Annotated in this window: 66 protein-coding genes and 3 pseudogenes (2 of these 69 cut by a window edge); 20 read left to right on the forward strand and 49 right to left on the reverse strand. The window is 41.7% G+C overall.

Features of this window, described 5'->3' with window-relative positions:
• From DQN48_RS05365 to tig, 7 genes are all read right to left on the reverse strand, one after another.
• Positions 1–355, reverse strand: the 5' end (the start) of a protein-coding gene (locus DQN48_RS05365; RefSeq protein ID WP_013023347.1) for a 2-isopropylmalate synthase. The gene continues 1,178 nt to the left of window position 1, outside the view; 355 of the gene's 1,533 nt are visible here — the first part of the coding sequence; the start codon lies at positions 353–355; the stop codon falls past the left edge of the window.
• Between the two features lie 429 nt (positions 356–784).
• Positions 785–1,738 carry a catalase family peroxidase gene (locus DQN48_RS05370; RefSeq protein WP_013023348.1) on the reverse strand — a complete coding sequence of 318 codons (954 nt, stop codon included), beginning with the start codon at positions 1,736–1,738 and terminating at the stop codon, positions 785–787.
• A 50-nt stretch (positions 1,739–1,788) separates the two neighbouring features.
• A complete protein-coding gene (locus DQN48_RS05375; RefSeq protein ID WP_013023349.1) occupies positions 1,789–3,300 on the reverse strand; it encodes a YifB family Mg chelatase-like AAA ATPase in 1,512 nt (503 codons plus the stop codon).
• 9 nt (positions 3,301–3,309) lie between these two features.
• Positions 3,310–3,825, reverse strand: a complete 516-nt coding sequence (gene def, locus DQN48_RS05380) for a peptide deformylase (protein ID WP_013023350.1) — start codon at positions 3,823–3,825, stop codon at positions 3,310–3,312.
• Positions 3,825–4,910, reverse strand: a complete 1,086-nt coding sequence (locus tag DQN48_RS05385; RefSeq protein ID WP_013023351.1) for a diguanylate cyclase domain-containing protein — start codon at positions 4,908–4,910, stop codon at positions 3,825–3,827. Before DQN48_RS05385 ends, def begins: the two co-directional genes overlap by 1 nt.
• Positions 4,911–4,919: 9 nt before the next feature.
• The gene (clpP, locus tag DQN48_RS05390) at positions 4,920–5,507 is read right to left on the reverse strand and encodes an ATP-dependent Clp endopeptidase proteolytic subunit ClpP (protein WP_013023352.1); all 588 of its coding nucleotides are present in this window, start codon (positions 5,505–5,507) and stop codon (positions 4,920–4,922) included.
• Positions 5,507–6,913, reverse strand: a complete 1,407-nt coding sequence (tig, locus tag DQN48_RS05395; RefSeq protein WP_013023353.1) for a trigger factor — start codon at positions 6,911–6,913, stop codon at positions 5,507–5,509. Before tig ends, clpP begins: the two co-directional genes overlap by 1 nt.
• An 84-nt stretch (positions 6,914–6,997) precedes the next feature.
• On the opposite strand from tig, the gene fliI reads away from it, so the two are divergent.
• The gene (fliI, locus tag DQN48_RS05400; RefSeq protein WP_013023354.1) at positions 6,998–8,302 is read left to right on the forward strand and encodes a flagellar protein export ATPase FliI; all 1,305 of its coding nucleotides are present in this window, start codon (positions 6,998–7,000) and stop codon (positions 8,300–8,302) included.
• Between the two features lie 238 nt (positions 8,303–8,540).
• Here the strand turns inward: fliI and DQN48_RS05405 are convergent, their stop codons facing one another.
• The 31 genes from DQN48_RS05405 to rpsJ form a co-directional block, all read right to left on the reverse strand.
• Entirely contained in the window at positions 8,541–9,845 is a 1,305-nt protein-coding gene (locus tag DQN48_RS05405) for an NTP/NDP exchange transporter (RefSeq protein ID WP_013023355.1), read from the reverse strand.
• A 554-nt stretch (positions 9,846–10,399) separates the two neighbouring features.
• Entirely contained in the window at positions 10,400–10,894 is a 495-nt protein-coding gene (locus tag DQN48_RS05410; RefSeq protein ID WP_013023356.1) for an NAD(P)H-dependent oxidoreductase, read from the reverse strand.
• Between the two features lie 111 nt (positions 10,895–11,005).
• The gene (rplQ, locus tag DQN48_RS05415; RefSeq protein ID WP_013023357.1) at positions 11,006–11,356 is read right to left on the reverse strand and encodes a 50S ribosomal protein L17; all 351 of its coding nucleotides are present in this window, start codon (positions 11,354–11,356) and stop codon (positions 11,006–11,008) included.
• Between the two features lie 2 nt (positions 11,357–11,358).
• Positions 11,359–12,369: a DNA-directed RNA polymerase subunit alpha gene (locus DQN48_RS05420; RefSeq protein ID WP_013023358.1), complete on the reverse strand. Its 1,011-nt coding sequence runs from the start codon at positions 12,367–12,369 to the stop codon at positions 11,359–11,361.
• A 9-nt stretch (positions 12,370–12,378) separates the two neighbouring features.
• Entirely contained in the window at positions 12,379–13,005 is a 627-nt protein-coding gene (gene rpsD, locus DQN48_RS05425; RefSeq protein WP_013023359.1) for a 30S ribosomal protein S4, read from the reverse strand.
• A 9-nt stretch (positions 13,006–13,014) separates the two neighbouring features.
• Positions 13,015–13,410, reverse strand: a complete 396-nt coding sequence (rpsK, locus tag DQN48_RS05430) for a 30S ribosomal protein S11 (RefSeq protein ID WP_013023360.1) — start codon at positions 13,408–13,410, stop codon at positions 13,015–13,017.
• A gap of 11 nt (positions 13,411–13,421) precedes the next feature.
• A complete protein-coding gene (gene rpsM / locus DQN48_RS05435) occupies positions 13,422–13,784 on the reverse strand; it encodes a 30S ribosomal protein S13 (protein WP_013023361.1) in 363 nt (120 codons plus the stop codon).
• 3 nt (positions 13,785–13,787) lie between these two features.
• Positions 13,788–13,901 carry a 50S ribosomal protein L36 gene (rpmJ, locus tag DQN48_RS05440; protein WP_041913165.1) on the reverse strand — a complete coding sequence of 38 codons (114 nt, stop codon included), beginning with the start codon at positions 13,899–13,901 and terminating at the stop codon, positions 13,788–13,790.
• Positions 13,902–13,988: 87 nt separating this feature from the next.
• Positions 13,989–14,207 carry a translation initiation factor IF-1 gene (infA, locus tag DQN48_RS05445; RefSeq protein ID WP_013023363.1) on the reverse strand — a complete coding sequence of 73 codons (219 nt, stop codon included), beginning with the start codon at positions 14,205–14,207 and terminating at the stop codon, positions 13,989–13,991.
• Positions 14,208–14,966 (reverse strand): type I methionyl aminopeptidase, encoded by a 759-nt coding sequence (gene map, locus DQN48_RS05450; protein ID WP_013023364.1) that lies wholly within the window; start codon positions 14,964–14,966, stop codon positions 14,208–14,210. It abuts the gene before it with no gap.
• Positions 14,966–16,231: a preprotein translocase subunit SecY gene (gene secY, locus DQN48_RS05455; protein WP_013023365.1), complete on the reverse strand. Its 1,266-nt coding sequence runs from the start codon at positions 16,229–16,231 to the stop codon at positions 14,966–14,968. The genes map and secY overlap by 1 nt, the downstream gene beginning before the upstream one ends.
• A 22-nt stretch (positions 16,232–16,253) precedes the next feature.
• Positions 16,254–16,652 (reverse strand): 50S ribosomal protein L15, encoded by a 399-nt coding sequence (gene rplO / locus DQN48_RS05460; protein WP_013023366.1) that lies wholly within the window; start codon positions 16,650–16,652, stop codon positions 16,254–16,256.
• A gap of 9 nt (positions 16,653–16,661) precedes the next feature.
• The gene (gene rpsE / locus DQN48_RS05465) at positions 16,662–17,102 is read right to left on the reverse strand and encodes a 30S ribosomal protein S5 (RefSeq protein WP_013023367.1); all 441 of its coding nucleotides are present in this window, start codon (positions 17,100–17,102) and stop codon (positions 16,662–16,664) included.
• 9 nt (positions 17,103–17,111) lie between these two features.
• Positions 17,112–17,468 (reverse strand): 50S ribosomal protein L18, encoded by a 357-nt coding sequence (gene rplR, locus DQN48_RS05470; protein ID WP_013023368.1) that lies wholly within the window; start codon positions 17,466–17,468, stop codon positions 17,112–17,114.
• Between the two features lie 15 nt (positions 17,469–17,483).
• Positions 17,484–18,020 carry a 50S ribosomal protein L6 gene (gene rplF, locus DQN48_RS05475; RefSeq protein ID WP_013023369.1) on the reverse strand — a complete coding sequence of 179 codons (537 nt, stop codon included), beginning with the start codon at positions 18,018–18,020 and terminating at the stop codon, positions 17,484–17,486.
• A gap of 9 nt (positions 18,021–18,029) precedes the next feature.
• Entirely contained in the window at positions 18,030–18,425 is a 396-nt protein-coding gene (gene rpsH, locus DQN48_RS05480) for a 30S ribosomal protein S8 (RefSeq protein WP_013023370.1), read from the reverse strand.
• Between the two features lie 9 nt (positions 18,426–18,434).
• Entirely contained in the window at positions 18,435–18,620 is a 186-nt protein-coding gene (locus tag DQN48_RS05485) for a type Z 30S ribosomal protein S14 (protein ID WP_013023371.1), read from the reverse strand.
• A 1-nt stretch (position 18,621) separates the two neighbouring features.
• Positions 18,622–19,167 carry a 50S ribosomal protein L5 gene (gene rplE / locus DQN48_RS05490; RefSeq protein ID WP_013023372.1) on the reverse strand — a complete coding sequence of 182 codons (546 nt, stop codon included), beginning with the start codon at positions 19,165–19,167 and terminating at the stop codon, positions 18,622–18,624.
• Between the two features lie 3 nt (positions 19,168–19,170).
• Positions 19,171–19,404: a 50S ribosomal protein L24 gene (gene rplX, locus DQN48_RS05495; RefSeq protein ID WP_013023373.1), complete on the reverse strand. Its 234-nt coding sequence runs from the start codon at positions 19,402–19,404 to the stop codon at positions 19,171–19,173.
• Positions 19,404–19,772 carry a 50S ribosomal protein L14 gene (gene rplN / locus DQN48_RS05500; RefSeq protein WP_013023374.1) on the reverse strand — a complete coding sequence of 123 codons (369 nt, stop codon included), beginning with the start codon at positions 19,770–19,772 and terminating at the stop codon, positions 19,404–19,406. Before rplN ends, rplX begins: the two co-directional genes overlap by 1 nt.
• A 1-nt stretch (position 19,773) precedes the next feature.
• Complete coding sequence (gene rpsQ, locus DQN48_RS05505; RefSeq protein ID WP_013023375.1) at positions 19,774–20,034, reverse strand: 30S ribosomal protein S17; 261 nt, start codon at positions 20,032–20,034, stop codon at positions 19,774–19,776.
• Positions 20,034–20,240, reverse strand: a complete 207-nt coding sequence (gene rpmC, locus DQN48_RS05510) for a 50S ribosomal protein L29 (RefSeq protein WP_013023376.1) — start codon at positions 20,238–20,240, stop codon at positions 20,034–20,036. The genes rpsQ and rpmC overlap by 1 nt, the downstream gene beginning before the upstream one ends.
• Positions 20,227–20,652, reverse strand: a complete 426-nt coding sequence (rplP, locus tag DQN48_RS05515) for a 50S ribosomal protein L16 (protein ID WP_013023377.1) — start codon at positions 20,650–20,652, stop codon at positions 20,227–20,229. The genes rpmC and rplP overlap by 14 nt, the downstream gene beginning before the upstream one ends.
• Before the next feature lie 2 nt (positions 20,653–20,654).
• Complete coding sequence (gene rpsC, locus DQN48_RS05520; protein WP_013023378.1) at positions 20,655–21,356, reverse strand: 30S ribosomal protein S3; 702 nt, start codon at positions 21,354–21,356, stop codon at positions 20,655–20,657.
• A 2-nt stretch (positions 21,357–21,358) separates the two neighbouring features.
• Entirely contained in the window at positions 21,359–21,748 is a 390-nt protein-coding gene (rplV, locus tag DQN48_RS05525; protein ID WP_013023379.1) for a 50S ribosomal protein L22, read from the reverse strand.
• Positions 21,749–21,759: 11 nt separating this feature from the next.
• Complete coding sequence (rpsS, locus tag DQN48_RS05530) at positions 21,760–22,041, reverse strand: 30S ribosomal protein S19 (RefSeq protein ID WP_013023380.1); 282 nt, start codon at positions 22,039–22,041, stop codon at positions 21,760–21,762.
• 10 nt (positions 22,042–22,051) lie between these two features.
• Positions 22,052–22,879, reverse strand: coding sequence for a 50S ribosomal protein L2 (gene rplB, locus DQN48_RS05535; RefSeq protein WP_013023381.1), 828 nt, complete (start codon positions 22,877–22,879; stop codon positions 22,052–22,054).
• Between the two features lie 10 nt (positions 22,880–22,889).
• Complete coding sequence (locus tag DQN48_RS05540) at positions 22,890–23,171, reverse strand: 50S ribosomal protein L23 (RefSeq protein ID WP_013023382.1); 282 nt, start codon at positions 23,169–23,171, stop codon at positions 22,890–22,892.
• A gap of 10 nt (positions 23,172–23,181) precedes the next feature.
• The gene (gene rplD / locus DQN48_RS05545) at positions 23,182–23,799 is read right to left on the reverse strand and encodes a 50S ribosomal protein L4 (RefSeq protein WP_013023383.1); all 618 of its coding nucleotides are present in this window, start codon (positions 23,797–23,799) and stop codon (positions 23,182–23,184) included.
• Between the two features lie 10 nt (positions 23,800–23,809).
• Entirely contained in the window at positions 23,810–24,388 is a 579-nt protein-coding gene (gene rplC / locus DQN48_RS05550; protein ID WP_013023384.1) for a 50S ribosomal protein L3, read from the reverse strand.
• Between the two features lie 10 nt (positions 24,389–24,398).
• Positions 24,399–24,710 carry a 30S ribosomal protein S10 gene (rpsJ, locus tag DQN48_RS05555; RefSeq protein ID WP_013023385.1) on the reverse strand — a complete coding sequence of 104 codons (312 nt, stop codon included), beginning with the start codon at positions 24,708–24,710 and terminating at the stop codon, positions 24,399–24,401.
• Between the two features lie 319 nt (positions 24,711–25,029).
• Here rpsJ and DQN48_RS05565 point away from each other — a divergent pair, with 319 nt between their 5' ends.
• The 7 genes from DQN48_RS05565 (at position 25,030) to DQN48_RS05595 (ending at position 32,041) form a co-directional block, all read left to right on the forward strand.
• Entirely contained in the window at positions 25,030–26,055 is a 1,026-nt protein-coding gene (locus DQN48_RS05565; protein WP_013023386.1) for an ATP-binding protein, read from the forward strand.
• Between the two features lie 8 nt (positions 26,056–26,063).
• On the forward strand, positions 26,064–26,795 hold the full coding sequence (locus DQN48_RS05570) for a ribonuclease HII (RefSeq protein WP_013023387.1): 732 nt from the start codon (positions 26,064–26,066) through the stop codon (positions 26,793–26,795).
• A gap of 53 nt (positions 26,796–26,848) precedes the next feature.
• The gene (locus DQN48_RS05575; protein WP_013023388.1) at positions 26,849–28,606 is read left to right on the forward strand and encodes a DNA polymerase III subunit gamma/tau; all 1,758 of its coding nucleotides are present in this window, start codon (positions 26,849–26,851) and stop codon (positions 28,604–28,606) included.
• A complete protein-coding gene (tsaE, locus tag DQN48_RS05580) occupies positions 28,596–29,012 on the forward strand; it encodes a tRNA (adenosine(37)-N6)-threonylcarbamoyltransferase complex ATPase subunit type 1 TsaE (protein ID WP_013023389.1) in 417 nt (138 codons plus the stop codon). Before DQN48_RS05575 ends, tsaE begins: the two co-directional genes overlap by 11 nt.
• Complete coding sequence (gene lptB / locus DQN48_RS05585) at positions 29,005–29,727, forward strand: LPS export ABC transporter ATP-binding protein (RefSeq protein WP_041913167.1); 723 nt, start codon at positions 29,005–29,007, stop codon at positions 29,725–29,727. Before tsaE ends, lptB begins: the two co-directional genes overlap by 8 nt.
• Position 29,728: 1 nt before the next feature.
• Positions 29,729–31,003, forward strand: a complete 1,275-nt coding sequence (locus DQN48_RS05590; RefSeq protein ID WP_013023391.1) for an RNA polymerase factor sigma-54 — start codon at positions 29,729–29,731, stop codon at positions 31,001–31,003.
• Positions 31,004–31,471: 468 nt separating this feature from the next.
• Positions 31,472–32,041 carry a YceI family protein gene (locus DQN48_RS05595; protein ID WP_013023392.1) on the forward strand — a complete coding sequence of 190 codons (570 nt, stop codon included), beginning with the start codon at positions 31,472–31,474 and terminating at the stop codon, positions 32,039–32,041.
• Positions 32,042–32,167: 126 nt separating this feature from the next.
• Here DQN48_RS05595 and DQN48_RS05600 read toward each other — a convergent pair whose 3' ends face one another.
• The 4 genes and pseudogenes from DQN48_RS05600 to hemL all read right to left on the reverse strand — a co-directional run bounded on the left by DQN48_RS05600 (position 32,168) and on the right by hemL (position 34,958).
• Positions 32,168–32,368 carry a hypothetical protein gene (locus DQN48_RS05600; protein ID WP_041913168.1) on the reverse strand — a complete coding sequence of 67 codons (201 nt, stop codon included), beginning with the start codon at positions 32,366–32,368 and terminating at the stop codon, positions 32,168–32,170.
• Between the two features lie 167 nt (positions 32,369–32,535).
• Entirely contained in the window at positions 32,536–32,859 is a 324-nt protein-coding gene (locus DQN48_RS07690) for a hypothetical protein (protein WP_148213329.1), read from the reverse strand.
• A gap of 560 nt (positions 32,860–33,419) precedes the next feature.
• Positions 33,420–33,671: pseudogene (locus tag DQN48_RS05610) on the reverse strand (AtpZ/AtpI family protein); the annotation flags it as partial.
• A 6-nt stretch (positions 33,672–33,677) separates the two neighbouring features.
• Positions 33,678–34,958, reverse strand: a complete 1,281-nt coding sequence (hemL, locus tag DQN48_RS05615) for a glutamate-1-semialdehyde 2,1-aminomutase (protein WP_013023395.1) — start codon at positions 34,956–34,958, stop codon at positions 33,678–33,680.
• Positions 34,959–35,469: 511 nt separating this feature from the next.
• Here hemL and DQN48_RS05625 point away from each other — a divergent pair.
• On the forward strand, positions 35,470–36,114 hold the full coding sequence (locus tag DQN48_RS05625) for a LysE family translocator (protein ID WP_013023396.1): 645 nt from the start codon (positions 35,470–35,472) through the stop codon (positions 36,112–36,114).
• A gap of 78 nt (positions 36,115–36,192) precedes the next feature.
• A complete protein-coding gene (locus tag DQN48_RS05630; RefSeq protein WP_013023397.1) occupies positions 36,193–37,536 on the forward strand; it encodes an outer membrane family protein in 1,344 nt (447 codons plus the stop codon).
• A 344-nt stretch (positions 37,537–37,880) separates the two neighbouring features.
• On the opposite strand, the gene DQN48_RS05640 is transcribed toward DQN48_RS05630, so the two are convergent.
• Both DQN48_RS05640 and DQN48_RS05645 read right to left on the reverse strand, forming a co-directional pair.
• Positions 37,881–39,248 (reverse strand): DASS family sodium-coupled anion symporter, encoded by a 1,368-nt coding sequence (locus DQN48_RS05640; protein ID WP_013023398.1) that lies wholly within the window; start codon positions 39,246–39,248, stop codon positions 37,881–37,883.
• A gap of 461 nt (positions 39,249–39,709) precedes the next feature.
• Positions 39,710–39,928: a 2-hydroxymuconate tautomerase family protein gene (locus tag DQN48_RS05645; protein ID WP_013023401.1), complete on the reverse strand. Its 219-nt coding sequence runs from the start codon at positions 39,926–39,928 to the stop codon at positions 39,710–39,712.
• Between the two features lie 149 nt (positions 39,929–40,077).
• Between DQN48_RS05645 and DQN48_RS07695 the strand changes: the two genes are divergently transcribed.
• From DQN48_RS07695 to DQN48_RS05660, 3 genes and pseudogenes are all read left to right on the forward strand, one after another.
• Positions 40,078–40,224: a hypothetical protein gene (locus DQN48_RS07695; RefSeq protein ID WP_170118060.1), complete on the forward strand. Its 147-nt coding sequence runs from the start codon at positions 40,078–40,080 to the stop codon at positions 40,222–40,224.
• A 40-nt stretch (positions 40,225–40,264) separates the two neighbouring features.
• Positions 40,265–40,576 (forward strand): hypothetical protein, encoded by a 312-nt coding sequence (locus tag DQN48_RS05655; protein ID WP_041913173.1) that lies wholly within the window; start codon positions 40,265–40,267, stop codon positions 40,574–40,576.
• 166 nt (positions 40,577–40,742) lie between these two features.
• Positions 40,743–41,715: pseudogene (locus DQN48_RS05660) on the forward strand (YbfB/YjiJ family MFS transporter).
• 1,065 nt (positions 41,716–42,780) lie between these two features.
• On the opposite strand, the gene DQN48_RS05675 reads toward DQN48_RS05660, so the two are convergent.
• Entirely contained in the window at positions 42,781–43,575 is a 795-nt protein-coding gene (locus tag DQN48_RS05675) for a beta-1,4-N-acetylgalactosaminyltransferase (protein WP_158303473.1), read from the reverse strand.
• Positions 43,576–44,019: 444 nt separating this feature from the next.
• On the opposite strand from DQN48_RS05675, the gene DQN48_RS05680 reads away from it, so the two are divergent.
• The 7 genes and pseudogenes from DQN48_RS05680 (at position 44,020) to DQN48_RS05715 (ending at position 51,220) form a co-directional block, all read left to right on the forward strand.
• The gene (locus DQN48_RS05680; RefSeq protein WP_041913175.1) at positions 44,020–45,198 is read left to right on the forward strand and encodes an acetyl-CoA C-acetyltransferase; all 1,179 of its coding nucleotides are present in this window, start codon (positions 44,020–44,022) and stop codon (positions 45,196–45,198) included.
• Positions 45,199–45,207: 9 nt separating this feature from the next.
• Complete coding sequence (locus DQN48_RS05685) at positions 45,208–45,897, forward strand: CoA transferase subunit A (protein ID WP_013023406.1); 690 nt, start codon at positions 45,208–45,210, stop codon at positions 45,895–45,897.
• A 2-nt stretch (positions 45,898–45,899) separates the two neighbouring features.
• Positions 45,900–46,541 carry a 3-oxoacid CoA-transferase subunit B gene (locus DQN48_RS05690; protein ID WP_013023407.1) on the forward strand — a complete coding sequence of 214 codons (642 nt, stop codon included), beginning with the start codon at positions 45,900–45,902 and terminating at the stop codon, positions 46,539–46,541.
• Positions 46,542–46,560: 19 nt separating this feature from the next.
• Positions 46,561–47,936, forward strand: a pseudogene (locus DQN48_RS05695) (short-chain fatty acid transporter).
• A gap of 10 nt (positions 47,937–47,946) precedes the next feature.
• Complete coding sequence (locus DQN48_RS05700) at positions 47,947–48,714, forward strand: 3-hydroxybutyrate dehydrogenase (protein WP_013023408.1); 768 nt, start codon at positions 47,947–47,949, stop codon at positions 48,712–48,714.
• Between the two features lie 12 nt (positions 48,715–48,726).
• Positions 48,727–50,010 (forward strand): GntP family permease, encoded by a 1,284-nt coding sequence (locus DQN48_RS05705; protein WP_013023409.1) that lies wholly within the window; start codon positions 48,727–48,729, stop codon positions 50,008–50,010.
• 274 nt (positions 50,011–50,284) lie between these two features.
• Positions 50,285–51,220, forward strand: coding sequence for a glycosyltransferase family 8 protein (locus DQN48_RS05715; RefSeq protein ID WP_013023410.1), 936 nt, complete (start codon positions 50,285–50,287; stop codon positions 51,218–51,220).
• A 352-nt stretch (positions 51,221–51,572) separates the two neighbouring features.
• On the opposite strand, the gene DQN48_RS05720 is transcribed toward DQN48_RS05715, so the two are convergent.
• The 4 genes from DQN48_RS05720 to DQN48_RS05735 form a co-directional block, all read right to left on the reverse strand.
• A complete protein-coding gene (locus tag DQN48_RS05720) occupies positions 51,573–53,075 on the reverse strand; it encodes a tripartite tricarboxylate transporter permease (RefSeq protein WP_013023411.1) in 1,503 nt (500 codons plus the stop codon).
• A 1-nt stretch (position 53,076) separates the two neighbouring features.
• Complete coding sequence (locus tag DQN48_RS07900; protein ID WP_013023412.1) at positions 53,077–53,529, reverse strand: tripartite tricarboxylate transporter TctB family protein; 453 nt, start codon at positions 53,527–53,529, stop codon at positions 53,077–53,079.
• Between the two features lie 4 nt (positions 53,530–53,533).
• Positions 53,534–54,499: a tripartite tricarboxylate transporter substrate binding protein gene (locus tag DQN48_RS05730; RefSeq protein WP_013023413.1), complete on the reverse strand. Its 966-nt coding sequence runs from the start codon at positions 54,497–54,499 to the stop codon at positions 53,534–53,536.
• Between the two features lie 620 nt (positions 54,500–55,119).
• On the reverse strand, positions 55,120–55,183 hold the 3' portion of the coding sequence (locus DQN48_RS05735) for an ABC transporter ATP-binding protein (protein WP_013023414.1). 743 nt of this gene lie beyond the right edge of the window; only the last 64 of its 807 coding nucleotides appear in the window; its start codon lies beyond the right edge, outside the window; the stop codon is at positions 55,120–55,122.

Consider the following 55,183-nt stretch of genomic DNA (forward strand, 5'->3'; position numbering starts at 1 on the left):
CCAAAACCTGTTGGCGAGTCATTTTTAGTTTATGGCGCAAATGCACATCACTTGTAGCGATGAAAATATGAATCTGCTTAAATTTAGCAGCCTCCAATGCCTCATAAGCCTCATCAATATCTTGCTTATTGCAACGCGCTAAAGCTGCCACACAAGCCCTTTTGACATGCTTTGCAATTGCCTGCACTGCTTCAAAATCCCCCTTAGAAGCCCTGGGAAATCCTGCCTCAATCACATCTACACCCCACCTTTCAAGCTGCAGGGCAATCTGAACCTTATCCTGCGTGCTAAAATGCACCCCTGGGGTTTGCTCACCATCACGTAACGTAGTGTCCAAAAACTGTATTTTTCTCATCACATGCTCCTTATGCGCTTATGTACCTGGAATTACACAATTGATAAAAAATAAAAAACCAAAAGAATGAAAAACTAGAATTGCAGTAGTGGTGACAAATAAAAAACAGAAAAAGATAAGAAAAATTTATTTTTCATTACAATCACCGAGTTTTGAATTTTCCAAAATAGAGTCAAAATGATTTGGAAACAAGATGAGGTTATCTTTTTTCTAAAAGATTGTCAATGCTTAGGCTTTGGGAAGATTTTTTTTGGGAAAGATGATGGGAGAACTTAACATTTTGGGATTTATCGCTTAGTTTTTGGTGCTTTTCTTGCATTCTTAATGCTTTGGTATTTGGAGATGAAGCGGGGTGGGGGTAACCCCGATTTTATCAGTCGCGATTTTTAGCACAATCACGCAAAGATGAAGCGCAAGGATAATCAATGCCTATTGTCTCCTACCAAAAGTAATCCCATAGACCTCATTTCGGATCTGGAACAAAGGATCATTGGGAGGTCGCACACCTGTGGGGAGATCTGATGGAAAATACACATCTTTATTGCAGCCCATTCCCTCATATTGCTCAATCTTCAATGTCCCTGCATACAGCTCCCTATGCTTGCCCTTCCAAAGTGCGGTAGTATCATTGATCGCATCATTCTTATTTGCAAATACAAGATACATCTTGTATTCTATGGGCTTAGTTTTAACATGCTCTTGGAATGCAGTAAGGAGATAATCAGATTTCTTTTCTTTTAGGTCTTGATTGCTTAGATACCTTACACCATCTACAGGCACAAATTTCCATTTCGCAGGCAGCATTTTCCCTGTTTTTTTGTCTTTGAACATAAAAGTATGCACGCTGTAATAAGGGGTATTTGCCACGCTTGGAGTAATTCCTACGTTTTTCATATAAGCATCAAATCTTCTATAAGAAGCAACTTCTTGAGAGAGTTTTTTGACTCTTTCCTCATCTACCTTGCCATTTTTAGGAGTCCTCATAGCAAGGAATTGTATAAATTCTTCAGGATTCTTGGCAAAAAGAATCTCTGCATTTGTCATTACCATTGTCCAAGTGCCGCCCTTACCCTCCAATTGTAGCGCCATACCCCTGCCCTTACTTCTATCATCCATCTCCACACCTCCCAAAGAATATCTTACAAATGCGGGAATCTCTTTTTGATTAAGCAATGGCACATCTAAAGAATCCCTTGCTTCTTGACTAGAGAGAAACACACCCTTTGTACAAAACCCCTTGGTGTGGTTGATTTTCATTTTGGGATCTTTGCCATTAAGCTTATAGAAAGCATCTGCGATGCCTTCAGCGCTCACATCATGGGCATGGGCAAATCCCATGCAAGAAAACAATACAGCACATACACTCAAAGAAATTTTTTTCATTCTTTACTCCTCATTCGAAATTCATGCAATCATTTTGATTTTAATCCCTGCTAGATTTTACGATAACTAATCGCCTCTAGAACATGGGATTTTTGGATGACCTTGCTTCTAGCAAGATCTGCGATGGTACGGGAGACTTTTTTGGTCTTATTAAGTGCGCGCATAGAAAGCCCAAAGCGATCCTTTGCGTGCATCAATAAATCACGCGCTTCTTGATCCATCTGGCAAAATTCCTCGATCTCTTGGTCACTCATCTTGCCATTGAGTCTTTTTTGACCACGCTCTTTTTGCTGAATAAATGCAACAAACACCTGCTCTTGCATGGTTTTTGAATCCACATCACTCTTTGCATTTTGCTCATTTTCTGCCATCTGCACAAACAAATCAATACGATCCAAAAAGGGCTGGCTTAGGCGATTTTTGTATTTGGCAATCTCACTATCATTGCAGCGACATTCATGAAAGACGCTCAGCAAATTCCCACAGGGACAAGGATTTTGCGCCCCGATGAATAAAAATGAAGTGGGATATTCCACCTTGGAATGCACGCGCGAAAGCGCCAAAACATTATTCTCCAAAGGCTCACGCAATGCCTCAAGCACAGACTTTTCAAAATGCGGCAACTCATCAAAAAATAGCGCCCCTAAATGCGCCAATGCAATCTCGCCTGGCTTGGGATCTTTTTGCAATGCAGATCCGATGATACTGGCCTTTGAGGCACTTTGATGCGGGGATTTGAAATTTCGTAAAGGAGTGAGCTCTATTTTTTCATGATTCCAAGTATTAAGCTTTGCATTTTGCAAGATCTCCTCTAAGCTCATAGGTGGTAAAATACCCTGCATGCGCTTAGCTATCATACTTTTGCCACTGCCAGGACTTCCTTCCAAAATAATATTATGAAATCCACTAGCTGCAATCAAAGCCGCTCTCTTAGCATTTTTTTGCCCCTTCACATCAGAAAAATCCAAGCCAAATTCCCTAGGATAGAAGTATTTCTGCCCCAGCACTTCAAAATAAGGAAAATTGAGATTTTGTAGATTTTGCTCTGGGATTTCATCTGCTTGCAAAATCTCTAAAGCCTCTTTGAGATCATGGGCATAGACGCAACGCAGATTGGGCACAAAAGAAAAAAATTCCCTGCTCTCATAAGGCAAGATCATGCAGGCATCTGGCTCTTGCAATAACACATCTAACACCAAACCAAAAAGCACATCACTATGCTTAAGCATCCCATCAAGCCCAAGCTCACCAAAAGCAAACCAACGATTTTCTAACTCTTTTAGACACTTTTGCATGCCTACCAAAAGCGCGATGGGCAAATCAAAATGGCTCCCATATTTGGGGAGGTCGGATGGTGAGAGATTAATAGTGATTTTTAGTGGAGGGAAGCTAAAACCGCAAGCTACTAGCGCAGATTGCACCCTTTGTTTGGATTCTTGGATGGCATTACTCGCAAGTCCTGAGATCACAAACGCAGGCAATGCGCGGGTAAAAGAGGCCTCCACCTCGACAATACTAGCATAAAGCCCAAAGCGTGTCGCGCAATAAATCTTGTGTACCATCTGCGCCCACTAGGAATTTTTGAGCTTTTTTAGCTCTTTTTCAAATTTTTTGCGCTTAAGAATAGAAAGCTTGTCAATGAATAAAATCCCCTCCAAATGATCCATCTCATGCTGCAGTGCCACAGCCAAAAACCCCTGAGCCCTGAGGACTTGCTCCCCACCAAAGCGATCTTGATAGCCAAGAGTAATACTTCCATAGCGCTTGACTTCCTCATAAAATCCTGGCACAGAGAGGCATCCCTCATTCCAAAAAATTTCCTCTTCTTGATGCAGAATGACAGGATTGATAATCTCTAACAAATCTTCTTTGTATTGCTTGCCATCTTCTTGACGCGGGATATTCACAAGCAAAATCCTATGCAGTCTTCCCACCTGTACTGCAGCAAGCCCCACGCCCTCTCTCTCCAGCATCGTGTCGTACATATCATCCAAAAACGCATGCAAAGAAGCATCAAAATTCTGGACTTCTTTGGATTTTTGGCGAAGCAGGGGATGGGGATAGGAGAGAACTTCTAAAACCGCCATTATTCCACTTCATCCTGGGGATATACCTTGAAGCCAATTTTTTCATCCAAGGCAAGATTGAGCGCCATCAGAGAGGATTGCACGATGTTTTCTGTGGTTTTTTTGGGGGTGATTTTAGCAATCCCTATGCAAATATCCAGCACAATATCCTTGCCATCAGAAAAAACATTCGTAGCCCTTGCTGCCTCAATCAAGCGCTCCGCGGCCTTCCTGGCACTCTGGAGATCCGAATTCTTTAGCCCCATGGCAAAGATTCCGTTGCTAAAATAAGCCAGAATATCGCTGCGGCGAGAGGTTTTTAGCAGGAGCCTTGCGATGCTTTTTAGCAAAATCAGCACGGTGGTCTTGCTGGTAATCTGGCTAGAAACTTCTTTAGAAAGCGTGAGGGTTAGCATGGTGCTTTCATGTTTGAATCCCTCAATGAGCTCTTTTTCTTTGTCGATGAGGGCAAGAAAATAGCGTTTATTATAGACTTCAAATTGAGAATCATAGATACTATTTTCACTAATGGAAGTGACGATTTTTGCAGCATTTTGATATGCATCCTTCAGGTGATTCAAATCCCTATCTGCCTTTTCCTTCACCGCTTCTAGATCCTTCAAAAAAAGCTGGATGAGATTGTTTAAAACCAGCTTATTATCGATATTTGAGAGTTCTTTAGCGTATTTCTCTGTGATGTTTTGGGCCACCTGCAAATTTTTATAAAGCAAGGAGACAAAATTTAGAATCTGCTTGATATTCTTAAAACCATCTTTTACGGTTTTCTCAAAAAATACCATCCGATCCTCGCTCGTGGACTGCAAGTCAATGAAGGTCTGGATTTTTTGGCGTGAATCTTGGTCTTGTTTTTCTAGCAAACGCTCAAAATACATCTGATAATTTGCAGGCAATGGCGGGAGGGATTCATTCTTTATCGCCTTTATAGCATCCTCTGAGATGCGTTCCACCTTCTCAACAAGCTGCCTCTCAAACTCTTTGAGGGCACCATCAGCATCCTCAGGCCCTCCACCCTCTGCTCCAACTTCCTCAAAATAAGGATTGCTATTAAAATCTAATTTTTCGTCTTTACTTTTATCTTCTGGCATGGTATTTCTTTATTTTAAGCTTTTTTCCAAAACCTTGTCCACCAGGCCATATTTCTGCGCTTCCATAGCACTCATAAAAAAATCCCTCTCTGTATCTTGTGAGACTTTCTTGAGACTCTGCCCTGTGTTTGATGCTAGGATTTCATTCAAAATCTTTTTAAGGCGTAGAATCTCATTTGCCTGGATCTCGATATCTGTGGCCTGTCCCTGTGCGCCGCCCAGGGGCTGGTGGATCATGATACGCGAATTTGGCAGGGAGTAGCGCTTTCCCTTGGCCCCAGAGCTCAGCAATAATGCACCAGCTGACGCAGCCTGGCCAACGCAGATGGTAGCAACATCGGGACGAATATAATGCATCGTATCATAGATGCTAAATGCACTAGTAACTGCGCCACCTGGGGAATTGATGTAGAAATAGATGTCTTTTTGTGCATCCTCTGCTTCCAAAAACAAGAGCTGGGCGACAATGGAAGATGCCACCATGTCATTAATCTCTCCGCTAAGCAATACAATGCGATCTTTTAGTAATCTGGAGTAGATGTCATAGCTTCTCTCGCCCTTGCCAGTTCTTTCGATCACATAGGGGATGTAATTCATTACTGATCTCCCTTTTTGGGACTTCTCACTCTGCCTACAGCTCTTTTGCTTTCTTTTTTTGATGCACCCTCTTTTGCCTTGTCCTCAGATTTTTGCGGTAGCTTGTCTACAAACTCCACTTTGGTATCTAGCAGATTCTGTAGTACACGATCTTCCACCATAGCCATTTTGATCGCAGGAAGGAGATTATTACTTTTGTAATACTCGATGATCTGGGTGGGATTTTGACCCATCATCATCGCCTCATAATAAACAGTCTGGAAAACCTCATTATCCTGGACAGTGATATTTTTTTGCTTAGCCAGAGCATCGATGATGAATGTCACTTGCACACTGTTTTTGGCCTCATCCCTAAAGCTCTCTCTTTTTTCCTTTGCCTTCTCTGGATTCTCCTGCAAGGTCTTGAGCTCTTCTTCTGCGATGCTGCTCAAAGAATTTCTAAAAAGTAAATCCATCTCTTGCTCGATGACCAAATCCGGCAGATCAAAATGAATCTTTTCTAGAAAATTCTCCACCAATTTTTCTTTCAATTCTTCATTGTAAACCTTTGTTTTTGCCTCAAGCTCTAGTTGCTTTTTGATTTCAGCATCTAGATCTCTCAAGCTCGCAGTGGCATTTTGGGGAAGTAGTTTTTTTGCAAGGTCGTCATTGATTTGGGGCTTGTCTTTTACCTTGATGGCATGGAGCTTGACCTTGAAGGTCGCATCCTTACTGGCAAGATGCTTAACATGGTATTCTGCAGGAAAGGTTATGGAAATCTCTTTTGCCTCATCTGCAAGCATCCCTAGCATAGCATCCTCAAATCCAGGGACAAAACTCCCACTCCCAATGATTAGCTCAAAATTCTCAGCCTTCCCACCTTCAAAGGGTTTGCCATCCACAAAACCCTCAAAATCAAATACCGCGACATCATCATTTTCTAGCCTCTTGTCCTTGGGAGCATCAATGAGGGGGGCCTCTCTCTTGGCAATCTCTTCAAGTCTTGTTTTGACTTCCTCTTCTGTCACCCTTGGTACTTTTACTTCAGGGATGCAAGCAGGGACAGAATCCAAAGGAATGTCTGGAGTGAGAGAAATCTTGATCTCCACATCAAAGCCACCATCTTTTTCCTCCATTTTGGTCATCATAGGATCACCCAGCACCTGTCTTGCATCAAGATGCAGATCTTTTAATGCATGCTGCAACATCTCTTGTATCGCATCTTTTTGCGCATCCTGCCTGATGCTATCTTGGTAACGGGAGCGGATAAGCTGGAGGGGCACCTTGCCTTTTCGGAAACCATCTAGCTTCATGGTTTTGCTTAATCTTGTCGCAATCTTTGTAATTTTATCTTCCAAATCTTTAAGCGTAATCACGCCGCTTGCGATGACGTTGGCGCTATTGATCTTATTTGTTCTTAACTCCATAACCTTCCTTCAGCAAAAATAAAGTATAATTTCGGGATTTTAGCAAAAAATTCTTTAATCTAACTAAAAGAAGGCAATTTACCGATGTCTTTGCAAAGCATCAAAGCAAAACTAGAAGCCCCCCTACAACTCTCTCCAAAATTTGGATTGGTCGAGAAAATCACCCCCACCATTCTCTATGCCTCAGGCCTCACACCCAGCATCGGGGACATCGTCTGTGTGCATCGAGAGGATGGAAGTTCAGGGCTTGGGATGGTCACCCTCTGTCAAAGCGAAAATTTTGGCTTCACCCCCTTCTCTTTCATCGAAGGTTACAAAGTAGGGGACAAAGTTTTTATCGAAAAGGAGGGCTTTTTGCTGCCCGTTGGAAAGGATGTGCTTGGACGGGTGATTGACCCTTTAGGAAATCCTATCGATGAGAAAGGCCCTATTACCACAAGTGCACACATCCCCATCATCTCCCAACCCATCAAAGCCATGAGGCGCGGGGTGATTGATGAGGTTTTTTCTGTGGGGATCAAGGCTATCGATGGCCTTCTCACCTGCGGCAAGGGGCAAAAACTTGGGATTTTTGCGGGATCTGGAGTGGGAAAATCTACATTGATGGGGATGATTGTCAAAGGCTCCAAGGCCCCCATCAAGGTCGTGGCACTCATTGGGGAACGGGGGCGGGAGGTGCCAGAATTCATCCAAAAAAACCTAGATAACAATCTAGAAAACACCGTGATTGTCGTAGCAACCAGTGATGACTCTGCACTCATGCGCAAATATGGGGCATTTTCTGCTATGGCGGTGGCAGAATTTTTCAAAAATCAAGGGCATGATGTTTTGTTCATCATGGATTCGGTTACACGTTTTGCCATGGCACAGCGAGAGATCGGGCTAGCCCTTGGTGAGCCACCCACTAGCAAGGGTTACCCTCCTTCGGTTTTGGCATTGCTTCCGCAGTTGATGGAGCGAGCTGGGAAGGAAGAAGGTCGGGGGTCAATCACGGCATTTTTCACTGTATTGGTGGAAGGAGATGATCTAAGCGATCCTATTGCCGATCAGAGTCGCAGCATCCTAGATGGCCATATTGTGCTTAGTCGCGAGCTCACAGATTTTGGGATCTATCCCCCCATCCACATTCTCAATTCCGCCTCCAGAGTGAGCAATGACATCATCACAAAAGAACACAGGAATGCAGCCAAGAATTTTCGCAAGCTCTATGCCCTACTCAAAGAAAATGAGGTTTTAATCCGCATTGGTTCTTATCAAAAGGGCACAGATCCCGATCTAGATGAGGCCATTGAGAAAAAAAAGTTTATGGAGGATTTTATCACTCAAGAAGAAGATCAGCTCTTTGATTTTGATGCGATCATAGAAGAACTCTACAAAATCCAGCAATAAACACCCAGAATTTGTAGGCTGGATTCTGGGCTTAGTTCTTGACTCCAGGGATTTGTTTTAGACCCTATTCTTTGGGCTTTTTTGACCTGTGGCGGCGGTTTAGATAGAGCTTTTGCGCTCATGAGATTTTTGAAAATACCCCAAAGATAATCCCGAAGGATTTTAGCGCAAAGTTTGGAGGAATTTTTAGCCAGAATTTAAAATATTCCCAAGAGTCTTGGGAGCTTTGGCTGGATTTTCAAGATTCTTGAGAGAATTCATGGACTTTTTCATATTTCTTGCCCAGATAGATTCCCAAAGCCCCCCAGGCAAATGCCAGAAATGCGCCAAATCCCAGTGCAGCGCTAATCCCAATTTTGCTAAGCATTCCTTCCACCTGTGCGCTCAATGCATCCCCTCCGCGATACACCACCGTATCCAAAAAGCTTTTTACCTTGTATTTGCTATCAGAATCCAGCGGGACAAATAGCATCTCCCTGCCTGGCTTGATGAATGCATATTCCCCAATGCGACGAATACTCATGATCACCACCATGGGGAAAAAAGCAGGATGAGTAAAAATCAGCACAATAAAACCCATCCCCACAACAAAACCCAAGATCCCTAGCACACCCTTAATCCCAAAGCTCTTGGCAAGGGTAGCGGTAAAAAAAATCTGTATCAAAAAGCTCACAATCTGCACAATCAAATCAATATTAGCAAAGGCAGCGGCGCGCTGTTCTCTAGTGACAAATAGCTCACGCACGATGCGAGCCTGCTCCATATACAAAAAAGTAGAAACGGATGTAAGCAGCAAAATAAACGCCAAAATCCCCAGCAAATAGGGAGATCTGATGATCAGAGAAAATCCAATAAAGGGATTTTTGGATCCAATGCTTTGTGAAAAATGCTTGGAAAACTGCGCACGCTCCTCTTTGTTTTCCAGCAATGCATAGGCACTTTTGATTAGTCCATCCTTGCAAAGCAAAGAAAGAGATAGTAGAATCACAGAAAGCAACAAGAGGGTGTTGTTTCCCAAATGAGTGGCAAGCAAACTCACTGAGCTTGCGCCCAAGACACTACCAAGGCTCGCCCCCGCAGAGATGATGCCAAAGAGTCTTTGAGAGCAATCTTTGGTAAAAACATCTGCCATCAAACTCCAAGCACTAGAAATAATAAACAAATTAAAAATACTCACCCAGATAAAAAATATGCGAGAGAGCCACAAAAACTCTTCACTCTCATGCGGCCAAATCCTAAAGGCGATAAAAAATCCCACTAAATTTGTAATAAAAAATAAAAAAATTCCATTGACATAGTGTTTCCTCTGGATCCTTGTGCTCAACACCATCGCCAAAATCGATCCAACAACAGTGGCGATAAAGGTGCCAAAAAATAACCACTTGAGCTCCATGCTACCACCACTAAGACCTAGGGAATCCCTAATGGGGCGCAGGATGGCGTAGCTAAAAAATAGCAAAAAGATAAAGGAGGTCGCCATTACAAGCAACTTCCATTCACCAGGCTTGAGATGAAAAATCTTGAAATTTTGGATTTTTTGCAATTTCACTCCTTTTTGTATTTGGGTTCTTGGGCTTTGCGATTTTTACACTTTTATGTTTTTCTGCGCATTTGGTTTTGGGTTTTTGTATGTTTGCTTTGGGTCCATGCGGCAGTTTAGCTTTTTGGCTTTTGCTCTTTTACATGTTGCTCTGTGGCAAAGGCAGCCCCAGGGATTGCGCAAAAACCATGGGATATAATAATAAATTTTTTTAAAAACCACATGGGAAATTTGAAAAAACAGGGCAATGGGAGAATTTGCGTGGCATCCCATGGTGCATTTTGTGGCATTACAAGGATTACCAGAGCCAGGGGAATGGAAGGATGCCAAGGCTAGAGGAAATTAGGCAGCGGGAAAATCGCAGAGATGGGGAGAAAAGCTAGTAGCAAGGGTCATGGGCGCACTGGGGCATTCGCAAATCAAGGGAGTTGAGTTACAAAGAATAAATAAAACTAGGCAAATCAAATGCAGGGAAATCATTCAAGCATGGTGACAAAGAAATGCTAGCACAAAGACTGCAAGCTTGGAAAAGCCTCCTGCAAAAAGTCGTGATCGCTCTACTCGCCTAAGTGCCTGTGATAAGCGGAAAAATCAAGATTTTCTACCTTTGCGCTAAAAATAGCAAAGGGCTCTAAAATCTCGCAACCCCCATACTGAAAGCTATAAGAAATAGGCAACAAAAGATCTTTGAGCGTAGCACCATGATGCCCATCATAGGTACTCTCTGCGCCACCAAGTGTGGTGATGATTTGAAACTTCTTGCCATGCAAGAATTTTGGATTTTCCCCAAACAAAACTGCGCTCAAGACAACATCCTGCCACTGCTTGAGTATTGCTGGGCTCCCATACCAAAAAAGTGGAAATTGAAAAACAATCTTGTCTGCATCTCTTAACAATTCCAATTCCTTGTTCACATCGATTTTGCCATCGGGATAGGTTGTGGTAAGATTGTGAACCTTGATATGCGTGAGTTCTTTAAGGGATTCTAGTAGTGCTTTGTTGACCTTGGAGTCTTGAAAAAATGTGTGTCCGAAAATAAGTAATGTTTGCATAAATGCCCTTTCTTGGATTTTAATCCAGGAAAAAGGAGCTAAACCCCCAATTCCTGCATCAAAAATACAAATCTAAAAGGAGAGAGAATCTCAGAATCAATGCCCTCAAGATCAAACAAATTCAATGATTGCTAGCACAGAAGCATCACCTCTCCTAATCCTTGTTCTCTGGATTCTTGTGTAACCACCATTTCTGCCTTTGTATTTTGGTGCAATCTCAGTAATGAGTTTTTTTGTGGCTGCCTTATGCTGCAAAAGAGCAAACACCGCTCGATGCGTATTGAAATCCCCAACCCTAGCAGTTGTAATCATTTTTTCCATATGAGATTGCAACTCCTTTGCCTTAAAAACACCTGTCTCAATCCTGCCATGCTCAATCAGAGCAATTGATAAATTTTTTAGCAGGGCTTTTCGATGAGAGGAAGTCCTCCCTAATTTTCTGTAATCTTTACCATGTCTCATTTTTAAGCCTTTAATTTAGAAATTTTCTTAGTGAGTGCGATTTTCTTATCTTCTTCAAGCTCTGTGCCTATGGGATAGCCGATCTCTTGAAGCTTCTCCACAATTTCATTGTAAGAGGTTTTACCTAAATTTTTCACACCCTTGATTTCACTTTCGCTCATCAATACCAACTCCCCGACATAGCGAATCCCAATGCGATCCAAGCAATTAAAACATCTAGCATTCAAGTTGAGGCTATCAATTTTCATCAAAAGATCTTTGAAATCAAAGTTATCCTCTATGGCTTGTTTCTGCGTAGTGGAAATGGAGCTAATATCAGCATTGAAAATACTCATTTGAGAGTACATAATCGCGATGGCCTGCTTGAATGCCTCATAGGGATCAACCTGCCCATCCGTCTCCACATCAAAAATGATTTTTTCATAAGTGGGATTATCCTCTACAAGCACATTCTCAATCTCATACACTGCTTTCCTCACTGGGGTAAAATACGCATCCAGCGGGATATAATCCTCAGAAATCAATCCCCGAATATCCTCACTGGGAACATAGCCGATGCCCTTCTGGACAATGATGGAAAAATTCAATACAGCATCTTCATTAATCGTAGCAAGTGGAGCTTCTTTGTTTACGATATCAATCTGATCATTTGCCAAATGCCCACCACTCAAAACCATGGGTCCTTGAAAAGAATAATGCAATTCCACTTTTTCCTCTTCTAAAAATCCCCCCTCCTTTCCCAGGAAACGAATGTTTTTGAGATTCACAATGAAGGGAGAAACATCCTCCACGATGCCGCGGATGGAATCAAATTCATGTGCCACTCCTTCAATCTTGAGGGCGATGGGAGCAAGTCCCACAGAACTAGAAAGCAACAATCTTCTCAAGGGATGTGCCAAAGTCACCGCATAACCTGATTCAAAGGGATATGCCATTACCCTCACTTTGTTAGGACCCAATTCCTCGACATCCACAGTGGTTGGGATATAAGGCGTAGTTTTAATTACTTTCATTTAGCCCCCTTATTTAGAATACAACTCTACAATCAGTCTTTCCTCAATGGGAATCACAACCTCTTCTCTTTCTGGATAGCGTGTAAAAATACCAAATCTTTTGTCCTTATCAACATCCACCCAAGGAGAGATTCCAGTCTGTGAAGTAAGCTCAATAGCGCGTGTAATCTGTGGATTATTCTTGCTTTTTTCGATGACTTCGATTTTTTGACCTTGTTTCACGAAAAAGGAAGGGATATTTACTCTCTTCCCATCCACCAAAATATGGCCATGGCTCACAAGCTGTCTTGCAAATCTTCTTGTAGTTGCAAAGCCCATGCGATACACAACATTATCCAATCTTCTCTCAATCAAGCGCACAAGGTTCTCTCCAGTGTTTCCATCCAAACGATTTGCTTCCGTAAAAATAGCTCTAAATTGCTTTTCTGAGACACCATACATCACCTTTGCTTTTTGCTTCTCGCGAAGCTGAAGGCCATATTCAGAAATTTTTCCTCTCTTTTGTCCGTGCTGTCCTGGACCATAGGGCCTTTTGTCCAATGCGCTTTTTCCTGCGAGTCTTCTCTCTCCTTTGAGCGCAAGAGACACCCCAAATCTTCTTTCTAATTTTTCAACAGGTCCTCTATATCTTGCCATATCTACCCCTTATACTCTTCTTCTTTTTGGTGGTCTACAACCATTGTGTGGCAATGGAGTCACATCTTTAATCCACAAAACCTTAATACCCTCAACCACGCCCACACTCTTAATCGCGGTCTCTCTTCCACTGCCTGGTCCTTGAACCTTGATTCCCACTTCTTTGATGCCATGCTCTTTTGCCTTCATCATCGCACTCTCAACAGCCTGTTGTGCGGCATAAGGGGTAGATTTTTTGGAACCCTTAAACCCAAGTCCACCTGCTGTAGCCCAGCAAATCACATTACCCATCTCATCAGTAATCGTTACATTTGTATTATTAAAAGAGGCAGAAATGCACACAATTCCTCTTGCGATATTCTTTTTCACAACTTTCTTTTTTGTTGCCGCGGATCTCTTAGCCATATCTCTCCTCCTTATTTGCTACCAACAGTTTTTTTCTTGCCTTTTCTTGTGCGCGCATTATTTTTGGTTGTCTGACCACGCACAGGCAAGCCCTTTCGATGCCTTAGGCCGCGATAATTTCCTAGATCCATCAATGCTTTAATATCCATTTGAACTTTTTTTCTCAAATCACCTTCAACCATGTAGCTTTCTTGGATTTTTTTTGCAATCGCAGAAACTTCATCTTCGCTGAGATCATGAACTCGCTTGTCAAAAGAAATATTTACAGCATTAAGGATATCTCGAGATATCTTTAATCCAATACCATAGATATGTGTAAGAGCATATTCCACTCTTTTCTTTTTTGGCAAATCTACACCAGCAATTCTAGCCATATTTTATCCTTGTCTTTGTTTGTGTTTTGGAGTTACGCAAATCACACGCACAACTCCCTTTCTTTTAATGACCTTGCACTTGTCACACATTTTTTTGACCGATGGTCTTACTTTCATAATAAACTCCTTTGTTTGCTATGCAAACCTTTTCATTATTCTTGCTACAGAATAAAATCATCCATTATACTAAAAAAATTTTAATAATCACTTATACCTGAAGGTAATCCTGCCTTTATCCAAGCTATAAGGTGTCAATTCGATCTTCACCTTATCCCCTGGGAGGATTTTGATATAATGCATACGCATCTTTCCAGAAATATGACACAAAACAACATGCCCGTTTTCAAGCTCCACCCTAAAGGTTGCATTGGGCAATGCTTCCACCACCTTCCCATCAATCTCAATCACATCATCTTTTGCCATTTAAACCTCCGTTAAAATTTCTGCGACGCCACCAACAATTGCCACGGTGTGTTCATAATGACTCCCTCTAAAGCCATCACTAGAAACCACATCCCATTGATTTTCCAAGACTACAGGCTCCCCGCTTTTGACACAGACCATCGGTTCAAGACAAAACACCATTCCATTCTTGATTTTTGGCCCCTGCTTGAAATTACTGGATTCTAGGTAATTGGGAATGCTTGGCTCATCATGAGGTTTCCTGCCAATACCATGTCCGCAATAATGCTTCAATGGCACAAATCCTCGCGCACAAATATTCTCCTCTAAAATCTTGCTAAGTTCTTTGAAATACATACCCTCTTTGATGGAATGTATCGCATTTATCAAAGTATCTCTAGCACAATCAATAAGCTGAATATCCAGGGCAGAGATCTCTCCCACGCCCATGGTAATGGCACCATCCCCATACCAGCCCCCTATTTCTGCACCCACATCAATCCCCACAATATCACCATTTTGCAACTTGTAATCCGTAGGGATTCCATGAATGATCACTTCATTCACAGAGATGCAAGCAGAATTAGGAAAGCCATACAATCCCTTAAAGGCAGGCCTTGCACCATGAGCACGAATAAAATCTTCGATGAGAGCATCAATTTCTAGCAGACTGATTCCTGGCTTGATGAAATCTCGCACATGTTTCAGCGCTTCCCCAACAAGCGCATTGGGGCGACGCAGCAATTCAATCTCGCTTGCATTACGAATCGGAATAGCCATCAAAAACCAACAGCACTAAGAGTCTTGTATTTGCTCATATAAACTTGCGCCTCAATCTTTCTCATCGTATCAATAGCAACCTGCACGACGATCAAAACCGCCGTCCCACCAAAATAAAAGGGAACCCCCATACTTTTGACAAGAATCCATGGCAAAGTGGAAATGATGGCCAAATACAGTGAACCAAATAAAGTCAATCTCCCAGCTACTGCATTGAGAAAGTGCACCGTGCCCTCACCCGGACGCATACCAGGAATATAACCGCCTTGACGCTTGAGATTTTCTGCGATATCTTTGGAGTTAAATGCAATGGAGGCATAAAAATATGCAAAAAAGATGACAAAAACAAACATCAAAATATTATATGCGTATTTATCTGGTCCCAAAAAATCCGCGACAGATTTGAGATAAACATTGGAAGAGGCTTGCAAGAGCGTGGAGGGAAATACCAAGATCGCGGAAGCAAAAATAGGAGGAATCACGCCGCTCAAATTAATTTTGATGGGAATGTAATTCATGATCCTTTTGTTTTGATTTTGCATGATCACCTTGCGCGCATAAGAAACCGGAATCCTTCTCTCTGCAAGTTCGATATAAATAATCACAAAAACGGTAAAAACGATGATGACTAGCATCACCAATAAAACAAGAAAATTAATCTCCCCAGTGTTTACAAGACGGAATGTCCCAGCGATGGCTGAGGGAATTCCAGAAACAATACCAGAGAAAATGATCAAACTAATACCATTGCCAATGCCCCTTTGAGTAATTTGCTCGCCTATCCACATCAAAAGCATCGTGCCTGTCAGCATGGAAAAAACTGATAACACAATAAAAATCTGCATATCAATCATAATCGCCCCATTGGCACCATTGCCCATATTGCGCAATAAAAAAGAAACGCTCACTGACTGCACCACAGTAACAGCGATGGTGAGATAGCGCACAATCTGCATATATTTTTGCATGCCATCGCGCTCTTTTTTCATTTTTGCAAGATTGGGGAAAGTGGCTGCTAAAAGCTCCATTACAATCGAAGCAGTGATGTAGGGCATGATGCCCAGGGAAATGATGCTTAGTCTAGAGACTGCATTCCCGCTGAACATATTAAAAAGTCCTAATGCATTTTGGGAATTTCCTGCAGTATTGAAAAAATCTTTGATTACAGCAAGATCCACCCCAGGAATAGGAATATAAGCTAATACTCTATAGGCAAACAAAAACATTAAAGTAATAAGGATTTTATTTACTATAGTTTTATTCATTATGATTTTCCACTACAAACAATTATTTTCCGCTGCAAACAATGCGCTCGTCTTTAATTTTTGCTGCCAGTTCTTTTGCGCTAATTCCAATGAGCTTAATTTTTTCGATGTATTTTGGAAACTTATGCACACTCCTAATGCTTTCAAAAGTCAGTTCGCTCAAGTCTTTGAGCACAAGAATGCGATCGGTGTTGATGACATAGGGCTTAAGATTTTGGACCCTAAACCCCACTTTTGGTAATCTTCTCTGCAAAGGCTGCTGTCCACCCTCAAAGCCTCTTTTTGCCTTATAGCCAGTTCTGGCTGTCTGTCCCTTGCCACCTCTTGTGGAAGTTTTTCCCATACCGCTGCCCTGGCCCCTGCCTACACGCTTGATACCGCGCACACTTCCTTTAGCGGGTTTAATATTTTCTAATGCCATATTTCCTCCTTATGCCTTAATTCTTGCAAGCGCATCAATTGTCGCACGCACAACATTATAAGGATTATTTGAACCCAAGGATTTTGTCAAAATATCCTTGATTCCCGCTAATTCAATCACTGGTCTTGCCGAACCTCCAGCAATAACCCCTGTTCCCTCGCTTGCGGGTTTGAGCAAAATTTTGCTTGCATTATATTTGTGCTCAATATCATGAGCGATGGTTGTGCCCTTGACATTTACTTCAATAATATTTTTAAACGCATCATCCACGGCTTTTTTGATTGCATCAGGGACTTCCTTTGCCTTACCTAGGCCAAAGCCTACAAGCCCATTTTTATTGCCTACAACCACCAAGGCATTGAAGCGAAATCTTCTTCCACCCTTTACTACTTTCGTAACCCTGCCAATATTCACAACAACTTCACTAAACTCTTCTCTATTAATTTCCATTTTTATCCTTTACAGCCTAATATCATTATCTCTGAGAGATTGCGCAAATGCAGCAACGACGCCATGATATAGATAACCATTTCTATCAAATACGATCGTGGTGATCCCTTTGTCTTTGAGATCCTTGGCAAATGCCCTTCCAATCTCAGTGGCATTTTCTTTATTATTGCCTAGCTGCATTTTTTTTCCATCTACGCAGGCCAAAGTCACTTGATTTTGATCATCAATCGCCTGAGCATAGAGATATCTATTGGATCGAAAAATACTCACTCTTGGTTTTTGTGCTGTCCCAAAAACAGAACTCCTAATTCGCAATTTTCTCTTATTTCTTAAGCTTTTTTTTCTTGCCAAAATTTTACTTGTCATGCTATCAATCCTCTCTTACTTCTTCGCAGTTTTTCCAGCTTTGCGGAGAATCACTTCATCGCTATATTTGATGCCCTTGCCCTTATAAGGCTCTGGAGGACGGAATTCCCTAATCTCGGCTGCAATTTGTCCGACCTGTTGCTTATCACTACCCTTGATGGTGATGGTATTTTTATCTACGCTCATCTCAATACCATCAGGAATGGGATATTTCACAGGATGAGAAAATCCCAGTGCAAGCTCCAGGGTTTTACCAGATACCGCGACCTTATAACCCACGCCATTGACTTCCAAAACCTTAGTAAATCCTGTGCTCATTCCCAAGATAATATTATTGGCCAATGCTCTATAAGTCCCCCAATATGCGCGAGATTGTGGTTCCTGATTGATGGGTTTGAAGCTAATCTCATTATTTTCGCAACAAATCTCCACTCTTCCATGAGTCTCTAATTCTTTTTGCAATTTATTGCCCTTAAACATAATCCTACTCCCCTGGACGCTCACTTCAATGCCGCTGGGAATGTGAATAGGTTTTTTTCCAACTCTTGACATATCTCTCTCCTACCAAATACTGCAAAGCGCTTCACCGCCCACATTGGCTTTGTAAGCGTCCTCATTGCTAATTACACCTTTATTTGTACTCACCACAATAACCCCATAGCCATTTTTAAATTTCTTCAACTCTGTGCGAGCCTTATAAACTCTTCTTCCAGGCTTACTGATTCTTTTAACTTCATTGATCGTAGAATACCCTCTTTCATCGTAGGAAAGCTGCACGGAAATAGATTGCTTGCCATCTTTGTCATTGATGTTGAAATCCTTAATAAAGCCCTTGGATTTAAAAATTTCCAAAATGGATACAACAATCTTTGCATAATAAAGTGTTGTGGTATCCAATCTTCTCATAGAAGCATTTCGAATGCGTGTCAAAGAATCCGCAATAATATCATTTACCATAATCACTCCTTACCAACTGGCCTTACGAAGACCTGGAATCAAACCTTCGTTACCCATCTTTCTCAAACATACTCTACAAAGTCCAAAATCTCTATAAACAGAATGTGGTCTACCACAAACCTGACATCTCGTATAGGATCTTGAACTGAATTTCGCCTTTCGACTTGTTTTTGCAATCATTGATTTTTTTGCCATATCATCTTCCTTTTGCAAATGGCATACCAAGCATTTCTAATAACTTGAATGCACTTTTATCATTATCTGTAGAAGTTACCATTGTTATATTCATCCCATGTGTAATCATGATGTCATCATAGATAACCTCTGGAAACATCAACTGTTCATTGAGGCCAAAGCTATAATTTCCTCTGCCATCAAATCCATTTCTAGGAACCCCTCTAAAATCCTTTACTCTAGGCAAAGAAATCACAATGAGTTTTTCCAAAAAGTTGTACATCTGATTCCCCCGCAAAGTGACCTTCACACCCATGGGCATGCCTTCTCTCATCTTAAATCCTGCGACAGATTTTTTTGCAAGAGTGATTACTGCCTTTTGTCCGGCAATCAAAGAAATCGTATCCGCGATATTTTGAATGACTTTTGTATCCTTTGCATAATCCCCTGCCCCCACGCTGATTACAATTTTTTCAAGCTTTGGTAAAAGCATGGGATTTGTAATATCCAATTCCTTTGCAAGTTGAGTTTTAATTTCTTCATTATATTTTTTCTTCAATGCATACATGACTTACTTCTCCTCAACCTTCTTTACATTGGAAATATCCATAGACATTTCTTTGGAAACAAAGCCACCTTTGGGATTATTATCGCTAGGCTTGATTGCTTTTTTTGCGACCTTGCAGCCCTCGACAACTACACGGGACGTTTTAGGATGAACGCTCAAGACTTTGGCAGTCTTGCCCTTGTCATCTCCTGTAATTACCTTTACCATATCACCTTTTTTAATCTTAAACTTCGCCATTACAATACCTCCGGAGCTAACGATACTATCTTCATAAAATTCGCATATCGCACTTCTCTACTTACAGGTCCAAAAATCCTTGTACCAATGGGCTCTTTTTTCGCATCCAGGATCACTGCTGCATTATCATCAAAGCGAACCAAGGAGCCATTTTCTCTATGGATCTCTTTTTTGGTGCGCACGATTACTGCCTTGACCACCTGGCCTTTTTTCACCCTTCCATTGGGAATTGCTTTTTTTACAGAGGCAACAATAATATCCCCTACACTTGCATACCTTTTGTGGCTTCCACCCAAAACCTTAATACACATAATTTCTTTTGCACCACTATTATCAGCAACATTTAATCTTGTAAAACTTTGGATCATCTTACACTCCTACTGAAACGATTTCTTTAAGTCTAAAGGCTTTGTTTTTAGAAATGGGTGGACATTCAATCCCCATCACCACATCCCCTACCTTTGCTTGATTTTCCTCATCATGGATGGTGTATTTTTTAAATCTTTTTACGATTTTTCTATACTTGGGATGCACAACTTTTCTCTCAACCAATATCGTAATGCTCTTTTCGCCGGCTTTACTTACCACTTCACCCTGGATAATTCTTTTATGCGCTTGTTTTTCACTCATTACTCATCCCTTCCAAATGAATCATTCTTTGCAGATATCGCAGTATTGATGCGAGCAATATCCTTTCTCACTGCTGCAATTTGGCTAGAATTTGTCAATTGCATAGTTTTGAGCTTTAATCTCATTTCAAAAAGCTCTGCCTTTTTCTCTTTTAACATTTTATTCAATTCCTTAAGATCCTTATCTTTCAAGTCAATAAATTTCATTTTCACTCTCGCTCGTTACAATTTTTGTTTTGAAAGGTAGCTTGCTTTGGGCTAAAGCTAATGCTTCTCTTGCGGTAGCCTCATCAATACCAATGATCTCATAAATAATTCTTCCAGGTTTAATATTCATCACCCATTTTTCTACAGCACCTCTACCCTTACCCATTCTCGTAGCCAATGGCTTTGCTGTTAGAGGTTTATCAGGAAATACCCTAATCCAAACCTTGCCCGCTCTTTTGATGTGACGAGTTAGTGCAACCCTTGCAGATTCAATCTGTCTGGAGTCAATTCTGCCATGCTCTAGGGCCTTAATGCCAATATCACCAAAAGCCAATTGTGCACCCCTGAAAGACTTTCCTCTATTTCTGCCCTTCATCTGCTTTCTATATTTTGTTCTTTTAGGCATCAACATAATTACTGTCTCCCTCTTCTATTTTTTTTGACTTCTCTATCCTGAGAATCTTCTTTCTTTTCGGATTGAATTCCTTTTTGGAGGACCTCTCCTCTAAAAATCCATACCTTGACTCCAATGATTCCATAAGTCGTCATTGCCTCAGCAAATCCATAGTCAATCTTTGCACGCAAAGTATGCAGAGGAACTCTTCCCTCCATATACCACTCTGTTCTTGCCATCTCCGCACCTGCCAATCTTCCCGATACCTTGACCTTGATTCCCTTGGCACCAGATTTCATTGCACTTTGCATGACCTTTTTCATTGCTCTTCGGAATGCAACTCTCTTTTCTAGCTGGATTGCAACATTTTCTGCGGCAAGTTGCGCATTTGCTTGAGGACGTTTTACTTCTTTGATATTGATGGTTGCTTCTTTGTGTATGATGGCTTTGAGAGAATCCTTTACCCTTTCAATGTCGGCACCTTTTTTGCCAATGATGAGCCCTGGTCTGGCAGCCACAACAGTCACTCTAATCTTTTTAGCTGCACGCTCAATGATAATCTCACTAATGCCTGCATAATAAAGTTCTTTTTTTAGAAATTTTCTAATCTTGTAATCTTCTGCAATATTTGCAGGGGTGCTCTGTGTACTGGGGAACCATCTTGAAGTCCAATTTCTATTAATGCCTAATCTCAAACCTATCGGATTAACTTTTTGTCCCATGCTTATTTGTCCTCACCTTTTGTAGATTTTTTCATTGTATTTTTCCTTTTTTTCTCCGCATCAGTTTTTTCTGAAGGCTTTGGCGCAACCTCTACAAAAACATGAGAAGTTGGTTTTGCAATAGGAGTAGCTCTACCTCTGGCTCTAGGCGTAAACCTTCTAAGCACTGGACCTGCATCCACACGACAGGACTTTATGATTACATTTTGCGCATCAAATCCACCATTTGCCACGGCAGAAGCGACGACTTTTGCAATCACCCTTGCGGCTTTGTTGGGAGTAAATTCTAGGCTCGCAATTGCTAATTCTGCATTCATTCCTTGCACTTCTCTAGCAACCAATCTTGCCTTTGTAGGAGAAAGTCTAGTATATCTTAATAATGCTTTACTCATCATTTGCTCCTTTATTTACCAATCTTTTTTTGGACACTGCCTTTGTGCCCTTTAAAAGTCCTTGTCGGAGCAAATTCACCCAACTTATAACCTACATGATTTTCTGTGACATACACAGGAACAAAAACCCTTCCATTATGAACATTAAATGTAAGTCCAATCATATCAGGCAAAATAGTACTTCTTCTTGACCAGGTTTTAATTGGTTTATTGTCCTTGTTTTCCTTTGCCTTAAGTACTTTTTTTACTAGATAATCATCGATAAAAGGACCTTTTTTTATTGATCTTGCCATCTTTTATTCCTTACTTTTTCTTTCTTGAGATAATTAATCTATCGCTAGCTTTTTTCTTTCTGGTTTTATAACCCTTAGCCGGAGTTCCCCAGGGTGAAACGGGATGCCCACTAGAACCTGTTTTACCCTCACCACCACCATGTGGGTGATCCACTGGGTTCATCGCACTGCCTCTTGTCTGAGGTCGGATGCCTCTGTGTCGATTTCTACCTGCTTTTCCAATGCTGATATTGATAAAATCCTCATTACCTACTACGCCAATAGTTGCCATGCACTCCCCAAGGATGTAGCGCATTTCACCGCTTGGCATTCTAATGATGGTGTATTTCCCCTCTCTACCCATGATTTGAGCACTAGCGCCTGCACTTCTTGCAAGCTGCCCACCGGCACCAGGATGCATTTCAATATTATGCACAATGGTTCCCACAGGGATGCTTTTAAGCTTCATTGCAAAGCCTGTCTTAATATCCAATCCCGCTTCTGCTGCGATCACCACATCCCCAACTCCCAATCCACTTGGCTGGAGGATATATCTTTTGTCCCCATCTGGATATCCGATTAATGCGATTCTACAATTTCTATAGGGATCATATTCAATTGCCAATACCTTCCCTTCGATATTATGTTTATTGCGCTTAAAATCAATAATCCTATAAAGTTTTTTTGCGCCACCTTCTTTATGTCTGCTTGTAATGCGGCCATTATTATTTCTGCCTGCTGCTACAGGAAGTTTAATCAATAATTTTCTCACACTAGGCCTTGCGGTAATATCACTGGAACTAAGCCCTGACATAAATCTTCTACTGGGCGTGTAAGGTTTGTATGTTTTAATTGCCATTTTTTACTCCTTAACCTGCGAGCGAATCAATCTTCGCACCCTCTGGGACTTTTACATAAAATTTCTTGAATGAACTTCTTTGCCCAATTCTTCCTCTAAATCTTTTTACCTTACCTTCTTGCTTAAGAGAATTAATTCTAAGAGGCACAAAACCAAAATAATCTTTAAAAATTTGTTTGAGTTGATTTTTTGTCATTTTGCTAGAGGTTTGCACCACAAGCACACCACTCTCTTGGAGCGCCAAAGATTTTTCAGTATAAAGGATTGATTGAATATCTGTTATATCTGCCATTGTATCTCCCTTACTTTGTTGCCTGAATGATTTCTTCAAAAACTGTTTTCTCAATCACCACCGATCGGAATGCAGCAACTAAGTATGCGTTTAATTCATTTGCATCTGCCAAGTAGCAATTTTTCAAATTTCTAAAAGCCAAAAATGTATTTTCATTGCTGAGTTGTGTCACAAATAATGTGCTTCTCTCATTGATCTCTTGGAACATTTTATAGGCATCTTTTGTCTTTCCGCTTGCGATCTCAATGGAATCCACCACATAGAGTTTCCCCATTTCTGCTTTTTGATGCAACGCAAATTCCAATGCCAATCTTTTTTGCTTTTTATTGATTTTTAGATGATAATTCCTATTATTGCTAGGACCATGAGAAACACCCCCGCCAACAAACACAGGAGAAGTGATGCTACCAGCCCTCGCTCTACCACCACCTTTTTGACTCCAAGGCTTTTTACCACCTCCGCTCACTTCGCCGCGATTTTTTGCCTTTGCACTGTTATTGCGCAAAGAGGCCAAATAAGATTTTACATAAAGATAAAGATTATGTTCTTTGATCTCGCTGTAGCTTTGTGGCAAATCAATTTCGCTATTTTTTTTCAATTGTTTATCCAATACTATTGCCTTACTCATTGCACTCACCTTACTTTATAATTTGGATCTTTCCATAAGCTCCAGAGAAACCCGCTACCGATCCCTTCAATACCAAAATATTGCTTTCTTTATCAAAAGAAACCACTTCATTTTGCGCAGTCACAGTCTCATTCCCATAATGACCTGCCATCTTCTTACCAGGCTGCACCCTTCCTGGCCATTCCCTATTACCAATAGAACCCAATCTCCTGTGGAACCTACTTCCATGTGCAGCAGGACCACCCTGGAAATTCCAGCGTTTCATCGCACCGCTAAAGCCTCTTCCCTTGGTTTTGAAGGTGACCTTTAGTCTTTGGGCATTTTCCAATGCACTCTTATCCAAATCACCCACTTCCGCATTGCCAACCTGCAATGTCGCAAAACGATTAAACTCTTTGCTAAGGTTGTATTTTTTTTGCTGGCCCGCAATTGCTTTATTACTGGCCTTTCCCTTTGCATATGCAATCAATGCTTTTTTGTTTTCATAGATTTCACATACCTTTGCATCAATGACTCTTAGCAAAGTAACTGCGATGCTTTTTGTATCAATGGTTCTACTCATTCCAATTTTTTCTACTAAAAATTCCATGCCCTAATCCTCACTTACCCATTTGCGTTACTTCAACATCAACTTCCGGAGCCAAATCAAGCTTCATCAAACTATCTACGGTATCAGGAGTAGCTGACATAATGTCAATGATTCTGCTGTGGACTCGGATCTCAAACTGCTCTCTTGAATCTTTGTTGATATGAGGAGAACGCAAAACCGTATATCTTCGGTTCTTTGTTGGCAGGGGAATTGGCCCCTTGATATCAGAACCCGTTCTCTTAACAGCCTCAATGATAGAAACAACCGATCGATCCAAAACTCTGTGATCATAAGCTTTCAACTTAAGTCTAATTTTTTCCATGTAAAATTTCCTTGCATAAAGAACTCATCATAGTGATGTACTACCAAAAATGGAACTGCGATTCTACTGAATTTTTGCAATGAAAGCAAACATTTTGCGCATTTTTTGGAAAAAATCAAAAAAAATCTTTCCTCTTTGTAAGGAAATATTTTATAATGTCCTTCTGAAATAAAGTTTTGCAATGGCTTTGTGGAGGCAAAGCAATAGCAAGCCCTTTAAACAAAGAAAAAACTACAAGGATTCAAAAATCGCAAAAATTAAGGCAATCAAAGACTAGGGGAGTTTCAAGACCCCTTATTGAAAAAACTCAAGGAATCTCATGCAAGAGCTAGAAAACATCCTGGCAGAAAAACTCCAGAATTTTGAAATTTTCCCTAGAAGATTTGGCATAAAGCCTGCAAAAATCCATCTCTATGGGCCGCCAAGAAGCGGGAAAACCAGCCTTTCCCTCCTCATTGCAAAGCATTCCAAGCATCCCATTTACATCGACTGCATCGATCCTCGCAATGACAAAGAAATGCTCACCTCCCAGGTCCTAAAGGCCTTTTTGGAAAAGCGCATCGACTGGCTGATTTTGGATAATTATGACTTTTCCCTCACGCTGCCAAATCTCCCCAACATCCTCCTCATCACCACCCCTCCCATCGCCCGACTACCCCAGGGTTTCCTCTCTAGAGTAATTTTGCCTCTGAATTTTGCAGAATACATTAGCATCTCCCCAAAAAGCACATCCCTCACCCAACTCTTCAACTCTTATCTCAAAAATGGCAATACCCCAGAAATGCTCTTTTTGCCAGAATTTCAAAAAATCCAAAGACGCCAAGAACATCTGCGCCTCTTTTTCCAAGAAGACTATGTATTTTTTTTGCAACTCCTATCCTTCCAATCCCAAAAAATCACCACTCATCATCTCTACACTCATATGAAAAAATCCATCAAAATCTCCAAAGACAAGGCCTATAGACTGCTAAATACCCTAGAGGCATGCCATTTCCTCACCCTCCTGCCACACATCAATGCCCCCTCACTCCCCAAAAAACTTTTTTTCTATGATTTCGCCCTGCCCTATGCATTTTCCAAGGCTCCAAATTTCCAGGCAATCTTTGAAAACATGGTATTTTTGGAATTGCTAAACCAAACTAACGCTCCAATTTTTTATGCACAGGAATGTCATTTTTTGATAGAAAATCATGCGTTTTTCGCCCTGCCCTTCCCCAATCAAAAAGACATCAATAAAATCTTGCAAAACAATCCAAAAAGACAAATCACCATCATCGCCATCCACCCCCAAGAACACCCCCATTGCAAAATCATTGATTTTATCAGCTTTGCACTTAGAGACTAACAAAGAACATGAAAAATAAAAAAGCAAAAAATAAAATCCCGCACCAAGGGCTTTTTGAAAGCAAACCAAGCCTTTTTGAAAGCGCGCCAAATGTTTTTGATGCTTGGCAAAATGCACAAGAGCTTTTTGTGAATGCACAAGAGAACATGCTCTGTGGCATCGATGAAGCAGGAAGAGGCAGCCTTTGTGGGAGTTTGTTTGTAAGCGGGGTTGCCTGCACCAAAGATTTGGCACAGATGTTGCAAATTCAAGGCATCAAAGACAGCAAAAAGACCACCAAAAACACCCGCAAAAATCTTGCAAATCTTCTCATCCACACCCCTGGTATTCATTTTTGCATCATAGAAAAAACTGCAAAGGAGATTGATGAGAAGGGGCTAAGCTGCTGCATGAGAGAATGCCTACAAAGCATCATTAAGAATCTGCAAAGCTTTACTTCACACTTCATTATGGATGGCAATACGACCTTTGGATTCCATCCTCCCCCTCCCCTCTATCTCAAAACACTCATCAAAGGGGATGCTCTGCTTCCACAAATCTCTGCAGCCTCCGTCCTTGCAAAATACGCCAAGGATTGCGAAATGATGCATCTTGATAAAATCTATCCCAATTATGGCTTTGCCAGCCATTCTGGCTATGGCACAAGCGCACATATCGCTCAAATCAAAGCCCTGGGCCCCACAAAAGAGCATCGCAGGAATTTCCTAAAAGATCTCACAAACCCCATGCCTAAGACTTAATCCGTTTTTAAAACAAAAATTTATAAAATACGCCAAAAATTTTAGGCGCAAAAATGGCTCTAGCTCTGGCACTCAAATACCGACCCACCACCTTTGCTGACCTCATCGGACAAGAAAGTGTGGCCAAGACCCTCTCTCTTGCATTGGAAAAAAACCGCATCGCACATGCCTATCTTTTTAGTGGCCTTCGAGGAAGCGGGAAAACCAGCTCAGCGAGGATTTTTGCACGCGCATTACAATGCCAAAAAGCACCCATTAAAGATCCCTGCAATACCTGTGATAACTGCATCCAATCCCTGGAGGGCAGGCATTTTGACATCATCGAGATGGATGCAGCCTCCAGCCGTAGGATTGATGACATCCGCAATCTCATTGAGCAGACCAAATATTCCCCTAGTTTTGGACGTTACAAGATTTTCATCATTGATGAAGTCCATATGCTTACCAAAGAGGCCTTCAATGCCCTGCTAAAAACCCTAGAAGAACCGCCAAATTATGTGAAATTTATTTTAGCCACAACCGATCCCCTCAAGCTACCCGCCACAATCCTTAGCAGAACGCAGCATTTTCGCTTCAAAAAAATCCCTCACAAACTCATCTTGCAGCATCTCTATAACATCCTGGAAAAAGAAGAAATCTCCTATGAAAAAGAAGCCATTGAGATGATTGCTAGAAGTGGCAGCGGCAGCCTCCGAGACACACTCACCCTCACGGATCAGGCGATTTCTTATTGCAACCAAGACATCACAAGCGCCAAGGTCACGCAGATGCTAGGGGTCATAGATCCCTCCATCTTGCAAAATTATTTTGAAGCCATCCAAAATGGAGATGCAAAGATACTAGAGGCTTCTTTGGAGATTTTTGAGGAATATGATGCAGAGATGATTTTGGATGAGATGATGCTCTTTTTGAAAGAAAATCTCTTCCATCAAGCAAGTGCTGGACTATTCATTCTAGATCGCTATCTCAAAATCCTAGCAGAGAGCAAAATCCTGCTAAATATCAATTGCGATGGAGGTTTTGTGCTCTTGCTCACCAGCCTAAAAATGCAAGAAGCCCAAAAACTAAACACCATCGATCAAGAAATCAAACGCCTAGAAGACTCCCTAGCCTCTGGCAAGATGCAACAAGTGCCCACGAAAACCCCTCCCAAAGATCCTATCCCAAGCCCTGCGGCAAAATCCCATCGCTTCTCTACATTGCTCACAAAAATCTATGATCGCAATCTAGAGCTGGGAAATGCCTTTGAGCGCAGCATCACCTTTGTAGATTTTTGTGACAATACTCTGATTTGGAAAAGCCATGCAGATCCAAAAGACAAGGCCCTACTCACCGCACATTATGCAATTATCAAGCATTTTGTGCAGGAGGTCTTTGGCGAAAATACCAAAATCTCCCAGCAGCAAGCCTCACTAGCACAAAAAAACAGCGCCAAAGAAAATCCAAATACCGCATTAGATCACCAACCTGTGCAAAATTCTGAATCTGTGCATGATGCTAAGACTACACAAAGCCTAGCCACTCCATCTGCCAAACCCGCGTCCCAAAACCCTAGCACTGCGCCATCTACTAAGGATATGCTAGATGCTAAGGCTGCGCAAAAACCCATCAAAGAGAGTACTCCCGCACATGAAACCACCCCATCCCAAGAACCAACATCCCAAATAGAACCATCGCAAGAAGTGCAAGAAACACGGTCAGAAACACAAGAAGCGCTACCCAATTTTTTGGAGCGCAACAAGGAATTGATTACCAACCTCACCAACTCCATCCCCATCTCCAGTGCTAGAAAGATCAAAAATGACGCGTGAATTCACACTCAAAGAAGAGGAGCTAGAACCCCTTTTTGCGCATCTAGATTCTCTTTTTGCACAACATTGCTCCATCTTCCTTCTGTGTGGGAATCTTGCCAGTGGCAAAACCACATTAGTGCAGCGCTACATCAAGCACATCAACCCCTCCATCCATGCCACCTCTCCTACCTTTAGCCTCATGCAAGAATATGACAATTTCTATCATTATGATCTCTATCACCATGGTTTAGCCAAGGCTTTGGAGCTAGGACTCTTGGAAAATCTAGAAAAAGAGGGTGTGCATTTTGTGGAATGGGGGGATGAAAAATTAGAGGGCATCCTCAAAAATAGTGGGTATAATTATTGCAAAATAAGCATCGAAAAACTGCAGGACAAAAGGAATTACAAGGTAGTTTATGGATAAATTGGTCGCCCAAAATCTCAACAAACAAATCAAAAAAACTCTGATTGTCAAGGATGTTTCTATTGAGGTAAATAGCGGAGAGGTTGTGGGGTTACTTGGGCCAAATGGTGCAGGAAAGACCACGACTTTTTACATGATTTGTGGATTGCTCAAACCCACAAATGGCAAGGTCTTCCTCAATGGAGAAGACATCTCTTCATTCCCCCTGCATAAGCGCTCCAATATGGGGATTGGCTATCTCCCACAGGAATCTAGCATTTTTAAGGATTTGAGCGTGGAGGAGAATTTAAGCATCTCTGCAGAAACCACCTTCAAAAACAAAAAACAAGCCCAAGAAAAAATTGAGCAAATGCTAGAAGCCTTTAATATCGAGCCTATCCGTCGTCGAAGGGGCATAAGCCTCAGTGGTGGGGAGCGCAGGAGGGTGGAAATCGCCCGCGCACTTGTAAAAAATCCCAAATTCATCTTGCTAGATGAGCCTTTTGCTGGGGTGGATCCCATTGCAGTCATTGATATCCAAAAAATCATCCAAAAGCTCGTGAAGCTTGATATCGGGGTGCTCATTACCGACCATAATGTCAGAGAGACTCTCTCTGTATGCCACCGCGCCTATGTCATCAAAAGCGGCGAACTTCTCGCCAATGGGACAAGCACTGAAATCTATACCAATCCCTTAGTACTCAAGCATTACCTAGGCGAGAACTTCAAGGTATAAAATGGCAGGGCCCAAACTTCGGCAAAATCTCCAAGTAAAAGGCAAGCTTTCTGCCACTCTCAAAAATTGGCTCCCCATCTTACAAAGCAATATTTTAGAAATTGAAGAAACCATCCAAGAATATGCCCTAGAAAATCCCTATCTCCAAATTCAAAGCGCAATTACGCAAGATTTTAGCACCAGGCTCAAAAAACCAGAGGGGAAATCCCCCATAAAAAACTCCATTGGCGATAAAATCGAAGCTCTAAGCATCCAAGAAAAAGGGCTCTACCAAGTCCTAGAAGAGCAAATAATCCCTCCGCTTTTCCCCACAGAAATCTCTCAAAAAATCGCCCTTGATGTCATTGACAACATCAATGAGGAGGGATATTTTGATGGCGATATAGAAGAATGTGCCAAAAATCTTGAGATCACTCCAGAGGAATATGAGCGCATCCGCCAGCGCTTTTGCTATCTAGAACCAAGGGGAATTGGCTCAAAAGACATCACAGAATGCTTTCTTTTTCATCTCCAAGATATTGAAGACATCAGCAATGAACTCCATGATACCGCTGCACAAATCATCAGGGATCTAGAAAATCACACCAAATACAAAAAAAACTCCCTCTATCTAGAGGCCCTAGATCTCATAAAGACCTTTCAGACTCCCCCTGCACTGGCATTTTTAGAGCCCGATCCCTGCATCATCCCAGATATTTTTGTGCTAGAGGAAAATGGTGAGATCTCTGTTTTGCTCAATGATGACTACTACCCCCAGGTCACCATAGAGACACTCAAGGTCAAGGAAAATGAGCAATACCTAAAAACAAAACTCAAGGATGCCAAAGATCTCATTGATGCGCTAGATATGCGCAAGCAGACATTGCGAAAAATTGGATTAATGATCGTGGAATATCAATATGATTTTTTCATGGGCGGAGAAATCAGACCCATGAAATTAAAAGATCTTGCTGATGAGTTTGGACATTCCCCAAGCACGATATCACGAGCAATTTCGAATAAATTTTTAGAATGCAATCGCGGAGTCTTCCCAATTAAGAACTTTTTTACTACAGCAATTGATGGTGACACAAGCAATGCTAGTATCAAGGACTTCATCAATAATCTCATCAAAAATGAAAACAAACAAAAGCCCTTTAGCGATCTCAAAATCTTAGAGCTCATCGAAGAGAAATTCTCCATCAAAATGGTACGCCGCACCATTACAAAATACCGCAAACAGCTCAATATCGGGAGCTCTAGCGAACGCAAAAAAAACTACAGCATCGGCCTTTAAGCAAGAGCTTTGAAAAATAAAAAAGGGGGGAGTTTGGCAGGGTTTTAGGGCTTTGTTTGGCATATCTTGGGGTGGATTTTTTAGGCTTGGATCTAGTAGTTGATTCAAAAGGGGGATTACGCACATTTTGGGATTTCTAGCGGCATTGGGGATGGATTACCCAAAAGCATGAGGAGATGAAGCTAGTTCCCTGGCTTAGAGGGGATTTTTAGCATTCATGGTGATTAAGATGGCTTTGCAAAAGCTTAGTGTTTTGGCATTTTCAACGACTCTTTAGCGAGCAATTTTTCAGCACTCATTTGTTTTTTGTAGATTTTTGCACAGGGATTTGCTCATATTACTCATGTCCCTTGCATTGGGGATGCCGTGAATGAAGCCAAAATCACGCTTGCTTGGGGATTTTCCTTGACTTTATTGCCAAATGGAATTAGAATTCAGACCGCACTCATCTAAATTAAAGGGAAAAACATGAAAAAACATTTCTTAAAAACTCTTATGACATTTGGAATTCTATCAGGCTTTATGTTTGCCACATCGCTAGACACTGCTGGGGCGAAGGTCAAGTGGACAGCTTTCAAGACCACAGACAAAGTTGCAGTAAGCGGGACTTTTGATGACATTCAGTATAAATTTGGCAAGGGCCATGCAAGCATCAAAGAAATCCTAGAGGGCGCAACAGCCATCTTAACCCCCTCAAAGGTAAACCTCAATGATGCTTTGAAAAATAAAAATGTCCGAGAGTATTTTTTCGCAAAATTCAAAACAAGAGACGACATTAAAGTAACCTTCAAAAAGGTGATCGAAGGAAAGGATAAGGGGACGATTTTTGCGACCATCAAGATGAATGGCAAGATCGTAAAGGTTCCTATGCAATATGAAATCAAGGACAATTTTCTGGAAGCAAAAGGAGTGATTGACCTTGCAGAATTTTATGTGACTGATGCGCTAAACTCCCTCACTCAGGCAGTCAAAAATCTCCATGGGGGGCTTACTTGGACACAGGTAGAAATCCAGTTTTCCGCGCCAGTCAAAAACTAAAAAATCCCCAATCCTTGGGGGTTTCTCCACTTTATCTAAAATCTCTTTTTACACTATTCCGCCGCCTCGATTTTTACCATTTCATGAATCCCAGGCTGCTGCAATCTCTTTTTTGCCAGGGCTTTTTTACTGCATAAAAACCCTCAAAACCCTTTTGATATTAAAGCTTTTTACCACAGCAGCAAATGCTCCAAACATTCTTGGCTTTCTTCCTGCATCAAAATTCCCTGCAAAAACTCTATCAAAATCCCAAGCCCTCTGCATCTCTGAGTCCTTGAAATCGCTCACCAAAACCCAAAACCCCAGGGTAGAATTCTCTTTTTGCAACGTGTCGCATTCCTTAAATCATGGAAAATCCCATTCTCCCTCCAAAACAGCGCACCATTGGAGCATCTCTATGAGGGGAAGTGGAATGGCTTTTAGTCTATGAGGTTTGAAAAACATCACTGTGCAAAACCCCATCCATGAACCCGCGCTATTTTTTGGCTGTGAGTTCACTGCTTTTTGAGCTGGAGGAATTGCAAAAACAAAATGCCAAATAAGCTAAGAGCAATACCTATGGCGCAAGATACAAAGGAAAATCTACCTGAGTGCATCAGGGCATAAAGCCCCCAGCCAAACAGCGCATATGCTAGGATTCGCGCCCACAATCCAGAAATCCTAAGACCCAAAAATAGACGCGAGGACTTTTGCTTTTTTTGCTCCTTGGGAAGAGATCGCAGGGAATCTGCTTCTTTTGTGATGCGATTTTTTAACCCCCAAAAATTTGCAAGATTGATAAATAAAAAGCCCAAAAAACCCATCTCGAAATTAAGCATATGAAGCGCAAAATCCAAAGGATCCCAAAAATAAAACACAAGGGCAGCTAAAACATTGACCCCCAAAAGAATCAAAAGACATGAAATCGTGCACATTTGCGCGGGGGCTTGGGGAGCTTGGTTTTGTGAAATTTCTTGCATTATGCCTGGGGGATGTTCTTGTGTGTGTTGAGGATGTCTGGGATCTTTCCTAGCTTTTTTGCTATTTTGGGGATGCCAAGAAGCATTATGGAGATTTTCCCCCATGCGATTTTGCGTATTTTCCTGCGCAGGAGTTTTTGGATTTTTGGGATTTTCCTTCATAGCGATGATTGGGGGCTTTTGAGATGCTGCGCGGAGTTTTTGGAACTAAGAAGATTCTTGGGATCTTGTGCATGATTTTGAAGATGCCCCGCGGGATTTTCCTGTGTTGTGCCCAAAGAATCCTGAGAGTCATGCACACTTTGCGCGGAGTTTTTGGAATTTTCCTGTCCGCTATTTTGCGAAATTTCCTGCGCAGGAGTTTCAGAACCCTGTGTGGGATTTGAAGCATCTTGGGAATGCTCTAAATTTCCCCTTGTGTAGGTATATCTTTTATCCTTTGCCATTTCTTCTAAGGCCTTTTTTGTGCGTTTATAGGCCTTTTGGACATTGAGCAAAGCAGCCCCGATGCCCCAAGATACCCCCAGCCAAAAAAGCCAGGTAATCCCGCTGTATTTTGCAAGCAAATAGCCCACACCAACTCCTAGCAAAATTGCAACAACAATGGAAATCCCAAGGCTTAAATCATAAACCCCAGAAATAATTTTTTTTGCTTTTTTTTCCCTACTCATTGCCTTTTAAATCTCCTGGAATGCGTCATTTGCCCTCTCCAATACGCCATCAATCACGCCCTCATTCATCGGAGTGCAAACAAATCCAGTCTCAAACTGCGAACAGGCAAAATACACTCCTCTATGCAGCATGTGGGAATGAAATTTTGCAAACATAGCCAAATCGCTTTTTTTGGCATCATCAAAATTTTTCACTTTATTTTCATTGAAAAAAAAGCCAAACATACTGCCCCGCACACAGGTTTGCAGCGCGATCCCCCTCCTCTTTGCTGCTTCCTCTAAGCCTTTAGTAAGGCGTAGTGCTAGGGCCTCTAATTCCTCATAAATGGAAGGATTTTGGGCAATTTTACTCAGTGCTGCAAGGCCTGCGGTGACTGCGATGGGATTGCCACTTAGCGTGCCTGCTTGATACACACTTCCACTAGGAGAAAGCAGCTTCATGATCTCCTCTCTTCCGCCAAATGCTGCCAGTGGCAGCCCACCACCAATCACCTTGCCAAAAGTAAAGAGATCAGGCATCACATCGCTATAGCCCTGGACTCCATTGGCTCTAGCACGAAATCCACTCATCACCTCATCAAAGATGAGCACCGCGCCATGCTCATCACAAACCCTGCGTAAATCTGCCAAAAAATCCAAATCCGCAGGCACCAGCCCCATATTCCCAGCGATTGGCTCGATGATGACACAGCCAATCTCGCCCTTTTGGAAACATTGGCGCACAGAATCGATGTCATTATAGCGCGCGACAAAAGTATGTTTGCTCAAATCCTTGGGCACGCCAGGGGAACTGGGAGAGCCAAAAGTCGCACATCCACTCCCTGCATTCACAAGCAGGCTATCACTATGCCCATGATAGCAGCCATCAAATTTCAAAATATCATCTTTTTGGGTATATGCGCGAGCTAGGCGCAAAGCACTCATAACTGCCTCTGTGCCTGAGCTAACAAGCCTCATCTTATCAATCCCCTCATACATCTCTATGATCATTTTAGCAAGCGTGGTTTCTTTTTCTGTGGGCGCACCAAAGCTAAGCCCCTCCCCAATAGCTTCAAGCACATGTCTTTGTATGTCTTTATCGCAATGTCCAAAAATCAAAGGCCCCCAACTCTGCACAAAATCCACATAGCGATTGTTATCCACATCGATGAGCTCATAACCCTCTGCGCGCTGGATAAACACAGGACTCCCGCCCACGCTACTAAATGCTCGAACAGGGGAATTCACCCCACCAACAATGACTTGTTTGGCCTCATTAAAATCATTAATACTACAAAGTAGTTGCATGCTTTTTCCTTAATTTAACTTGACTGGAATTATACAAAAACTCCCAAAAACCTCACAAGCTCTAGCATGAGATTTTGGTAGAGGATTTTTGGGTGTTTGCGGTGTTTTGGCGTGACTTTAGGGAGGGATTTATCGATGCTTTACGCTGAGCTTTTTTTGTTTTTTATTTGGGAGGGATGGTTTTGGCAGCTGCTTATGGGCGAGAAAATTTGCGCAACTTTTGCGCGGGGGTAAGACTAGAAATTTTGCTCGCCAAAAAACCAAAATAAGGTCCATGGCGCTGGGAAACACGCATGATGAGTGCAACTAAGGCAGATTGCGTGCATCAGACACTGGGGGTAGAATCTCTACACATTTGCAAAGTTTTGTGCGCATTACACTCACATGTAACCCTCCATTTTCGTGAGAATACTAGAATCCCTCCATTTATTTTCAAAAATCTCATTATTCCCGCCATCAAATTTCATTTGATTGCAAGAGAAGAATTGAGAAAAGAATTGAAGGAAAAAAGTTGCTAGATTTTATAATCTCACACTCGATGGAATTTCTCAGCGTTCTTGGCATCTGGACCCTTGCAGTACTCATGCCTGGGCCGGATTTGTTTTTGGTCATTCGCTATTCCACCCAAAAGAGCAAGATTCATGCCCTCAGCGCAGTGGGCGGGATTCTTGTTGGCACTCTTGTGTGGCTGGTTGTGGGATTTTTTCTAGTCGATCTCTTGCGCAAAAGTATTTTTTTTGAGCTACTGCAGTTTGTGGGAGGGGGTTATCTTGTGTATATGGCAGTGAGGATTTTCCTCTCTCTGCGCAAAAATAGCGTAGAGAATGAAGATACCTCCAAACTCTATAGCTCCCCTATCAAAGGCCTCATGGCAGGAATCTTCACCAATCTCTCCAATCCCAAGCCCCCAATTTTCATCAGCGTAATCCTGAGTAAATTCTCTACAATACCCCCCTTAGATGTTGCATTACTGTTACTTATAGTAATGACTGCTATTCCTTGCTTCTGGTTTTATTGTGTCGTACATTTTTTCACGATTAAGAAGATTTTTCAGACTTTTTTGCACTACAGAAAGCACCTTGATTGCGTTGCTGGAGCGATTTTCTTCCTCTTTGGGATCAATCTCATCACAGAAGCCTTCCCCCAACTTTTTTAGCATTTAGCTTAATCTTCTTTTAAGCTCTTTTTGTTAGCCTTTTTTTGTAGCGTAATTTCTAAACAGAAGGAAAACAAAATGAAAACAAAAATTCTTTCCTTAATAGCTCTTGCATTTTTACAATCTGAGGCACTCGAAATCAAAAATAAACTTTCAGGCTCTGCAGCCAGTTCTAGCAAAATTGGATTAAACATCAATCAAAGTCCCACAAAGGTCAATCCTGCAGAGGGAATCTTACCCACAGAAAGCTTTAGTGTCATTCGAGCCAATGTGGATTATATCTTTAGCCTCACGCATGAAGGCCACTATTTTGACATACTGCTTGGAGGTAGTTTTGGTGGGGTTGTCTATGATTCTACAAAAAACCTCGTAGGCGGCTCACAAATCTATAAATACATTGGCTACTGGGCAGGTGTTGCCAACACCAAGGGTCCGGGCAACAAAGACACGCGCAATTACATACTCTACAATGCAAATGTCTTCTATCGATATGATAGATATTTTTCTATACGAATCGGGCGCTTTGGTCTGGATATTGGCGATTGGCAAAGGGGCTTTAGAGAGGGTGTAGACATAAGGAGTCAAGCAATTCCCAACACCACACTCTGGTTTTTTGCCACAAACAAAGGTGCGGCTGTAGCCAAGGGTGGGCCGTGGCTGCGAGATTTTCGCTATATCAATGTGAATGACACTAAGGGAGATTGGGATTATGGCAGAGGATTTTGGCTTTTTGGGACTGGCGCGCAGGTGATTTACAAAAACTTCACCATTCACCCAATGTTTTATGCCCAAGATTCTCGCTTTGTTTCACCGACCCTGGATATAATCTATAATTTTCGTCCAGACTTTGATGGCAAAGGATTTAATTTCAAAACCCAGGTTGTAGGAATGTATGCGTACTATCTTAGGGGGGCATGGCATTTGGATGCAAGTCTTGATAATTTCCAGCCTGAGACAAAAATCAAAGGTGGAGGAGGATCTCTCTTTATCAAGCAGACCTTTTTTTATGATAATTATGAATTTGGTGCAGCATTGTATACCACCTTTAGTGATCCGCATCAATTTTTTGGCGGGGCCAACCCCACAGGCTTTGATAGCTTCACAGGCACCATCTATCAATTCACCACTTGGAACAATGTTTTCCGAAAATATGCTCACACAGGCTGGGCATTTGTCGGGGGCTCACACAAGGATTTGACATGGAGAGTCGTAGGGCGCTATACAAATGCCACTCGCGCGCAGGAGCAAAGCGTGCTCTGTTCTTTTACCTATAAATTCACCAAAAATTTTGAAGGAAACTTCACTATCCAATACTATGGTCTCACCACCAAAGCAGGTCATTTGCTAGGGACAAAGCGTCTGCTGCAAGATACTTACTCAGATCGCAGCTCCATCCGCACAAGCCTCGTGTACTTCTTTTAACAACTCCCCCTCTTGGGGGTTAAGCTTTTTATTCCTATCAGAATTTTTCAAGCTTTTAAGTCTCTTAAAGATTTTCAAGTTTTTTGGATGATTGAATTTTTTGAACCCTTCTTGAATCTCGCAAAAATTTTCAAAACTCCAATCAAAACACCCACTCGCATCAAAACCAAAAAACCAGCACAAAACAAAAAAGAATTCACCAAAACACAACACTTTCCAACTCTGCACAAAAAGCAGCAGGAGTCTTTGAACTCTTCACCCCCCTTAAAAACTTAAAAATAAGTTCAAAGCCCTCTTTCAGATCCCTTGGAAAACCCCACTAAAGGCAGATAGACCCTCCTTGCTTAGAGCCAAAAGGAATAAGCTATGCTACCAAGAATGATGGCACAAAAGATGTTGAGATAGATGCCAACGCGGATCATTTCATTTTGTCGGATGTAGCCCGTGCCATAGACCACGGCATTGGGAGGAGTGGCTACAGGCAGCATAAAAGCACAGGAAGCTGCAAAACCAACAATCAATGCAAGTCCTAATGGGGGTGCACCAAGAGCCTGGGCAATGCTAATAAAAAGCGGCACAAGAAGCGCAGCGGATGCGGTATTGCTAGTAAATTCTGTGAGAAATACGACAAAAAATGCCACAATAATACCGATGATAAAAAGACTCTTACCCTCAATCATCCAAACAACGCTTTCTGCCATTACCTTGCTCGCACCAGAATCCTTCAAAACCACACTCAAAGTCAGCCCCCCACCAAAAAGCAGTAAAACCCCCCAATCTGTGCGATCGCTTGCTTGCTTCCATTCAATCAAACGAAAGATACATACAAGAGCAACCCCGATGAGAGCAATCACGCTATCAAAATTTGCAACATTTTTTCCTAAGCCAAGCAAAGGACTGAGCAAGGAATTTAGCGGCTTGCTAAATGTCCAACAAAGTGCGATAAAAATAAAAATACCCAAAGTGATAGTTTTTTTTCTATCCATAGGAGGGATGGATTGAGAATCAAAATCAATTTTGTGGTTCAGCTTTGGCCTTAAAACAATATAAAGCACAGCCATCATCAATGGCATAAAAAGAAGCACGATGGGGATTCCAAAATAAAGCCATTCAGAAAAGCTAATATGCAAATTGCTCGCTACAATGGCATTGGGAGGTGTGCCCACAAGTGTCCCCATACCCCCGATACTTGCACTATAGGCAACTCCAAGCAAAACAAATACAAATGTATTGCGATCCTTGCTAGAATCGACTTTTGAAAGAATCCCAATAGCAAGAGGCAACATCATTGCAGCAATTGCTGTATTGCTCATCCACATCGATAAAAATGCTGTAGTGAGAAAGATTAAAAAAACAGCCCCAACAAAGCTACCACGAGAAAACTTCAAAATGCGAGCAGCAATGATTTTATCAAGTTCTTGATGGTGCAAAGTAGCAGCCAAAACAAATCCGCCAAAAAATAAAAAAATAATAGGATTAGCAAAGCTAATCAACGCGTTTTTTGTATTTAATAATCCTGTCAATATTGCAAGTATTGGAATAAGTAAAGCCGTGATGGTTACATGCACCGCCTCGCTAAGCCACAAAATCGCGGCAAATGCGAGGATGGCTAGACCTTGATTCACCTGCAATGTGAAGGGCAAAAAATGAATCAAGGCAAAAAAAAGCACGAAATCAAAAATGACGATACAAGTTTTTATGGTGTTTGACATGGGTCCCTTTCCTGCGCAAAATCGTGTATAGCCTTCCATTATAACAGGTTTTTTAGAGATGGGAAATCTCTTGCTTGAGGGGTTTTGTGCACAGAGCGCAAATGGAATTTTTGCAAATGCGAAAAACAGGCGGAATTTTGCAGGGGCAAAAGCAAGCAAGCGCGATGCAATCCCTAGCATTGCAAAAAGGCAACTTAAGTGAAAATTAACGCTGTGGGAAAGTGGTATAAATGTAGGAAAACGCTGCAGGAAATGAGGTAAAAATCTCCCTAGAATTGGCAAAATAACCCAACATTTAAAAAACCCCAAGCCAAACCCGCATCAAAAAACTGATTTTGGAAAAAACTGATTTTGTTCTGCGCCTATCTTTCTTGCATTTGCCGCGCTTCTTGTGTTTCTCACATTTCTTGCAACAATGCCTCCAAGACAAAAAGCTAAGATCCTTACCCCCAACAAAGAATTTAGGGTTTGTTTTTGCTCTGTGCCCTCACTTCTGTGATGCTTTTTCCGCCTAGGCCATAATTGTCTGTGTCGATTTCATCGATAATCACCACCGTTGAAGCTTTATTTTTGTGCAATACTTTTGCAAGTAGTTCCGTGACCCCAGAGATTAGTTCTCTTTTTTGCGCAGAAGTTGGCTCGCCATTTTCTTTGGTAATCCTGATATTTACAAAAGGCATCTTTGCTCCTTTCATTTTTGCATGATGCTAACATAATATGCTACCATGTAGACAAATATTTTGGGATTTTATGGATGTGTGATGTGAGAGATATCTTGAGATTGTGCGTAGATTTTGGAAGAATAGAGGAGAAATCCTATCAATTTTTTATGGATTTTTTTGTCCCCCTCAACAATCGCTTATGCGTAGGACCACCACTTGTTAGGATACAAGAGCTACTAGCTTTGATCCAGGCTAATGTTGTAAATATCATTTATCAGGCAAAGGCTAGAGCAAGAAAATGCACAAAGATTTAAGATACAAGATTCCTTTGGCAATGTGTATTATGCAAACAAGATGATAGATGCCAAACTCAAACCCTTTGTGATTGAAGATTCTAAATTTTTACATTCTATGATTCAACATCAACTCGCACAAAAATTTAAAAATGGTGATAGGGAATTAGAATGTTTCCACATAGATAGAACCTTTGAGGCTATAAATTCCAAAAATCAAAAAACAAAAAACCTTTTTCTCTTAGGCTTACCTACAGAGGGGATAAAGTTCTATACTTTTATTTTGCCTAGACCCCATATCCAGTCGACTTTTTTGAGAGATGCCAATACAGCCCTGCAGGCCTTTTTCAAAAATATTGGGATGACTGGATGATTTAGCGAATTTTTGCTTGTTTTTTGGCGACCTTTGTCTCCAATGGCCTAGCTCGCTTTGGATATGTCGTGCTTGTCCCCTTGCTCATACTCTCAGGCAAGACAGTGTTGCTCAAAGCCTGCAGCTAGCCATTGCGATTTTGATAGGCTATATCTTTGGCTCCTTTATGATCCAAATTTTGCATCGATACATCAGCCTTGAAGCGATCGCAAAACTTAGTTTTCTCATCATTGCCCTAAGCTTCCTGGCATTGATTTTTGACTCCCTACCCTTTGCATTGGCTTGGAACTTTCGATTCCTCGCAGGGATGGCAAGTGCAGCATTGATGGCGCTTGCCGCTCCCCTGTCCCTCCCTCTTGTACGGCCAAACAAACACTCGCTTTTTAGTGGTTTGATCTTTAGTGGCATAGGGATCGGGGCTGTGTTTGTGCTGCTTTACCCTGCCTTATGTGGCGCATTTTTCCATCACATATGTATGGATTTTGCTTTTTGCCATGAGCTTTGTGGGCTTTGTTTTTGCTCTTTTTGGCCTAAAGACGCTCAATCCCGCAAGAAGAGAGCTTCAAAAAGAACAGAAATTTCTCATTTCTCCTTTTCTTTGGTTTTTGCTTATCTCTTATGCCCTCAATGCCATAGGCTATCTAGGACACACACTTTTTTGGGTGGATTATCTCGCGTTAGATTTGCACAAGTCTAGCATGCTTGCGGGAGCTTCCTGGGCATTTTTTGGCATCGGTTCGGCATTTGGGGCTTTGGGCAGCGGGATGCTAGAGAGCAAAATAGGTCTCAAAAATGCTCATATTCTTGTGCTTTTGCTCAAAGCCCTCTCCTGCTTTCTTGCTGCTTATGCTAGGGAGTTTTTTTGGCTAGATGTTTCTGTCTTTCTCATGGGATTTACCACTACAGGGAATGTAGCGCTCACAAATGCGCTGGCTTTGCACATCGTGGGCAAAGAAGCTTTTGCAAGGGCATCTAGCATACTGACTTTAAATTTTGCGATTTTCCAGGCTGTGTTTTCCTTGCTTTTTACTTACTTGCTGAGTTTTCTAGGCTATTTTTGGCTCTTTATTATTTGTGGGGCTGCTTTGGTGATGAGTCTAGTCGTGCTCCTGCCCATCAAAGATTCTAGAGCGCTTTAGTGGCGCGGGAAAATGGTGGAGAGAGCGCTTGAAAATAGATGCTAGAGAAATCGCGTGGGACTTTGGTGTGAGGGTTTAGAGATTGAGCGCTTGGCTGGGGCGCTCTGCCAAGCTAGCGGGGCATCGGTGCAGGTTTGATGCGTTGGGGAGGAAGTTCTAGCCAGGCGCTTTTAGGGCGCAAAAATCGCGCTAGATGGCTTGTCCTATCGGGCATTTGATTTGGCTGGCAAAATCTTGAGAAATTCTCGGGGGTGGTTGGGAGGGGCCAGCAGGCGCTTTGCTTTGGCTGGTAAACTTGGAATTTTGCACGGTGGGATTGAGATAAATCTCGGGGCGGTGTGCTTGGGAAGGGCTAGGATCTCGGGTGGTTTGGGCTTGCTTTGCGTGGTGCTTCTTTATTTCGTGTGGCTTTTGGCGTGGCGTGTGTGGACTTGTTTGGTGAGAGCTGGGCGGTGCTTTGCTTGAAATTTCGTTTTACTTTAGCTTTGCTTGAAATTGCACGGCTTTGTTTTAGTGACTTAGGACGCAGCGCTTTGCAATTAGGATTCGCACCCTGCCCCGCTTTGCCTCACCCTGCCCCGCTTTGTTCTTTGAGATTCATATTCCCGCGAAACAAAATTTTATCCACATAAGCAATAGCTTTTTTGATTCCAGATGCTATGTGATTGTTCTTTTGCATGGAGTAGTGTTTTAGGTCTAACAATTGCTCTAAAAGATATCCTTCAATTTTACCAATTTCTTCTGGGTCCAATCTTTTCTCAATTCATAAAAAATTCTCAGGAGATTTCCTACTCCTTTATTGAGTGATTGTTTGATACCGCGCAAAACACCCCTTGTAATTTTGTCTTGTCGTAAGTGTCCTTTATTGAGTTTTGATGCCGTGCAAAACATCACAAAATTTTTTGCAATTCTTGCATTGTATTTTTTCTTCCCCCTCTCCTATCCAAATTCTAGCAACAAAAAAGCTTGTAATCTACTTTGTTAGGTCTGCGTGTTTGTTCATACACTAGGGGGTGAATCTGGGGTTTTAGAGTTGAGCATCTTTTGCAATATTTTCCTGACAGCCTAGATAAGAAAGCGTGAGTAAAGCATGTGAATGATTTGGCTATCAAGCATAAAATCAGGGATTTTGGAGCCAAGGAGTTTTTTATTTTTTTGCTTAAATTCCTCAAGACTTAAGAGATCAAGATGTTTTACAAAGGCATTTCTCCTTGCTTTAACTGCTGGAAAATGCCATTGTATCAGTGGTGCTTGAATAAAGCAAAGATGTTTTTGTGTGACTTGCTGCTCAGAATAAAGAGTGTCTTGTGTATGAGTGTTGTTGATCCATTGATTTTTCTTTGAGGTTTTTCTTGCGACAAAATCAACGCCCCGGTTATACACAAGTAATTGATCAAAGCCATCAATAAAGCCATGCACACCGTTGTTTTGCACATAAATTTCTCCCTCTTGCATCACAAAATTCACACGAGGATACACAACAGCATGTGTGATATTTTGAGGAATATAAAATGTCTGAAAAAGCATTGCGGGGTTGTAGATATGATCTACGTCAATTTTTATCATCCATTCCTCTTTGGGGATAAAACTTAAAACAAAGCGATAATAATTGTGTAACATATTTTCTTGCTTTCTGGGGTTTTCAAGCATCACTTCATGGGGATATTTACAGGCTTTAAAGCTTGGATTTTGATTGCAAAAATCTAAAATAATTTCTTCACTAGAATCTGTGCAGTCATTATAGCCAATCACGCCTCGCTGGATGGCTGGCAGAATCGATTCTAGGCTAGCCTTAAGCGTGGCTTCTTCATTTTTTACACGAATGAATGCCCAAGGATTGAGTGGAGATTTTGGATCCATTGCCCTTGGATCCAGTTGATAAAGGGGAGGAACCCCCCCCCACTGCTTAGAGTGATTTGCTATCGCTTTCAACACTTCTTTTGGCGTTAGGATATCGAGATCTTTTAGCATAAGATTTTGCTGTGTGTTGTTTCTTTTGATGCATCTTTTTATTTGGCTTAGCAATTTTTTCATAGTTTTCCCTCGAACTCAAAATACTATGATAGCCAAATTAAGGCTTTATCGAGGTGTCAGGTTATTGAAATAATGGAGCTTTTAGCAGGGATGAGAAGGATTCCACCCCCCTGCCCTGCTTTCTCATTTTCCGTCATTTTGTTTATTATAGTAGCAATGTATCACCCTTAGTGTTACGATGTTGCAGGATTGAGACTTTCTTCTGAAGCGTTTTGTAAAATTTTACAATTATGCCTCTATAATGTCACAAATATCAACAAAGGAATCTCTATGGAAGAAGTTGTGATTGTTGCGGCCAAAAGGAGCGCGATTGGTTCTTTTCTAGGTAGTCTAAAAAATCTTAAAGCCACGGATTTAGCAAAGCAGCTCGCCAAAGCTATATTGCAATCCATAAAACTCGATCCCCATCTCATTGATGAGGTGATTTTGGGGCAGGTTTTACAGAGCAATCAAGGACAAAATCCCGCAAGACAGGTATTGCTTGAAATAGGAGGACTGGAAAAATCTGCTTTTATGGTAAATAAAGTATGTGGCTCTGGCTTGAAGGCGGTTTGGCTGGGCTATCAAGCCATAGCCCTAGGGGATAGAGAGGTGGTCTTGGCAGGGGGTGTAGAAAACATGTCCCTTGCTCCCTTTCTGCTTGAAAATGCACGCAGCGGCTATAAATTGGGAAATCAAACCCTCATTGATGCCATCATTAAAGATGGGCTATGGTGTGCCAATACAGATGTGCACATGGGAATCACAGCAGAAAATCTCGCCAAAAAATACAATATCTCTCGAACAGAACAAGATGAATTTGCACTATCCTCACAACAAAAAGCCACAAAAGCCATCCAGGAGGGGAGATTTCAAGAAGAGATCGCTCCTATAAGCATCCAAGAAAAAAAAGGAGAATTTATCTTCTTGCAAGATGAATTTGTCAAACAAGACTCCACCATCGAAGCACTTGCAAAATTAAAACCCGCATTTCTCAAAGAAGGAAGTGTTAGCGCTGGGAATGCTTCTGGCATCAATGATGGTGCTGCAATGCTTGTTTTGATGAGCAAGACAAAAGCCAAGGAGTTGAATTTAGAGATTTTAGCAAGTTTGAAAGCTTTTGCAAGCGCGGGAGTGGAGCCCTCTATCATGGGGATTGGTGCGGCTGTGGCAGCAAAAAAAGTCATGGAAAAAACCGGATTGCAAATAAAAGATTTTGATCTCATTGAGGCAAATGAGGCATTTGCAGCGCAAAGCATTGCATGCCTCAAAGAACTTGGCGCCAAAGAAGAAAAGGTAAATGTCAATGGTGGTGCGATAGCCCTTGGACATCCCATTGGCGCGAGTGGAGCGAGGATCCTCGTGACTCTAATCCATGCCCTGAGAAATCAAAAAAAGAATCTAGGGCTTGCCACTCTGTGTATCGGTGGCGGACAAGGCATCAGTGCTGTGATTGAAATCAACGAATAAGGAAAAATTATGAACAAAATAGTAGAAAATCTCGATCTTGCTCTAAAAGATCTAAAAGATGGCATGACCGTGCTTGTTGGTGGTTTTGGATTATGTGGGATCCCAGAATTTAGCATTACAAAAATCAGAGAATTGGGCACCAAAAACCTGATAGTTGTGAGCAATAATTGCGGTGTGGATGATTTTGGCCTGGGAATTTTGCTGCAAAATAAGCAAATCAAAAAAATGGTCGCTTCTTATGTCGGTGAAAACAAAACTTTTGAACAGCAATTCCTAAGCGGGGAACTAGAAGTAGAACTCACTCCACAGGGCACACTGGCCGAAAAATTGCGTGCTGGGGGTGCTGGGATTGCTGGATTTTATACACTCACTGGCGTTGGGACTGCTGTGGCCAAAGGAAAAGAAACCAAAAATTTTCACGGAAAAGAATATTTACTTGAAGAGGCGATAAAGGGGGATTTTGCTCTGGTAAAAGCAGACAAGGCTGATAGACATGGCAATCTCATCTTCAACAAAACCGCAAGGAATTTCAATCCTATCTGCGCAATGGCTGCAAATACAACCATTGTAGAAGTAGAGGAAATTGTTGATTTTATTGATCCTGATTCCATCCACTTGCCAGGAATCTATGTGGATTTTGTGTATCTGGGCAGGGGATATGAAAAAAGAATCGAAAAAATTATTACAAGAAAGGATTAGTCATGGCATTGAGCGCGAAAGAATTAATCGTAAAAAGAGCGGCAAAAGAAGTAAAAGATGGCATGTATATCAATCTGGGTATTGGCATCCCGACACTGATTGCAGATGAGATAGAGAGACTCAACCTTGATGTATTTTTGCAATCTGAAAATGGACTTCTTGGACTTGGAGCTTACCCAAGGGAAAATGAAGTAGATCCTGATTTAATTAATGCAGGCAAGGAAACGACTACATGCATCGCTGGAGGATCATTTTTTGATAGCGCAGAGTCCTTTGCAATGATTCGCGGTGGGCATATTGATCTTGCCATCCTTGGTGGTATGGAAGTTTCCCAAAATGGAGATTTGGCAAACTACATGATCCCAGGGAAATTGGTAAAAGGCATGGGAGGTGCTATGGATCTTGTCAATGGCGCAAAAAAGATTGTCGTTGTTATGGAGCATGTAAACAAAAAAGGAGAGAGTAAAGTAAAATCCCAATGCGACCTGCCTCTTACTGGAGCAAAAGTAGTCAATCGTCTCATCACAGAGCTTGGTGTATTTGACTTCATCAATGGCAAGATGCACCTCATAGAACTCCAACCCAATGTAACCCTAGAGGAAATCAAGCAAAAAACACAAGCCCATTTTGAAGTACGACTCTAAGAGCTGCTAAAGGATTGCTATGTTTTTGTTGCGAAAATTTACGCAAGGATGCGTTATCTTAGCTTCGCGAATGCTGCCAGATTCCTTTGTGCTTGTTGTCATTCTCACATTGTTTGTTTTTGGTATTGCAATACCACTTACAGGTCAAAGTGCAAGTGCGATGATAGAACATTGGGGCAATGGCGTATGGAAATTACTTGCATTTTCTATGCAAATGGCGCTGGTTTTGGTTTTGGGCACAGCATTAGCAAGTGCAAAAATCATCTCTAATGCTCTAAAAAAGCTTGCTTCTTTGCCAAAAACCTATGTTGGAGCAGTCATTTTAGTGACCCTTGTGGCATTATTTGGAAACTTGCTTAATTGGGGCTTTGGACTTGTCATTAGCGCAATCTTTGCCAAAGAAATCGCCAAACAAGTCAAAGGTGTGGATTATCGCTTATTGATTGCAGCTGCATATTCTGGCTTTGTTGTATGGCATGCTGGACTTTCTGGCTCTATACCTCTCACCATTGCAAGCGGTGGGGAAAACTTAGCCAAAACCACTGCTGGCATACTAACACAGGCCATCCCCATAACAAAAACGATTTTTTCCAACTACAATCTCATCATGGTAGGGATTATTGTGGTTTGCCTGCCACTGCTTTTGACCCTCATCCATCCACCAAAAAACGGGGTCATTCAGGTTAATAAGGCATTGCTAGAAGATACAAATGAGGCAGAGATCCTTCCTCACAAAAATGAGCATACGCCTTCAGATTGGCTGGAGCAAAGCCCCATCCTTAGCATTCTCATTGGATGTTTTGGTATTTTGTTTTTGTTTCTCTATTTTGCTGGTGGCAAAAGCATCAATCTCAATACCGTAAATCTCATCCTTTTGTTTGCTGGAATTCTTTTGCATGGCAGACCCATTGCCTATATCAGAGCGATCAACAAGGCAACTAGAAATGCTGCTGGCATCATCTTGCAATTCCCCTTTTATGCGGGGATTATGGGATGATGACAGGCATGCCTATGCTAGATGGGCATGCCAATGGACAATCTCTAGCCCAAATGCTCTCTAGCGCCTTTGCATCTATGGCCAATGCGCAAACCTTTCCCATGCTCACTTTTTTGAGCGCTGGTGTCGTCAATATCTTCGTGCCATCTGGTGGAGGGCAATGGGCAGTGCAAGCACCCATTATGATTCCTGCTGGAGTAGCACTTGGAGTAGATCCTAGCGTTGTTGCTATGGCGATTGCCTGGGGCGATGCGTGGACTAATATGATACAGCCTTTTTGGGCATTGCCTGCGCTTGCTATTGCTGGACTTGGTGCAAAAGACATCATGGGATATTGTGTCATTACGCTCCTATTTGTAGGGCTTGTGGCCTGCGGCGGATTTTTATTTTTGACATAAAGGGGGAAAGATGGAACATAAAGTAGCGATTGTTACAGGAAGTGCCAGCGGCATAGGGCTTTGTATCGCAGAAAAATTCTTGCAATCTCATATCAAAGTGGTGTTTTCTGACTACAATGAGGAAGCATTAGAAAAAACCATAAAAGAGCATCAAGATTTTGAGTGCATAGGCATTCCTTGCGATATGGCAAAAGAAGAGGATGTCAAAAATCTCATCCAAAAGACACAAGAGCAGTATGGACGCATTGATATTCTTGTCAATAATGCGGGATTACAGTATGTGGCCAGTATCGAAGATTTCCCCACCCAGATGTTTGAAAAGATGATTCAAGTGATGCTTGTGGGTTCTTTTATGAGTGCCAAATATGCCATACCCCATATGAAACAACAAAACTTTGGCAGGGTGATCAATATGGCTTCCATCAATGGGCTTATAGGCTTTGCTGGCAAAGCCGCCTATAATAGCGCTAAACACGGAATCATAGGGCTCACTAAGGTGATTGCCCTAGAATGCGCCAAATCCAACATCACCTGCAATGCCATCTGCCCTGGTTATGTTGATACACCGCTTGTAAGGGGGCAGATGCAGGATTTGGCCAGACAAAGAGGGGTCAGCATAGAATCTGTACTCAATGAAGTACTCTATCCACTCATCCCACAAAAAAGACTCATAGACATCCAAGACATCGCTTCTTTGGCGCTTTTCTTGTGTAATGATAGTGCCAAACATATTACAGGACAATCGCTTGTGATTGATGGGGGCTATACTGCTCAATAATTAGGAGGTAACATGCTTGGCATTCTCTTGGGGTTGCTCACCCTTATGGTGCTTGCCTATCTTGGCTGGTCTATTATTTGGGTAGCTCCAATTGCTGCTGGTGTGGTGGCGGTATTTGGGGGGCTTGATTTGCTTGACTCCTATACCCATACCTATATGAGCGGATTTGTTGGCTTTGCCAAGGCGTGGTTCCCTGTGTTTATGCTTGGTGCGATCTTTGGCAAACTTATGGAGATCACCAACATGGCAGCATCCGTATCCATGGCACTAGGAAAGATTCTTGGTAAACAAAGGGCGATCCTTGGTGTAGTCGTATCTGCTGCTGTGCTCACTTATGGTGGGGTGAGTTTGTTTGTAGTTGTATTTGCTGTCTATCCCTTGGCACTGAGTTTGTTTAAACAAGCCAATATCTCAAGAAGACTGATTCCTGCTTGCATCGCGCTTGGTTCATTCACCTTCACCATGATGGCACTCCCTGGCAGCCCACAGATCCAAAATCTCATCCCTACCAAATATTTTGGCACGACCCCCATGGCAGCGCCTATAATGGGACTGATTGCAGGGGGGATTATGTTTTTTGGTGGGGTTTTTTATCTCAAATATAGAGAAAACAAACTCAAATCCCAAGGGGAATATTATGAAGAACCAGGCAAAGATCACAAAGCCAATCTCAACACCCATACGCCAAATTTCATCCTATCACTCTTGCCCTTGCTTTGCGTAGTCGTGGCTCTTAATGTGTTTTCCCTCCCTATCATCACTGCCCTGCTTTGTGGCATATTGCTAATACTGGTGCTAAATATCACTCATTACAAATCCTTTATCACAGCCCTCAATGAAGGAGCCAATGGCTCAGTGATTGCCATCATCAATACCAGTGCTGCTGTGGGATTTGGCTCTGTGGTGAGGGCAGTCCCTGGATTTGAGAGTCTGATCCACTATCTTCTAAGCATCAAGGGCAGTCCGCTCCTATCAGAGGCAATCGCAGTCAATATCCTTGCAGGGGCTACGGGAAGTGCAAGCGGAGGCATGGGCATAGCCCTAGAAGCACTTGGAGAGAAATATAAAGAGATCGCACTAAATCAAGATATACCCCTAGAACTTTTCCATAGAGTCGCATCCATTGCATCAGGAGGACTTGATGCCCTGCCACATAATGGAGCCGTTTTGACGCTCCTTGTCATCACAGGCATGACCCACAAGCAAAGCTATGCTGATATTTGTGTGGTCGCTGTGATCCTCCCTATCATCGCTCTTATTGTTGGGCTTTGCTTTGCATTTATGGGGATTTATTGATACAAGAGAAATTTCAGCCTTTTAGGCTACCCTCTCATTATAGAGGGCAAGGAGCCATAAGCCCCCGCGCATTATCTGACTCAATCCCATCCCTCCATTCCTATGGGTGCAAGGAAGCTTTGGCTTATTTGACTAAAGAAACTGCCATGGGGCTGTGCATAGATAAAAGTCTCATGCAGGATTGCCAAATCCCCATCGCCCCTATTTTCAAAATCAATCAAAACACACAAAGCAATTGAGATATAATTGAGGGATTTTTATAGAAGGTTTTTTGATGTTTCCTATCGTCTTTAATGTGAATCAAGAATATATGAAATATATGGCAGTGCTGTGTTTTAGCATCATAAAAAACACAAAGCCATCAGAAAATAAGGATCCTTCTCATCACAGAGGCACAACAACCCTAGAGCCCTATTGTTTTTATGTTCTTACAGATGGAGTCGACCAACAAACGCAAGATAAAATTCATGCTCTTGAAGCTAGCCTAAGTGCCATTTATCCTTGTAAAATCCTTCTTCATATCATAAGCGATAAAGATTTTAAAGGGTTACCGAAGTTAAATGGGAATTATTTGACATATTTTCGCATAAAACTCGCTAGCCTACTTCCCCAAGATCTAAAAACTTGTCTTTATCTTGATGTGGACATGCTTTGCCTAAGTGATATCAGAGAGCTATTTTGCTTTTCTCTGCAAGATGCTGTGCTTGGCGCGGTGCTAGATGCAGATTTTAAAAAATCTCGTATTATGCCTGCAAGAGATTCTACAAAGGGCTCTAAAAAAGGTTTCAGTCTAAATGTTTCTTGCTATTTCAATGCAGGCTTATTGCTCATCAACCTTCAAGAGTGGCGTAAGCAAAATATCGAACAAAAATGCTTTGATTTTCTCGCACAATATCATCCCATATGCCATGATCAAGATGCATTAAATGCGGTTCTTGATGGCAATAACATAAAGCTTCTTCCCTTGGCATGGAATTTTATGATTCATCATCTGGAAGCAAGAGAGTATGGCGGTAATTTGTGTTTTCAAGGAGAAGGGAGAAATCCCACAAGCGCCTACAAGCGAGCAGAATATGAAGATGCCAGAAAGAATAAGAAAATCCTGCATTTTCTAACAAATCTAAAGCCGTGGAAAGCATATAGCATTACAAATAATACCCCCCCCCTACGGTTTATACATATAGAAAATTATGGTGGGAATATGCATTAGCAACCCCAGTATTTGGTCCTGAATTGCAAAATCTCTATATTCATACCCATGAGATTTTTATCTATGACCTAAGCCTTAGGATTTTAGAAACCAAAAGAAAAATAAAACTTCTCACACAACCTCACAAAATGCTTTTTCATTTTTTAGCAAAACTTTTCAGAAAATAGCATATCTTTCAATCTTTGCAAGGATCTTTATCTCTGATAAAAATTTAGCTCTCTTTTTTGGGTTTTTGCGTTAATTGGGGAAAGATTCCCCGAGAAGTTTTATTGGGAGGTTTTCTCACAGAATCCTACCACACCACTATAGCAATCATTTCTCTACAAAATAGCAAAATCAGGGATAGCAAAAACTACCCCCGAATTTTTTTATATTTTTTATATTTTTTATAAAGGGGTGGAAGCAGAATCAATAAAAGCGCACCTATAAGCAAAGCCTTGGTAATGCCCCCTTGATAAAGGATAGAAAAATCTCCATTGCTGATAGAAAGAGCTCTTCTCAAATTTACTTCCAAAAACTCTCCTAAAACAAAGCCCAAAATCAAGGGCGCCATGGGAAAAGAAAGTTTTCTCAAAATATAGCCGATGATGCCCACAATCCCGATAAAAAATAAATCAAAACTTGTGCTATTGATGGAATAAATCCCGATGATAGAAATTATTGCTATCACAGGTGCCAAAATCCAAACTGGAATCCTCAAAACTCTAACAAAAATCCCTATCATAGGGATGTTGAGAAAAAGCAGCAAGAAATTTGCTACAAACAATGAGGCTATAAGACCCCAGACAATATCTGGCTGCTGAACAAACATTGTGGGACCCGGATTGATATTATAAAGCGTGAGGGCGCCAATCATTACCGCAGTAGTCCCAGAACCAGGAAGTCCAAGAGTTAGCATCGGAATAAAAGAACCGCAGGCTGAAGCATTATTAGCAGCCTCAGGAGCTGCTACCCCTCTTAGATCCCCTTTTCCAAACTCCCCTTTTTCTCCGGCAAATTTCTTTTCATTCATATAGGAAATGGCACTTGCAATTGTTGCGCCAGCCCCAGGTAAAACACCCACGACAAAACCCGTAATTCCAGAACGAATCATGGCAAAAAAGCAAAAAGAGAATTCTTTGAAAGAAATCAGTAAGTTTCCCGTTTTCTTTACCACTTCCTGACCCTTATGGGTTTTTTCAAGAAGCAACAAAATTTCGCTCACAGAAAACAATCCAATAATCAGTATGATAAAAGGAATTCCATCATAAAGATGAGGATTATTAAAGGTGAAACGGTAAGCTCCTGAATTGCCATCCATGCCAATGGTGGTAAGAAATAAACCAATAAACGCGGATAAAAAGGAGCGCAGCGGATTTTGTGCGAGCAGAGATCCTAGAGCAGCCAAAGCAAAGATAATAAGGGCAAAATATTCTGCAGGACCAAAGGTTAGAGACCATTTCGCAAGCAAAGGGGCAAATAAAACAATGCCCATAATGGCGATAGAAGAACCCAAAAAAGAACTAATTGCTGATATGCAAAGTGCTTTCCCAGCAGATCCTGCTTTTGTGAGAGGATATCCATCTAAAGTCGTCATAATAGCAGCAGCATCACCGGGAATCCCAAGCAATATAGAAGAGATTCTCCCTCCATACTCACAACCCAGGTACACAGAAGCCAGTAAAATCAAAGCAGAAGCAGGTTCAAAGCCCATGGAATACGCCAAGGGAAGCAAGAGGGCAACTCCATTGATGGGGCCAAGTCCGGGCAACATACCCACCAATGTGCCCAGCAAACATCCCACCACAGCAATAAGGAAATTTTGCAAACTCAAAGCCACCTTAAATCCATGCATCAAATACATCCAAGTATCCATTTCACCCCTTCATAAAAAAATTTTCAAAAAATATTCCTCGTGGCAAGGAAATTTGCATAAAAGCATCAAAAAGCACAAAAGAAACAGAAGCACAAATCACAGCAAAAATTAGAGCCCTCCCCCATCTAGCCCCAAAAATCAAAGCACTCAAAAAAAGAAAAAGAATGCTGGAGAGTACAAAGCCCAAAATTTCAAAAAGAAAGCAATAGAGAAAAAACACAAGCAAAAAAAGAGCAATTTTTATTAAAGATTGTTGCTTCCATTTTACTTCAGTCTTCTGGGCAAAAAAGAAAAGCAGCAACAAAACAAGGAGGATCAAAAATAAAGCTCCGATAGGAAAAGCTCTAGGGCCTAAAGGCTCATAAGTAATTTTAGTTTCTATGCCAAAACCTTGATAAAGCAGGAAAAGACATAGAGCAAAAAGGAAAAGTGAAAAGATTCTAATGCTTGTCATTTTTTTATTTTATGAGATGGAATTCTTTTGCAAGATCGCGAAATCTCTGCATCTGGGTTTTTACAAACTCTTCTAATTCTTTGCCATTTTTATTAAATTCTTGCAAACCTCTTTGTTTTCGTTGCTCTTTGAAAAATGAGGTTTGTTGGGCTTTTTTAAAGGCTTCTAGCCACCAATTATATTGTTCATTAGAAACCTTAGGAGCCATATAATACCCGCGCAAACTTCCCCATACCACATCATAGCCCAGTTCCCTTGCTGTGGGTATGCTCTTTGCGAGTGCATCATCGCTTAATCTTTTATCTGCAAAAACCGCCAAGATCCTTACATCCCCTGATTCTAGATAGGGCAATGATTCTGCAGCCCCTTGGATGGCAACATCTACATGCCCTCCCAATAGAGAAATCATCGTATCTCCGCCTCCTTCAAAGGCAACATAACGAGCCTTTAAAATATCTACATTCGCACTTTTGGCAAGCAGAGCAGCAGCCATCCAATCCTGCCCTCCCACAGAACCACCAGCCCCAAAACTCACAGCCCGCGGGTTCTTTCTCAAGGCATTAAGCAGACCTTCTAGAGTTTTGTAGGGAGCATCCTTTCTCACAACAATTGCCGTATAATCCACCCCAACAGAGGCCAACCACTTCACATCATTTTCATTGTATTTGCCATGCTTGCCTGTGGCGATGTTGAGCAAAGTCCCACTGGAAAAGGCTACGATGATGTTGCCATCTCTTGCTTTAGAATTGATGATAGAATTGTATGCCACAGCACCCACCCCTCCGGGCATGTAAGTAATCCTCATTGGTTTTGAGAGGATTTTCTCGTGAGCAAAAACGCTTTGGGCCAATTTGCAAGTGAGATCAAAGCCGCCTCCAGGGCGAGCTGGTGCAATACATTCTGGCCGTGCGGGTTGCTTTGCCAAAGCAATGCCACAACAAAAAACAAATAAAAGCATCTTTTTTATCATGATTGTCCTTCTTTCATTTCATTTCATTTCAAAAAAATCCTAGCAAAATCTAAAAGCTTTTTTTGATTTCACACCCGTGAAAATCAAACATTTTTCATAAATATGTAACGTTATTTCATATTTATGATTTACCATTGTTTACTTTTTGCTCATTTTGTTTGATACACCTTTTGTTTGCAGGGCACAAATCATCTCGCCTCATTTGCAAAAATCTTGCTCAATGGCCAGAAATCTTTACAAAATTGGGAAGAGGAATGGGGGAATTTAAGAGAATTGGGAGATTTAGGGGGAGTTGGAGAAATTTGGGAGAATAAGAGAGTTGAGGGAGATTAGGGATTTGAAAGTCTGAAATCTTAGGGGGATTGGGAGAGAGTTGGGGGAGATCCTGGAGCTAGAAACAAGAGCAAAAAAGCACAAAAAGGAGGCCTTTTCGCCCTAATATTGTTTTGCTAGTATTTCCAAAGCCGCTATCGCGCCAAAATGCAGTCACTTTTGTTAGCGGATCTAGCACCAACTATTGCTGTATCAAAGCCAATGCTGCGCCAATAGCCAAAAAACACCGCCTCTCTTTAGAAGCCATGGAATTTCTATGCCCCACAAAAAAATCAAAGTTTTTTGGCTTAATTAACAAATCTCTGCATAGACCTTTCCAAATGCGGCACCGCATCCAGCAATTTCTGCGTG

This window comes from Helicobacter mustelae (assembly GCF_900476215.1).
In the GTDB taxonomy this organism is placed as follows: domain Bacteria; phylum Campylobacterota; class Campylobacteria; order Campylobacterales; family Helicobacteraceae; genus Helicobacter_H; species Helicobacter_H mustelae.

What these genes read in the sequence shown, in the direction of transcription:
- DQN48_RS05370 (WP_013023348.1), bottom strand. Translation starts at nt 1,738, where the DNA reads ATGAAAAAAATTTCTTTGAGTGTATGTGCTGTATTGTTTTCTTGCATG.
- DQN48_RS05375 (WP_013023349.1), bottom strand. Translation starts at nt 3,300, where the DNA reads ATGGTACACAAGATTTATTGCGCGACACGCTTTGGGCTTTATGCTAGT.
- def (WP_013023350.1), bottom strand. Translation starts at nt 3,825, where the DNA reads ATGGCGGTTTTAGAAGTTCTCTCCTATCCCCATCCCCTGCTTCGCCAA.
- DQN48_RS05385 (WP_013023351.1), bottom strand. Translation starts at nt 4,910, where the DNA reads ATGCCAGAAGATAAAAGTAAAGACGAAAAATTAGATTTTAATAGCAAT.
- clpP (WP_013023352.1), bottom strand. Translation starts at nt 5,507, where the DNA reads ATGAATTACATCCCCTATGTGATCGAAAGAACTGGCAAGGGCGAGAGA.
- tig (WP_013023353.1), bottom strand. Translation starts at nt 6,913, where the DNA reads ATGGAGTTAAGAACAAATAAGATCAATAGCGCCAACGTCATCGCAAGC.
- fliI (WP_013023354.1), top strand. Translation starts at nt 6,998, where the DNA reads ATGTCTTTGCAAAGCATCAAAGCAAAACTAGAAGCCCCCCTACAACTC.
- DQN48_RS05410 (WP_013023356.1), bottom strand. Translation starts at nt 10,894, where the DNA reads ATGCAAACATTACTTATTTTCGGACACACATTTTTTCAAGACTCCAAG.
- rplQ (WP_013023357.1), bottom strand. Translation starts at nt 11,356, where the DNA reads ATGAGACATGGTAAAGATTACAGAAAATTAGGGAGGACTTCCTCTCAT.
- DQN48_RS05420 (WP_013023358.1), bottom strand. Translation starts at nt 12,369, where the DNA reads ATGAAAGTAATTAAAACTACGCCTTATATCCCAACCACTGTGGATGTC.
- rpsD (WP_013023359.1), bottom strand. Translation starts at nt 13,005, where the DNA reads ATGGCAAGATATAGAGGACCTGTTGAAAAATTAGAAAGAAGATTTGGG.
- rpsK (WP_013023360.1), bottom strand. Translation starts at nt 13,410, where the DNA reads ATGGCTAAGAGATCCGCGGCAACAAAAAAGAAAGTTGTGAAAAAGAAT.
- rpsM (WP_013023361.1), bottom strand. Translation starts at nt 13,784, where the DNA reads ATGGCTAGAATTGCTGGTGTAGATTTGCCAAAAAAGAAAAGAGTGGAA.
- rpmJ (WP_041913165.1), bottom strand. Translation starts at nt 13,901, where the DNA reads ATGAAAGTAAGACCATCGGTCAAAAAAATGTGTGACAAGTGCAAGGTC.
- infA (WP_013023363.1), bottom strand. Translation starts at nt 14,207, where the DNA reads ATGGCAAAAGATGATGTGATTGAGATTGATGGGAAGGTGGTGGAAGCA.
- map (WP_013023364.1), bottom strand. Translation starts at nt 14,966, where the DNA reads ATGGCTATTCCGATTCGTAATGCAAGCGAGATTGAATTGCTGCGTCGC.
- secY (WP_013023365.1), bottom strand. Translation starts at nt 16,231, where the DNA reads ATGAATAAAACTATAGTAAATAAAATCCTTATTACTTTAATGTTTTTG.
- rplO (WP_013023366.1), bottom strand. Translation starts at nt 16,652, where the DNA reads ATGGCATTAGAAAATATTAAACCCGCTAAAGGAAGTGTGCGCGGTATC.
- rpsE (WP_013023367.1), bottom strand. Translation starts at nt 17,102, where the DNA reads ATGGAAATTAATAGAGAAGAGTTTAGTGAAGTTGTTGTGAATATTGGC.
- rplR (WP_013023368.1), bottom strand. Translation starts at nt 17,468, where the DNA reads ATGACAAGTAAAATTTTGGCAAGAAAAAAAAGCTTAAGAAATAAGAGA.
- rplF (WP_013023369.1), bottom strand. Translation starts at nt 18,020, where the DNA reads ATGTCAAGAGTTGGAAAAAAACCTATTCACATTCCCAGCGGCATTGAA.
- rpsH (WP_013023370.1), bottom strand. Translation starts at nt 18,425, where the DNA reads ATGGTAAATGATATTATTGCGGATTCTTTGACACGCATTCGAAATGCT.
- DQN48_RS05485 (WP_013023371.1), bottom strand. Translation starts at nt 18,620, where the DNA reads ATGGCAAAAAAATCAATGATTGCAAAAACAAGTCGAAAGGCGAAATTC.
- rplE (WP_013023372.1), bottom strand. Translation starts at nt 19,167, where the DNA reads ATGTATGCATTGAAGAAAAAATATAATGAAGAAATTAAAACTCAACTT.
- rplX (WP_013023373.1), bottom strand. Translation starts at nt 19,404, where the DNA reads ATGGCGAAGTTTAAGATTAAAAAAGGTGATATGGTAAAGGTAATTACA.
- rplN (WP_013023374.1), bottom strand. Translation starts at nt 19,772, where the DNA reads ATGATCCAAAGTTTTACAAGATTAAATGTTGCTGATAATAGTGGTGCA.
- rpsQ (WP_013023375.1), bottom strand. Translation starts at nt 20,034, where the DNA reads ATGAGTGAAAAACAAGCGCATAAAAGAATTATCCAGGGTGAAGTGGTA.
- rpmC (WP_013023376.1), bottom strand. Translation starts at nt 20,240, where the DNA reads ATGAAATTTATTGACTTGAAAGATAAGGATCTTAAGGAATTGAATAAA.
- rplP (WP_013023377.1), bottom strand. Translation starts at nt 20,652, where the DNA reads ATGTTGATGCCTAAAAGAACAAAATATAGAAAGCAGATGAAGGGCAGA.
- rpsC (WP_013023378.1), bottom strand. Translation starts at nt 21,356, where the DNA reads ATGGGACAAAAAGTTAATCCGATAGGTTTGAGATTAGGCATTAATAGA.
- rplV (WP_013023379.1), bottom strand. Translation starts at nt 21,748, where the DNA reads ATGAGTAAAGCATTATTAAGATATACTAGACTTTCTCCTACAAAGGCA.
- rpsS (WP_013023380.1), bottom strand. Translation starts at nt 22,041, where the DNA reads ATGGCAAGATCAATAAAAAAAGGTCCTTTTATCGATGATTATCTAGTA.
- rplB (WP_013023381.1), bottom strand. Translation starts at nt 22,879, where the DNA reads ATGGCAATTAAAACATACAAACCTTACACGCCCAGTAGAAGATTTATG.
- DQN48_RS05540 (WP_013023382.1), bottom strand. Translation starts at nt 23,171, where the DNA reads ATGGCAGATATAACAGATATTCAATCAATCCTTTATACTGAAAAATCT.
- rplD (WP_013023383.1), bottom strand. Translation starts at nt 23,799, where the DNA reads ATGAGTAAGGCAATAGTATTGGATAAACAATTGAAAAAAAATAGCGAA.
- rplC (WP_013023384.1), bottom strand. Translation starts at nt 24,388, where the DNA reads ATGGAATTTTTAGTAGAAAAAATTGGAATGAGTAGAACCATTGATACA.
- rpsJ (WP_013023385.1), bottom strand. Translation starts at nt 24,710, where the DNA reads ATGGAAAAAATTAGACTTAAGTTGAAAGCTTATGATCACAGAGTTTTG.
- DQN48_RS05565 (WP_013023386.1), top strand. Translation starts at nt 25,030, where the DNA reads ATGCAAGAGCTAGAAAACATCCTGGCAGAAAAACTCCAGAATTTTGAA.
- DQN48_RS05570 (WP_013023387.1), top strand. Translation starts at nt 26,064, where the DNA reads ATGAAAAATAAAAAAGCAAAAAATAAAATCCCGCACCAAGGGCTTTTT.
- DQN48_RS05575 (WP_013023388.1), top strand. Translation starts at nt 26,849, where the DNA reads ATGGCTCTAGCTCTGGCACTCAAATACCGACCCACCACCTTTGCTGAC.
- tsaE (WP_013023389.1), top strand. Translation starts at nt 28,596, where the DNA reads ATGACGCGTGAATTCACACTCAAAGAAGAGGAGCTAGAACCCCTTTTT.
- lptB (WP_041913167.1), top strand. Translation starts at nt 29,005, where the DNA reads ATGGATAAATTGGTCGCCCAAAATCTCAACAAACAAATCAAAAAAACT.
- DQN48_RS05590 (WP_013023391.1), top strand. Translation starts at nt 29,729, where the DNA reads ATGGCAGGGCCCAAACTTCGGCAAAATCTCCAAGTAAAAGGCAAGCTT.
- DQN48_RS05595 (WP_013023392.1), top strand. Translation starts at nt 31,472, where the DNA reads ATGAAAAAACATTTCTTAAAAACTCTTATGACATTTGGAATTCTATCA.
- DQN48_RS07690 (WP_148213329.1), bottom strand. Translation starts at nt 32,859, where the DNA reads ATGCTTAATTTCGAGATGGGTTTTTTGGGCTTTTTATTTATCAATCTT.
- hemL (WP_013023395.1), bottom strand. Translation starts at nt 34,958, where the DNA reads ATGCAACTACTTTGTAGTATTAATGATTTTAATGAGGCCAAACAAGTC.
- DQN48_RS05630 (WP_013023397.1), top strand. Translation starts at nt 36,193, where the DNA reads ATGAAAACAAAAATTCTTTCCTTAATAGCTCTTGCATTTTTACAATCT.
- DQN48_RS05640 (WP_013023398.1), bottom strand. Translation starts at nt 39,248, where the DNA reads ATGTCAAACACCATAAAAACTTGTATCGTCATTTTTGATTTCGTGCTT.
- DQN48_RS05645 (WP_013023401.1), bottom strand. Translation starts at nt 39,928, where the DNA reads ATGCCTTTTGTAAATATCAGGATTACCAAAGAAAATGGCGAGCCAACT.
- DQN48_RS07695 (WP_170118060.1), top strand. Translation starts at nt 40,078, where the DNA reads ATGGATTTTTTTGTCCCCCTCAACAATCGCTTATGCGTAGGACCACCA.
- DQN48_RS05655 (WP_041913173.1), top strand. Translation starts at nt 40,265, where the DNA reads ATGATAGATGCCAAACTCAAACCCTTTGTGATTGAAGATTCTAAATTT.
- DQN48_RS05675 (WP_158303473.1), bottom strand. Translation starts at nt 43,575, where the DNA reads ATGGATCCAAAATCTCCACTCAATCCTTGGGCATTCATTCGTGTAAAA.
- DQN48_RS05680 (WP_041913175.1), top strand. Translation starts at nt 44,020, where the DNA reads ATGGAAGAAGTTGTGATTGTTGCGGCCAAAAGGAGCGCGATTGGTTCT.
- DQN48_RS05685 (WP_013023406.1), top strand. Translation starts at nt 45,208, where the DNA reads ATGAACAAAATAGTAGAAAATCTCGATCTTGCTCTAAAAGATCTAAAA.
- DQN48_RS05690 (WP_013023407.1), top strand. Translation starts at nt 45,900, where the DNA reads ATGGCATTGAGCGCGAAAGAATTAATCGTAAAAAGAGCGGCAAAAGAA.
- DQN48_RS05700 (WP_013023408.1), top strand. Translation starts at nt 47,947, where the DNA reads ATGGAACATAAAGTAGCGATTGTTACAGGAAGTGCCAGCGGCATAGGG.
- DQN48_RS05705 (WP_013023409.1), top strand. Translation starts at nt 48,727, where the DNA reads ATGCTTGGCATTCTCTTGGGGTTGCTCACCCTTATGGTGCTTGCCTAT.
- DQN48_RS05715 (WP_013023410.1), top strand. Translation starts at nt 50,285, where the DNA reads ATGTTTCCTATCGTCTTTAATGTGAATCAAGAATATATGAAATATATG.
- DQN48_RS05720 (WP_013023411.1), bottom strand. Translation starts at nt 53,075, where the DNA reads ATGGATACTTGGATGTATTTGATGCATGGATTTAAGGTGGCTTTGAGT.
- DQN48_RS07900 (WP_013023412.1), bottom strand. Translation starts at nt 53,529, where the DNA reads ATGACAAGCATTAGAATCTTTTCACTTTTCCTTTTTGCTCTATGTCTT.
- DQN48_RS05730 (WP_013023413.1), bottom strand. Translation starts at nt 54,499, where the DNA reads ATGATAAAAAAGATGCTTTTATTTGTTTTTTGTTGTGGCATTGCTTTG.